Source organism: Burkholderia sp. AU16741 (assembly GCF_002223345.1).
GTDB classification, from domain to species: domain Bacteria; phylum Pseudomonadota; class Gammaproteobacteria; order Burkholderiales; family Burkholderiaceae; genus Burkholderia; species Burkholderia sola.
In genome coordinates this window covers 457,541-513,803 of the sequence record NZ_NKEZ01000008.1, presented here as the reverse complement: position 1 = coordinate 513,803, position 56,263 = coordinate 457,541, and the positions used below count along the sequence as shown (strand labels likewise).

The following is a 56,263-nucleotide window of genomic DNA, read 5'->3' as shown; positions in this document are numbered from 1 at the left end:
AGCTGGCGGCCTATCTGCTGCGCAACCGCGGGCGGCGTTTCTTCCTGGTGGGCGCCGACTACATCTACCCGCGCGAATCGAACCGCATCATGCGCGACATGGTCGAGCAGCACGGCGGCGAGATCGTCGACGAAATCTACCTGCCGAACGACGCCGATCCGGAAGCGCTCGCGGAGGTGGTTCGCCAGATTCGCGCGGCGCCGCCGGACGTCGTGTTCTCGACGCTGATCGGCCGCAGCGCGCGCGCGTTCTATCGGCTGTATCGCGAGCACGGCATCGATCCTGCCCAGGTGCCGATCGCGAGCCTGACGATGACCGAGGGCGAGACGCGCATGATCGGCCCGGAACTGTGCGGCCACCATATCGTGTCGGCCAGCTACCTGAATACGCTCGATCTCGACGGCAACCGGCGCTTTCTCGCATCGTGGCGCGCGCGCTTCGGCGAGCAGCCCGCGAGCATGTGGTCGGAGATGGCGTACAACCAGGTTCGCCTGTTCGCGCTCGCGCTGGCGCGCACGCGCAGCCTCGACACGGCGAAGCTGGTCGACGCGGTGCACGACGTCGAATTCGATTCGCCCGAAGGCATGCTGCGCATCGACCGCGACAACAATCATGCGATCCTCACGCCGCGCATCGCCGTGTGCCGGCCCGACGGCGCGTTCGACATCGTTTGGGAGGGGAGCGGGCCCGTCAAGCCCGATCCGTACCTCGTGTCGTACGGATTCGCCGAGTTCTGGCTCGATGGAGAACGGCCATGACCACGTGGGCGCATCGGCTGTTCGACGATCTGCGCACGTTGCGCGTGCTGGTGATCCATCCGCCCGGCGAGGATCGCAACGTGCTGGTCGAGCAACTGGGCCGGATCGGCTGCCCGGTGACGGTGCTGTGGCCGTTTCCCGCGCAGTTGCCCGACGATGCCGATGCGGTGTTCTTCCTGGTCGGGCCGGAGACGCGCCGCGCGGGCAACTGGTGCGCGGCCGACACGCGGGCGACGCTGATCGCGCTGTCGGACTATGAAAACCCGACCGTGCTGAAGATCCTCGTCGATACGCAGGCGCACGGCGTCATCACCAAGCCCTATCGCTCGACGGGCATCCTGAGCACGCTGGTGCTCGCGCGCGCGTCGTCCGGCTATCAGCAGCGGCTGCAGAGCAAGATCGGCAAGCTCGAGGACGCGATCAAGGCGCGCCGCCACATCGAGCGCGCGATGCGCATCCTGATCGAATCGCACCAGTTGAGCGAAAACGACGCTTACGAACATCTCCGCTCGCGTGCGACCCGCCTGCGCGTGACCGTCGGCGAAGTCGCGACGATGGTGATCGACGCGCACGAGGCAATGGAAAAACTCGGCCTCGACAAACCCGCCCGATCCTGATCGAAAACGGCAGTACATCGCATACGGCGAGCGGGCGGGCGCCCCGGCTGCGGCCGGCGCGGCGCGAATCGTAACAGATTGTCAAAGATTGTCTTCGCGCGTTGTCCGGCTGGCGAGAATGACTTCAACGCAGGCCGGTTTGCTGAAGCATTTCGTTGAGTTCGATGCGGTTGTAGGTCGCACGTAATGCATCGCGCGCGGTGATGGCATTCCGGGCGACGAGTTGCGCGAGGCTTTCGTTGAGCGAGCGGGACATGTTGTCCTCCTTGCGCCGGACGAATTCCGCGAGCATCGGGATCTTCGACGGATCGGTGAGGAACGCGCTGATCTGCTGATTGTGGTTGAACAGCAGTTCGCTGGCGAGCACGAGCTGATCGCCGCTTTCGCTGGGCACGAGGCTCTGGCAGATCACGCCGATCAGCGCGTTCGCGAGCGATGCCGCGTGACGTTCGCGCTGCTCGGCGGGAAAGAACGAGAGCAGGCGCGTGACGGTGGTGAGTGCGCTGCCGGTATGCATGGTCGCGAATACGAGGTGCCCCGATTCGCTGGCCTGCAGCACGGCCTCGGCGGTTTCGATGTCGCGGATCTCGCCGACCATGATCACGTCGGCGCGCTCGCGCAGCACTTCGCGCATGCCGGCGGAGAAGCTGCGGGTGTCGGTCGGCACCTCGCGCTGGGAAATGATCGACTGGTGGCTGTCGAGCGCGTATTCGATCGGCTGCTCGATCGTGACGATATGGCAGTTGCGGGTGCGGTTGAGATGGTCGAGCAGCGACGCGATCGTGGTGGTCTTGCCCGAGCCCGTGACGCCGGTCACGAGCACGAGCCCCATGCTCGCGGTCTCGATCGTCGAGCGGATGTACGCGGGCAGGCCGAGCTTGTCGAGCGGCAGCGGGGCGAGCGGCAGGCGGCGGATCGAGATGACGGTCTTGCGGCCGTTCGACGTGCGGTAGACGTGCGCGCGCAGGCGGCAGCCGGTCAGCACGAACTGGCGATCGATCGCGCCGTCGCGCAGGCGATTGTCCCAGTCGTCGTCGACGGCATCGAGCATCGGCGCCATTTCGTCGAGCATGATCGGACCGCCTTCGGTCTCGACCCAGCCGCGCGGCGTCTTGATCATGATGGGCCGGTCCTGCTCGATGTGCAGGTCGGTGAAGAAGCGGCGCTGATCGACGAGGTCGAGGATCTCCTGGGTCAGGTCGCGCGGTTCGGACGGGTGACTGTGCATATCGTGTGTCGATTGCAGCGAAGGGGGTAACGCGATCCTCGCAGGCCGCCGCGCGATTGTCCAGCGCGGCGGCGGGGACGCGGCAACCGGCAGGCAAATCATCGGGCGTCGGCGACGCCTTGGCTGGAGGAACGAGCTGAATGCGTACGTTGAAGGCATGCATGGTAGCGCTCTGGATGGTCGGAGGCTGGGGGGCCGCGCATGCGCAGGCCACCGGCCCCGGCGGCACGGCGCTCGACGATCAGGTTTCGGTGGCCGGCGAGGCGCACGATACGCCGCGCGTCACGACGCAGGGCGCGGGCGTGCCGTTGCGCGCCGCGCTGCGCAGGATGGTGCCGGTCACGTACAGCATCAACCTGCCGAATGCCGGCGCATGGGCGGCGACACCGGTGTCGTGGAGCGCGGGCCATTCGCTCGCGCAAACGCTGCGCGAGATGCTCGCGGGGCATCCGGAACTCGCCGCGCAGGTCGACACCGATTTCCAGCTTGTCACCGTCCGTTACCGGCAGCCGTTCGGCTCCGATACGGTGGGTGCGCTGATGCCGCCGCCGGTTGCGCCGATGCCGTCCGCGACGCTGCCGGGCGGCGTGGCCGACGGCGGCTCCGCGCCGGGTGTCGTGGTCGGCGGCCCGATCGGCGGCGCGGCGCCCGCGAGCCCGATGCCGGATCGCGCGGGCCCGGCCGGCAAGCCCGGCGCGTCGCGGCTTGCCTCGCGGCCGTCGGCGCCGGGCGCGTCGCGCGCCTCGGCGGCGACGCCTGCGGACGCGCGCCCGGCGACTCAGGCCGACCGCACGCCGGACACCGAATTGCCGCTTCCGGGCGCGCGCGGCGGCGCGGCGGATCGTCATCCGGTCGCGGGCGCGCTGCCCGCCGGCGCGGGGCCGTTGCCGCCGCCGGCGCGGACGTGGCGCATCGAGCTGTCCGATCGCACGGTGCGCGGCGCACTCACGCGCTGGACCCAGGAGGCGGGCTGGCGACTGATCTGGGAAGCGCCGGTCGATTTCGCCGTCGACGCGCCCGCGACCCTGACCGGCACGTTCGACGAAGCGCTGCAGTCGGTGATCGGCGCGCTGTCGGCCACCGACGCGCCCGTGCAGGCGATTCTCTATCGAGGCAACAAGGTGCTTCGCATCGTTGAAAAGGGAGCCGGTTAATGCGCCATCTCGCGATCACTCTCGCGCTCGCCGCGACCCTGACGGCCGGCTGTACCGGCCTGTCGGAGAAATTGTCCGCCGCCGTCGACCACGATCACGCGCAGTCGAAGCAGGCGATCGATGCCGCGTTTGCCGGCGACGTCCGCCCGCGCTCGGGCGCCGACAGCGTGATCGTCAAGGACACGCTGTGGCTGTCGGGCACGACGATCAAGCTGAATCACGCGGACGTGCTGCCGCCGGTGTTCCTGCAGCCGGCCACCTTCGACAGCGACGTCGGCTCGCTGGCCGAATTCTCCGAGCGCATTTCGCGGCTCACGCATATCCCGACGCGCGTCTCGCCGAACGCGACCGGCGATGCGCCGGCGAGCGCCCGCGGCATGTCGACGCCGGTGCTCGGCAACGTGCCGCCGCTGCCGCCGCTGCCGACGTTGCCGGGGCTCGACGGGTCGCGCGGCGGCGCGCCCGGCGCGAACGCGATCGCGGGCCTCGCGGCGCCGACCCACATTTCGTATCGGCATGGCGATCTGCGCGGCCTGCTCGATGCCGCCGCCGCGCGCTTCGGCGTCTCGTGGAAGCTGGTGAACGGCGCGATCCTGTTCTATTTCACCGACACGCGCACGTTCCAGGTCAACGCGATTCCGGGCGACGCATCGGTCGACGCGCACGTGATGAGCGGCGCGACGAGCGACAACCTCGGAGGCGGCAACACGTCGGCGGGCGGCTCGGGTGCGAATTCGAACCAGCCGAGCGTATCGGCCACCAATACGGCCAACACGGTGGTCAACTCGCAGCTGTCGGTGTTCAACAGCCTGAGCGCGTCGATCAAGGCGATGCTGTCGCGCTATGGCGGCGTGGTGTCGTCGCCGGCGACCGGGTCGATCACGGTCACCGACACGCCGGACGTGCTCGATCGCGTCGGGCAGTTCATGGAAGCGCAGAATCGCTCGCTGTCGAAGCAGGTGCTGATCGACGTGACCGTGCTGTCGGTCGACCTGTCCGACGACGACAGCTACGGCATCAACTGGCGCGCCGTCTACCAGGCGCTCGGCACGTCGTTCTCGCTCGCGAACACGTTCTCGACGACCGCGACCAATCCGGTCTCGTTCACCGCGCAGGTGATCACGCCGAACAGCCGCGCGTCGGGCACGCTCGCGATGATCAGCGCGCTGTCGCGCCAGGGCAAGGTGCGGCGCAAGACCTCGGCGTCGATCACGACGCTCAACGATCAGCCGGTGCCGGTGCAGGTGGCGACCCAGCAGGGCTACCTGGCGTCGGTGTCGACGACCAATACCGCGAACGTCGGCTCGCAGACGGCGCTGACGCCCGGCACCGTCACGACCGGGTTCAACATGACGCTGCTGCCGCACGTGCTCGACAACGGCACGGTCCTGCTGCAGTTCTACACGAACATCTCGGCGCTGCTGGAGCTGAAAACCATCGAGAGCGGCGGTCAGAAAATCCAGACGCCGCAGATCGACACGCGCAATTTCCTGCAGCGGGTATCGATGAAATCGGGGCAGACGCTGGTGCTGAGCGGTTACGAGGCATCCAACGACAACCTCACGAAGTCGGGCATCGGCACGCCGAACAATTACGCGTTCGGCGGCGGATACGACGGCGCGCGCGACCGCCAGGAAATCGTGATCCTGATCACGCCGATCATGATGAACGGCGCCTGACGCGCGCGAGACGGATTCCGCCATGGCCACTCACGTCATCCAGATCGGGCATCAGCGTTTCGTCTGCGGGCTGTTCTGGCAGTCGCTGTCGCGGCGCCACGAATTGCGCAAGGAGGCGATCGAACTCGGCAGGAAGCTCAGCTTCGACCTGATGGTGCTGCGCATGGATCGCAGCGTCGCGGCCGCGGGGTTCGCGAATGCCGGCGACGGCGTGCAGTCGGGCGTGGCGTCGCTCGGCATCGTCGTCGCGAAGGCGATCGCGAAGCAGGGCGCGTTCTACAACGGCCGTCAGCAGCCCGCGCCGAACTGGCTGGGCGCGTTCAGGCTGCCCGACGGACGCTGGGCCTTTTTCGCGATCCGCGACGGCTCGTTCTTGCCGAACGGCGATTTCATCGGGTCCGCCGACGAGGTGTTCGAGCGGCTGAACTCCGACTACGCGCTCGGCGGCTGGAACACCGTGATCGGCGACCCCGAGATCGAGCCGATGGGGTTCCACAATTTCTACGCGCGGCGCATCGACGACCTGCTCGACAGCCGGCGCGGCCGCGTGCGGGCGCCGCAATGGACCCGCCTGCGTCCGGTGCGGCGCGGCCTGCCGTGGCAGGCGCTCGGGCTCGCCGCGGGCGTCGCGGTCGCGGCGACGGGCGTGTCGGTCTGGTACGCCCATCACCGTGCCGCCGAGCAGCGCGAGCGGGACCGCGCGCTCGCGCTGGCGCGTGCGGGCCTGCGCGCGGGCGCGTCGGGGCCCGCCACCCACCCGTGGGCGAGGTTGCCCGATCCCGGGCAGTTCGCGAAGGCATGCCAGCGGCATTTCGCGCTGCTCGCGCCGGGCGGCTGGACGCTCGATCGCTATGTGTGCGACCCGCAGGGCGTGCAGTACGCGTGGTCGCGCAACGGCTCGACGGTCGCGCTGCTGCTCGCGGGTGCGCCGTCCGCGCAACTGGATGCGAGCGGCGAACACGCGTCGTTCAGCGAACCGTTCGAGATGGGCACGCCGCGCGACGAAGCGTTGCTGCCGGGCGCGGACCTGAAGGCGGCGCTGCTCGCGCGGTTTCAGGCGATGAACGTGCCCGCGACGCTGTCGCCGGTCGCGGCGCCGCAGCAGGACGCACTCGCGCCGGTGGGCAGCACGCCGCCGCCGTGGCATCAGTGGCGCTTGCTGGCGCGGCTCGGCGGCTTGCCGCCCGAACAATTCACGCCGCTGCTGAGCGCGGCCGGCGTGCGCCTTGTGAAGTTGACCTACCAGGCGGGCGACTGGTCCGCGGAGGGAGTCGTCTATGCGAATTGATACGAAATCGTGCGCCCGTGCCGGGCTGATCGTCGCTGCGCTGATCCGGGCCGGCTGCGCGTTCGCCGCCGCGTCCGAGCCGGCCGCGACCGTGCCGAAGGCATCCGCGGGCGTCGCGGTGGCGAAGCCGCTTCGCGCTGCCCCCACGACCGGTGCCGCGCAGGAGGCGCCGCCCGCCGGCTGGTCGAGCGGGGCCGCCGCGCAACTGACGCGGCTCGAGGAGCAGACCGTGTTGCTCAAGGCCGAGATCAGGAAGCTCGACGCGCAGGCCGAAGTCGCGCAACGCACGGCGGCGCTGGCCCGGCTCGGCAGCGCGGCGACGATCGACCCGGTCGCGCAGAACGTGCGCGTCATCGCGATCGAGGGCTTCGGGCATCGCTATACCGCGATCGTGCAGACCGGTATCGGCGAGCGTTTCGACGTCGCGTCCGGCGACGAATTGCCGAACGGCATGAAGATCGTGTCGATCGGCGCGAACGAGGTCGTCGGGCGCTGGGGCAACGGGCAGAAGATGCGCATGGTGCCGGTGCTCGCGTCGCGCAGCGGCGCGGTGTTCAACGGCGGGCCGAACCCCGCCGCGAACGGCGCCGCCAATACCGGTGCGGCGATGGGCGGCGGCGCACCCGGCGGCACGCTCGTGCCCGCCGCCGATCCCGCGGCGGCGGCGGCCGGTTTGCCGCCCGCGTACCAACCGGCGCAGTAGCCAGGCGAGGCTTCCGATGAGCTCACTTCGATTGGGGCGCCCGGGCGCCGCGGCGCCGCAGCGGGGCGCCGCCGGCGCCGATACCGCGCATCCGTTGTCCGGCGAGGGCCCGTGGGCCGCGAGCGCGGAAGAGCGCAAGCTGCTGTGCCTGCTCGACGACGGCCGCCTGCTGATCGCCGAGGGCCACGAACTGAGCCCGTACGTGCTGTCCTATCGCGCGCGGCTCGACCGGCTTCGCCATCATTACCGGATGCAGGCGGTCGGGCTCGACGAGGTGCGGCGCGCGTACGAGGGGATGCGCTCCGACGGCACCGGCGAACGCGTCGATCACACGGCGATGCAGATCCTCGCGAAGGAACTGATCGCGCACGCGTGCCGCGAACGCGCGTCCGACATCCACATCCGCGTGAAGCGCTTCAGCACGGAGATCCTGTTTCGCATTCACAACGAGCTGGTGCGCGTGAGCGAGCAGACCCGCGAGCAGGGCGCGCGCCTGCTCGCGACGCTCTATGCGGCGATGGCGAGCGTCTCGGACAACACGTACAAGCCGCACGAACGCCAGGACGCGGCGATCGGCGACCGCGACAAACTGCCTGCCGAGCTGTTCGGCGTCCGCATTGCAACGGCCCCCACCAGCACCGGCAACGTGATGGTGCTGCGACTGCTCTACAACGATGCGGGCGATTCGATCGACCTGCGCCTGCTGGGATTCTCCGATGCGCAGGCCGCGGAGATCGACGAATTGCGGCGCCTGCCGCACGGCATGAACATCATCAGCGGGCCGACGGGCTCGGGTAAGTCGACCACGCTGCAGCGCGTGCTGGCCGGGCAGATCGCCGAGACCCACGGGTCCGTCCACGTCATTACCGTCGAGGATCCGGTCGAGTATCCGATCGCGGGCGCGGTGCAGACGCCGGTCGTCAACGCGCCGACGGAGGAAGCACGCTCGCTGGCGTTCGCCGGCGCCATCGCCAACGCGATGCGGCTCGACCCGGACACGATCATGATCGGCGAGGTGCGCGACCGCGCTTCCGCGCAAAGCGCGTTGCGCGCATCGATGACCGGCCATCAGGTCTGGACCACCGTCCATGCGAACGGCGCGCTCGCGATCATCGACCGGCTCGTCGATCTCGGCCTGCCGCTCGCGATGGTGACCGACGAATCGCTGATCACGGGGCTCGTCAGCCAGCGCCTCGTCAAGCTGCTGTGCCCGCATTGCAAGCAGCGGCTCGCGGGTTCGCCGCAGCAGGACGACGCGTTGGCGGCGCGGGTGCGCCGCGCGGTCGGCGCGTCGTTCGACAAGGTCTTCGTGCAGGGGCCCGGCTGCGAACATTGCAGCGGGCGCGGCACCATCGGCCGTACGGTCGTCGCCGAGGTGATCCGGCCGGATGCGCGGCTGTTCGCCTATCTGCGCGAGGGCGACAAACAGGCGGCGCGCGCATATTGGCTCGACGAGCTCGGCGGGCGCACGACCGTCGAGCACACGATCGAGAAAGTCGCCGCGGGGCTGGTCGATCCGCGCGCGGCCGAACGCATCGTCGGCCCGCTCGTGGCGCGCAACGAGCCGGTGCGGCTGCGTCCGGTCGACACGACGGAAGGCCGGCGCGGGCACCCGGGCGGCGCGGTCGCGGGAGCGGGCCATGAATCTTGATCCGCACCTGCGGTGGGCCAAGCTGCAGGCGACGCCGCAAGCCCGCCTGCGGCACTATCGCAAGATCGAGAAGATGCTCTCGAACGGCCTGCCGCTGCTGAAGGTGCTCGAGGAACTCGAACTGCGCGCGTCGCACGACGGACGCAAGCCGACGCTGCCCGAAGCGATCCTGTTCGGCGAATGGCGCCGCACCGTGCAGAACGGCGGCAGCCTCGCGGAGGGGATGGACGGCTGGGTGCCGCAGGCCGAACAGATGATCGTGCTGGCGGGCGAGCAGTCGGGCCGCCTCGAAGGCGCGCTGCGCTCGGTGACCGGCATCGTGACGTCGGGGCGGCGCATCCGCAACGCGATCGCGCAGGGCCTCGCGTATCCCGTCGCGCTGCTCGCGATGATGCTGGCCTATCTCTACCTGTTCGGCGCGCGGCTGGTGCCGCAATTCGCGGCGATCGAGGATCCCGAGCGCTGGCACGGCTCGGCACGCCTGCTGTACGACCTGTCCGTGTTCGTGCAGGCATGGCTGCCCGAATGCCTGATCGTGGTCGCCGTGCTGGTCGCGCTGCTCGTCTGGTCGATGCCGCGCTGGTCCGGGCGCCTGCGCAGCCGTTTCGACAATTACGCGCCGTGGTCGCTGTATCGGCTGATGGTCGGTTCGAGCTTTCTGACCGCGTTCGCGTCGATGCAGGCGGCGGGCTTCACCGTCGAGAAATCGCTCGCGCAACTGGCCGACCATGCGAAGCCATGGCTGCGCGAGCGTATCGACGACACGCTGTTCGGCGTGAAATCGGGCTTGAATGTCGGGGAGGCGATGCGCATGAGCGGGCACCGGTTTCCGTCGCAGGAAATCGTCGACGACCTGTGCGTGTACGCGCAATACAAAGGCTTCGCCGAGTCGCTCAAGACGCTCGCGGACGAATGGATCGAAACGGGCGTCGAGCGGGTGTCCGCGCAAATGCGCGTGCTCAACGGCGTCGCGATCGTGGCGATGGCGATCATGCTCGGGATGCTGATCGTCGGGTTCTTCGGCATCCAGCAGGAACTCGCCACGATGAGCAGGGCGATGCATTAGCGGTACTCCGGTCAATCACGCAGGTTCATCAACAAGGGGAAAGGCGATGAAAGCGGTCATCACGCACCATGGGCTGCCGAGGCGAACGAAGCGGCGCGACGTCGCGCGCATGCCGCCGCCGGCATGGGGGCCCGCGTACCCGGGCGCCGCGCTGCAGCGCGGCGCGTCGCTGCTCGAGGCGATTTCCTATCTCGGCATCGCGGCGATCGTCGTGATCGGCGCGATCGCGCTGCTGGCCGGCGCATTCAGCAGCGCGAACACGAATTCGATCACGGAGCAGGTCAACGCGATCCAGAGCGGCGTGAAAAAGCTGTACATGGGGCAGTCGGCGAGCTACGCGAACCTGTCGAATTCGGTCCTGGCGAGCGCCGGCGTGTTTCCGTCGACCCTCGCGCCGGCGTCCGGCAGCGGCGCCATCACCAACATGTGGAACGGCACGATCACGGTCGCGGCGGCCACGAACAACAGCAACCAGTTCACGATCACCTATACGAACGTGCCGCGCAGCGTGTGCGTCAACAGCGTGACCGCGGGCGGCAGCTGGATCTCGATCACCGTCAACGAGACGGCGCTCACGCTGCCCGCGACGCCGGACAGCGCGGCGACCGCGTGCGCGAGCGGCGACACGAATACGGTGGCCTGGACCTCGACCTGATGCCGGTGAACCGACGCGATGACCCTCGAAACCGAATCGTTGCAGCGGCTGGCTTTTTCCTACCTGTACCTCGGGCATGCCCGCATCGGCGACTGCTTCATGGACGGGGCCGCCCGGCGCGTGCAGGCGCTGCCCGCGCATCCGACGCTGCGGGCCGAGCTGGATGCGCTGAAGTCCGCGTGCGGCAGCGCCCGGCCCGGCGCGCGGGCGTTCCGGCTCGAATCCGGCGGCGTGTCGTACCGGGTACGCGTGATGCAGACGCCGGACGGGCCGATCTACGTGCTGCGCCGTCTCGACCCGACGCTCGCGTCGCTCGCGGGGCTCGGCCTGCCCGGCGCCTACGTGCGGCGGCTGCTGCGCGCGGACCTCGACGGCCTCGTCGTGGTCTGCGGTGCGGCCAAGAGCGGCAAGACCCGCACGGCCGGCGCGCTCGTGCGCGACCGGCTGACGCTGCACGGCGGCATCGCGATGACGATCGAGGAGCCGATCGACGCGGCGCCGGGCGGCGCATACGGTGACGGGGTCTGCATCCCGACGCTGACCAGCGCTGACCGGCAGGAGGATTTGCGGGCGGCGCTCGGTTGCGGCGCACGCGTGATCTTCGTCGGTAACCTCGACGATCCGGCGCTCCTGATCGACGTGCTGCTGGCGGCTCGCGAGGGCCACCTGATCGTGAGCACGGTACTGGCCGACGACGTGGGCCGGGCGATCGCGCGGCTGCATACGGTCGCGGCCCGCGTGCTCGACGCGCCGTCGGTGCGCTCGCTGCTGGCCGACGGCGTGGCGGCCGTGCTGCACCAGCGGCTCGCCTGCCCGGCGCCGGGGCAGCAGCGATTCGAGGCCCGGTTGCTGATGCTCGCGGACAGCGCGCCGGCGCGGGCGCAGGTGCGCGACGGGCGCTACGACGAACTCGGCGACGCGCTGCGTCAGCAGATGATGTCGTTGATCGCATCCGACGCGCTGGCGTCGCTGAGGGGAGGAGGCTGAATGTTCGCGCTCTGGATCGCGGCTGCGATGATCGCGCTCGCCGGCGTCTACGCGCTCGTCGATGCGCGTGCGGTCGATGCCGCACCGACCGTCACGGCGACGTCGATGGGGCAGAGCATGGCGGCCTACCGGCTCGCCGGCGTGCGGTACGCGCTCGCGAATCCGGCCGCGGCCGGCACGGTATCGGACGGCGCGCTCGGGCCGTATCTCGGCGCGGGCGCGGCCAATCCGCTCTGGCGCGTCTATGTCGCACCGAACACGACGGTCGCGGGCAGCATGGTCGTCGTCTATACGACGTCGACGGCGGCCGGCGCGGCGATTCCGGTGATCGAGGCGCTCGCGTTCCATTCGGCGCTGGCCGGCGCGGCGCACGCGGGCGCGATCGTGTCGCCCGGGAATCCGGCCGTCGTCCTGCCGGCAATCGTCGCCGCCGCCGTTCCGGAGGGTGCGCCCGTCTGGATGGCACAGGCGTATTGACGGGCGGCGCGGCGCCGCCCCTGAACTCGTCGACTTCATCATGAGCCCATCACGGAAACGTCAGCGCGGCTTCACGATCGTGGAGATGCTCGCGGCCCTCGCCATCGCCTCGCTGATGATCGTCGGCGTCACGGCGATGATCGATACTTCCCTCGCGGACGCGAAGGGGCAGCAGGCGGCGGCCTGGCAGGCGCAGATGACGCAGGCCGCCGCGCAACTGATCACGCAGAACCAGAGCGCGCTCGCGAGCGCGGCCACGCCGACCGTGCCGGTCGTCGTGCCGCTCGCGGGCGGCGGCTACCAGCTCGCGCGCTATCTGCCGCCCGGCGTGTCCGGAAAGAACGCGTACGGGCAGACGCCGTGCCTGCTCGTCTACGGCATCGACGCGACGACGGTGCAGGGGCTGCTCGTGACCGAGGGCGGCGCCACGATCGGCGACGTGCAGCTCGGCTACATCGCGGCGAATGCGGGCGCGGGCGGCGGCTCGATTCCGCGCACGAACAATGCGGCCGGCGCGGCGTTCGGCGCGTACGGGGCGTGGAGCATCGCGACACCGAACCCGTCGCGCAAATCGTGCTCGGGCAACGCGACCGGGTTCGGCCATCTCGTGAGCCAGGTGTTTCCGGCCAACGCACAGGCGCAGAACGGCGATTTCCTCTATCGCGTCAGCGTGCCGGGCAATCCCGCGCTGAACACGATGCAGGTGCCGGTCACGCTCGCGCGGCAGCAGGACTACGCCGCGTGCACGTCCGCGACGGGCTCGATCGCGGCGGATGCGTCGGATCATGTCGTCACCTGCAGCGGCGGCATGTGGAAACCGATCACGTCGCTGCACTGGCGCGACCCGGTCGCGTCGGCCGCGGCGCTCGGCAGCCTGCCGAATCCGCTGCCCGGCGACGTCGCGGTGACGCTCGCCACCGGCCGCGCCTATACGTTCAACGGCACGGCGTGGCAGGCGCTCGCGGTCAACGAGGCCGGCTATCTCGACCTCGGCAACGGGCAGACGGTCGGCGCGCCGTGCGCGCAGGACGAGGCGAACACGACGCCCGTCACCACCGATGCGTCGGGCCGCGTGCTGTCGTGCCGCGACGGCACGTGGCAGACGCAGGCGGAAATCGAACCGGTGACGAACCAGACGGGCTGCACGATCCTGATGGCGTCGCCGAACGCCACCGACTATGCGGGGTGCGGCGGCGTGCCCGGCGGTGCGTGGTCGAGCGGGCCGTTCACCTACAACGGCGCGAACGGCACTTATTCGTACTACTACTATGTGCCGGTGACGATGGCCAAGCCGGGCATCATCGCCGTGACGACCTGGGGGCACCTGAACGACGGCGTGAGCACCGGCAAGCGCGGCGCGCAGGCGCAGCTCTCGCAGGCCGTCGACGTGATGAACGATGCGCTGTCGGCGAGCTACGGCCATACCGAAGCGCAATCGCCCACGCTGATCGACGATTCGGGCGGCATCACGACGTCGCTCACGCAAGCCGTGAAGCCCGGCACGTACCGCGTGCGTATCGTCACGAGCTGGGCGACCTACGCCGTCATCACCACGCCGTGGACCAGCAGCCTGCTCGGCCAGCAGAACCAGGCGATTCCCAATACGCCGGTCGTGCACGGATGGACGATCAATACCTACTACTGACCGGGCGCGATGCGAACGGACATGCATGCACCGGAAGCGGAGGCGGTGCGACGGGGCGGCGGCCGTTGACGCGACGGGGCGGCCGGCCAATCATCGATCCCACGACCAGCCTTTCGTGCGAGCGAGACGATCATGCCCACCTTCCGCTTCGGCCTGTTGTTCATCCTCGTCGCCGCGTGCGTGGCGGCGACGGTCCACGCCGCGCCCGTCAACTGGCATACGCGCATGGTCGACTACACGGCCGACTCGAAGGACATCAAGGACGTGCTGCGCGATTTCGCCGCCAGCCAGGGCATTCCGGCCGATATCTCGAAGGACGTGCAGGGCAGCGTCACGGGCAAGTTCCACATGCCGCCGCAGCGCCTGCTCGACACGCTCGCGTCGTCGTTCGGCTTCGTCTGGTACTACGACGGCCAGGTGCTCGACATCGTGACGCCCGACGAAATGAAGAGCACGCTGATCAAGCTCGATCACGGCAGCACCGCGCAACTGCGCGGCACGCTCGCGGCGATGAACGTAGCGGATCCGCGCTTCAGGATCACCTACGACGACGTGCAGGGCGCGGCGATCGTGAACGGGCCGCCGAACTACGTCAAGCTCGTCGGCGACGTCGCGCAGCGCCTCGATACGACGACGCGGCACCGCGCCGGCACGGTCGTGCAGGTCTATCCGCTGCATCACGCGTGGGCGATGGATCGCTCGGTGGTCGCCGACGGGCAGAACATGACCCTGCTCGGTGTCGCGACGGTGCTCAACAACGTCTATCACCCGCAACAGGGCGGCGGCGGCAATTCGGGGGGCGGCGGCGGGCGCGCGCCGAACGTCCAGCGCACGCAGCCGATGGGCAACGTCGGCGGCGCGCGCATGCAGGCGGGCGGACCGTCGGCGCCGCTGCCGCCGGGCACGACGCTGGCGAACGGCGAGTCGTCGCTGGGCCTGCTGTCGGGCCTGTCGGGGCGGCCTTCGCAACAACTGTCGTCGGCGGTCGCCAGCTCGGGGCCGAATGCGGGCGGGCAGGCATCGGGCGGCGGCGACGAGGAAGCGCTGCCCGTCATCGAGGCCGACCAGCGCACCAACTCGGTCCTGATTCGCGACACGCCCGACCGGATGTACCAGTATCCGGCGCTGATCCAGCGGCTCGACGTGAAGCCGCGCCTCATCGAGATCGAGGCGCACATCTTCGAGGTCGATACGTCGTCGATCCGCCAGCTCGGCGTGAACTGGACCGCGCACAACAGCCACGTCGACCTGCAGACCGGCAACGGCCTGGGCGCGCAGAACACCTACGGCGGCACGCTGACGCAGAATTTCGGCAACACGACGCTGGCCGGCAACGTGACCGCCGCGGCGATGCCGGTGGGCGGCGTGCTGTCGGCGGTGATCGGCAACGCGGGCCGCTATCTGATGGCGAACGTGTCGGCGCTGGAGGAGCGGAACCTGGCGAAGATCGACGCCAGCCCGAAAGTGACGACCCTCGACAACATCGAAGCGGACATGGCGAACCAGACGCAGTTCTTCGTGCGTGTGAGCGGATACACGTCGGCCGACCTGTACAGCGTGTCGACCGGCGTGTCGCTGCGCGTGCTGCCGATGGTCGTCGACGAAGGCGGCCGAACCCAGATCAAGCTCGACGTCGCGATCCAGGACGGCCAGCTCACGTCGCGGACCGTCGACAATATCCCGGTGATCTCGAGCACGAACATCAATACCTCCGCTTTCGTCAATGAGGGCGAGGCATTGTTGATCGCCGGCTACAAGAACGACGGCCGCAGCGATACGACGACCGGAGTGCCCGTTCTTTCAAAAATCCCCGTGATCGGTAATTTGTTCAAATATACGGATCGCGAGAACACCCGGATGGAACGTCTGTTTCTGCTGACGCCCCGAATCATCGAGCTATGAGCGCGAAATGCTAAAACGAAAGCATTTCGTTTTCTAAACATGGCAACTCGAATTTCGATCGCGATTTACATCGGCATTTGACGCCAATTTCCCGGCATAAAGAAATTTAATATTATTAGCTTTATATTACTGATGATATGCTCGCCGGACTGCCCGCTTCTGATAAACGGAAACCTGAATGGCATCGATGTCGACGAAGCCTGGATCCGATGTGCGCCCGCCATCCGCGATCGACTGGGCGCGGGTCCTGTTCGACGCACAGCCGCAGGGCGCGATTGCCGTCGACGGGCACGGCGCGATCCTGTTCGCGACGCCGGTCGCCGCGCGCCTGCTCGACCGGCCGCTCGACGCCGGCGTGCCGCTGTTGCCGCTGCTGCGCGCGTATCGGCAGGATGACGAAGCGGCCGACGATACGGCCGCGCATGGCGCGCTGCAGCGCGATCTCGAGCGCGGCATCGAGCTGCAGGCGGCCGACCGCTGGCTGTGGGTGAAGCTCGAGCCCGCCCGTCCGGGGAATCCCGCCGCGGCCGTCGCGTGGCTGCATGACGTGACGGACCTGCATCAGGCGCTCGACCGCCGTACCGAATCGCTGCGTTTCCTGTCGCACGACCTGCGCTCGCCGCAGAATTCGATCGTCGCGCTCACGCAGCTGCACGAGCACGATCACGCGGCGTTCGAAGCGTGCGGCGGCATGCAGCGGATCGCCGAACTCGCGCGTTACGCGCTGTCGCTCGGCGATCAGTACATCTTCTCGTCGGTTGCCGATGTCGTGCGTCATCGCGATTTCGTGCGCTTCGACCTGCGCCGCGCGATCCGCAGCCTGATTCCGAAACTCGAGGTGGCCGCCGTCTATCGCGACGTCGCGCTGCGGCTATGGCTGGCCGACGGGCCGGCCGTATGGATCAGCGGCGTGCAGGTGTTCGTGATGCGCGCGCTGCAGAACCTGATCGACAACGCGATCCAGGCGTCGCGTGCCGGGGCGCGCGTGACGGTGTCGCTGCGGGTCGAGGACGGCACGGCGGTCGTGGTGGTCGGCGACGAGGCGGGCGGATTGCCGGGCCTCTCGCCCGATCGCCCGATGACGGACTTCGACGCGCTGTCGCCGAAGGCATCGGGCGGCTACGGCATCGGCCTCAAGCTGGCCGCGCGCATCGTCGTGCTGCACGGCGGCACGCTGCATGCCGAGGTCAATCGCGAGTCCGGCACGGATTTCGTGTTGCGCCTGCCGCGGCTCGTGCTGCAGGCAGGTATCCGACACTCGCCGGACGGCCGGCGCACTGGCCCCGCGGCGCTGGAGCGCCCGCCGCTCGACCAGGCTCCTCGTCAGCGGCGCTTGACACCGGGCTGAGGGCCCGAGCGGATCGTAACCATGCTCAATCAGACGCGAATCATGTTGTTGGAGGATGACCGGATCCAGCAGACGATGCTGGTCTCGTGGCTCAAGGCGGAGGGATATCAGGTCGAGGCGTTCGACAACGGCATCGAGGCACGCAACCATCTGTCGGATCACTGGGCGGACCTGATGATCCTCGACTGGGACGTGCCCGGCCTGTCGGGCGACAAGCTGCTCAGCTGGGTGCGCGGGCGATCCCGCTCGACGGTCCCGGTGATTTTCCAGACCGTGCATTCCGACGAAGAGGAAATCGTCCGGATTCTCGATACCGGGGCCGACGACTTCCTGATCAAGCCGGTCGACCGGATCGTCTTTCTCGCGCGCATCCGCGCGCTGCTGCGGCGCTTCCAGACGGCGGGCAGCGAACGGCGCCGGATGATCGTCGGCGACTACATCCTCGACCGCGCCAACCTGAACATCAGCCGCGGCACGACCTCGCACTCGATCGGCGCGAAGGAGTTCGACCTGCTCTGGCACCTCGCGTCGCATCGCGGCATCGTCGTGCAGCGCCAGGATCTGTACTCGGTCGTCTGGGGCTGGGACGGCGGATCGCAGAGCCGCTCGGTCGACATGTACGTGAGCCGCCTGCGCACGCGCTTGAAGAACCTGAATGTCGACTGGGTGATCCAGTCGGTGTACGGCCGCGGCTACCGGCTGAACCTGACCGACATGCCCGTCGACCAGGAAGTCGAGCAGGGCGAAGGGGCGATCGAGTACAAGCGTTGAGCGGGTTTTTCGCCAGCGTCTGCATGCTGCTGCATCTCGCATGCGGCGAACCCGAGCCGGCCGCGCCGGCGCCTCGGCCCGCGCCGGCATCGGCCGTGTCCGCGCCGGCGGCGACCGCGTCGCCGCATGCGCGCCGCGCGACGCGCGGGCACGCCGCCAGCAAGGCCGCCGGCGACGGGCATGCCTTGGCGCCGCCGCCGCGACGCAGGTCGCCCGACTGCCGCGCGCATGCGTGTGCGCTGCCCAACGTGCCGCCGTGGTCGTCCGCGCCGTACCGCTATTCCACCAGCGGCGCATCGCTGCCGGACACGCTGCGTGCGCTGTCCGCCGCAACGCATGTGCCGATTGCGTTCGACGCCAGGCTCCCCGGCCGCGTCGAAGGGCGCTTCGAGCTGCCGCCGCAGCGCTTCGTCGAGATGCTCGCGCACGGTTACGGGCTCGTCTGGTATTACGACGGCACGGTGCTGCACGTCGATGCGGCAGGCGCGCAGACCACGCTGATCGTCCGTCTCAACTACGCGCGCCCGGCGGACCTGCATGCCTTGCTCGCGCAGACCGGCATCGACGACGTGCGGTTCGTCGCGCGCGATGACACGCCGGCCCGCGGCCTCGTCACGTTTCGCGGGCCGCCGGCGTGGATCGCGCTCGTGGGCCGCGCGGCGCAGCGCCTCGATGCCGACGCGCGTGCGCGCGTGAAGACGGCGGTGCGCATCGTGCCGCTCCACTACGGCAACGCGGCGGACCGCACGGCGTTCGCGAACGGCCGAACGAACGTCGTGCAAGGGGTCGCGAGCCGCGCGGCGCGCGTGCTCGATCCCCACGACGGCCTGCGCGCGACCATCACCGAATACGAGGCGCCGCTGCCGGTGCTCGGCGCCGATGCGGGCACGAACGCGGTGCTGGTGCGCGATCGCCCCGAGCGGCTCGACGCCGACGTGCGGGCGATCGTCGCGCTCGACCGGCCCCGGCAGCACGTCGGCGTCGCGCTGCTGGTGGCCGAAGTCGATGCGGATGCGCTGGGCGCGATCGGGCTCGGCGCGCAGGGCGCCACGGTGATGCGGGCCCGCGCGGCGCGCAACGTGAGCGCCGCGCTACGGGGCATGGCAGGGGTGCGCATGCTGACCGATAGCGCGCTCCAGACGGACGACGGCGTGGCCGTTGCATGGGAACGGCACGCCGAACGACCCGTCGCGCCGACGGGCGGCCAGCGGGACACGGCCGCATCGGACGGCACGGTCGCGGCCACTGCGGCAGCGTCCGATCCGGGCCCGGCCGCGGACGACGCGCTGCGCATCGTGCCGGCGCTCGACATGCGGACCGAGCCGCCCCGCGTGGTACTGGCCGTCGAATGGCGCGGTGCGGCGATCGACGTCGCGCGCGCGTCGCTCGGGCCGGGCGAGATGCTCGCGATGGTGGAACCCGGTGTGTCCGCGTCGGCCGCCGGGCGTGGGTCGATGCGGGTGATTCTGCTCGCGCCGCATCCGGTCGACGGCTGTGCGTCGCTCGCCGATACGGGTGAAAGGGCGGTGCCCGGTCAGCCGGCCGCGGCGTGCCGATGAGCGCGGCCGGCGCCGCATGCGCCGGCCGCGACCGTGCGATCGCGTGCGGCCGGCACCCACGCCGCCGACGACGCTACGCGCGCAGCCACGCGTAATCGCCGTTGACGATGTTCTGGAACATCTCGTCGGTCGACTCGATGATGTTGCGCCGCCAGTAGCGGCCGTGTTCGGTGTAGTGCGAGACGGTATCGGCGACGACGGCGCCGTCGACGTCAGGCGTCAGCGGCAGCCTGAGGATGAGGATGATGCCGCCGGTATCGGCGTCGAGCCCGAGCTGCGCCTGGTCCTGCGCGTAGATCAGCAGGTTCGCCTCGAGCATCAGGCGGAAGATCACGAGCGTGCGCCCGGCGGTGACGGTGCCGTAGTGGAAATTCACGTACATCGCCTCGGGATCGTTCTCGAAGTGATCGAGCCGCACGTCGAAGCCCTCGACTTCGATCGTGCGCGTCTGCAGTACGTAGTCCGCATCCGGCAGGCCGACGACGGCACAGGTGTCGCGGACGATTTCCGCGAAGCGTTCGATGCTCATGACGGCGACGATCCGGCGCGGGCGAACGCGGCGCGCGCCGCGTCCGCCACGCCCGACGGGATCAGCCTTTCTTCGAATCCTCCTCGGTATCCTGCGCGCCCGTCTTCGCGATGTTGCAGACCGACTGGATCATCGACATCATCACCTGGATCATGGTGGCTTCGATCATGGTGCTGACCATCGTCTGCATCATGCCCATCATTGCCGCGCTGGCGCCAAATGACATAACTTCCTCCGGAACAAGTTGAATGACATGCGGATCGGCACACGAAGCCCCTGCGGCTTCGCATGCCGGCCGATTACGCCGGGCATCCGCGCCCGGCGGCTGGACGAGACGCCCAACACCGGTTCAATGGCTGACGGTCGAATCGTCCGCGGCCAGTTCGTTCAGCCGATGCACGAGGCGCTGGCCCGCGATCATCCCGCGGTAGATTTTCTGCAGCGCCGCGCGCTCGTCGGCATCGGCGCACGCGGCGGTCGCGTCCGACACGCGCTGCGCGCAGTCCTCGAACGCGGCCGCGATCGCGCCGATCCGCGCGCCCGCATGGCCGCCCGCGAGCGTCTGCTCGAGGCCCTTCATTTCGTCGATCATGGCTTCCAGTGCGTCGTACATGGCAACTCCTTCGATGGCCCGCGACGGGCCGGGTTGACGGGGAACTAGCGGATCGCATCGCGCCCGGGCACGATCGATTCGCGCAATATCCGCGGACCGCCGACGGCGTCGCCGGTCGTCGACGTGAACACGTGCTTGACGCCGTCGATCGTCTGGACGTAACGCGTGGCGCCCACGTCGAGCATCGCGCTGTACAGCACGCCGCCGGACGCGGGCGCTTCGGTGACGTTCACGTCGAGGCGCCGGATGTTCGCGTTGAGATCCGCGCGCAACTGGCCAAGCGCTTCCTCGAGGCGCGCGATCGACGGCGCGACGCCCGTCACGTCGAACACGCCGTCGCCCGCATAGCGCACGCGCACGCCGTCGATGCCGATCGACTCCTCGATGCTGGCGACGTCGTCGTGCGCGACGTCGTACTGGCGCGCGATCGCGTGGTAGTCCGCGCGGGCGAGCAGGGCCCGTGCGGCGATGTCCTGCGAGGTTTCGTCGACGATGCCGTCGACGACGACCGTGTCGCCTTGCGCGCGGACCCGCAACCCGGCGATGCGCGCGTCGCGGAACTGGCGCTCGAGCCGCGCTGCCACCGAGCGTGCATCGGGCGGCGGCGGCGCGTTGCCGCGATCCGGCCAGACATTGGCGATCACGGAACCGCCGGCCGCCAGCAACGCGACGACGGCCGCGGCCGCGAGCAGCAGCCGGGTGCGGCGCTTCGCACGGGGCGCCCGGTCGCCGGCAGCCTGCCGGTCGCCGGTGCCGTGGTACAGGCCCGCGAGCAATTCGATGTCGGGCGGCCACGCGGCGTCTTCGTCGCCGAAGCACAGCACGGTCGTTCCGAACGGGAACGCGACGAAATCGGGAATCCATACGATCGACTGATCGGGCGCGGCCGCGTCCGCGCGCCGCGCGCTGACCGCGCCGTGTGCATCGAGCTCGACGAACACGTCGTCCTCGTCCCAGTCGGTAATGCAGATATCGGTGTCGTCGGCTGCGCCGATCCGGTAGCGACCCGGCGTCAGGCGCGCCTGAATCCCCGCATGGGTGCCGGTCAGGATGCGCAGTGTCTTCATGGGATGAGAGCAGGTCCGTTGGCAGGCAGGGATTCGGTGATCGGCGCCGCGGATGCACGGCGCCGCCGCTTACCGCATGTTTGCGAGTGTAGGCAGCGGCGCGCCGCGAGCCGGCCGCGATCGCGAACGCATCGCCCGTGCCGCGAACCTGCGTGCATTCACGGCTCATTGCGCCCGGCTACGCTGCCGGCTACGCCGTTGCGCACGCGCACGATCGCGTCGAGCCGGACCAGCGAACGCGCGCGCAGCGCGGCAGTCGACGGGCGCAGGTCGTGGAAGGCCAGCAGCGGAGTGAGCGCGCCGCGTGCGCCGGTTCCGGCGCTCAGTCGCTTGAAGTCGACGAGGAAGCGCAGCAGGTCGTCGTAGCTGCTGGACGCGTCGTCGCCGGCCAGCTGACGGGCTTTCAGGACGTCGGTTGAAACCGCGAATGCGTCGTGCCCCGCGCAACGCTGCCGGATGACCGCTTCGCGCATCGCGTCCGGGTAGACGAGCGGCTGGTCGGCGGTCGATGCCGCGAGCGCCTGGAGTTCGGTGCGGGCGGCCGCGGCCACGCGCCGGATCGCGTCGATGCGCCGCTTGCCGTCCTCCGGCGCGTCGCGACGCCCGCCGTTCGATTGCGACCCGCCGTCGCTGAACGACGGCATGCGCGCGCCGGGCGTCGCATCCCGGCGCGACGTCCAACTGCCGTGCGCGGGATGGCGGGACGGGCGACGTTCGTGCTTCGGCGTCTGCGGCGGGTTTTTCGGATGGCGTGACTGCTGCTGTTGTTGCCGATGCTTCTGCTGCGGGTCGGGCCGCGCGGTCGATTGTCGTGGCCGCGGCGCACCGTTGCCGCCGTGGCCGTCGTGGCGGCCCGGCAGGTGCGACGTGTGCGACGTGTGCGACAGGCCGCCGTGTGCGGCGAGCAGGTGGCGCAGGTGATCGGCCGCCACCTGTCGCGCGTGCGCGGCGCCGTGCGAGGGATGCCATGCGCGCGCCGCGTGCCGGAAGATGCTGTTCCGGTACAGCCGCGCACGCTGGTCGATGCGCGCTCGCGCATGCGCGGCCGTGCCCGCCGCGGCCGGAGCGACCTCGTGCGGGCCGGACGCGCCGGGGTCGTGACGGACGGTCGTCATGTCGGCACCGCCGCGCTGAGGAGCCGGAGGGCGAAGCGCAGGATGGTGGTGCCGCCCCAGCCGGCCGTGAGCAGCAACGTCCCGATGACCGCGAACAACTTGACGCTGTGCGAGATGGTCTGGTCCTGCAGCGACGTGATCGCCTGCAGGAACGCGACGATCAATCCCGACAGCGCCGACACGATGATCGCCGGCAGCGAGATGTAGAGGCAGAGCAGCAAGCCTTGCGAAGTCAGTCCGATCAGGGTGTCCGTATTCATTGCGCGCCTACTTGTACGTGAGGATCAGGCCGTGAATCAGCGCCGACCAGCCGTCCATCGCCACGAACAGCAGCAGCTTGAACGGGATCGCGACGTTGGTCGGCTGGATCTGGTTGAGGCCCATCGCCAGCAGCACGTTCGCGATCACGAAATCGACGATGATGAACGCGATGTACAGCAGGAAGCCGATCTTGAACGCGTCGGCGAGCTCGGTCAGCGTGAACGCGGGCGCGAGCACGATCAGGTCGTCTTCGTGCAGCGCGTTCGCGAGGCTCTCCGGCCAGATCACGTGCGCCGAGCGCATGAAGAACAGGCGCTCGCGTTCGCGCGAATGCGCCTTGAGGAAAGTCCGGAACGGCGCCTGCGAGGCGCCGAACGCCTGGACCATGATTTCCGCCGGCGAATTCGCCAGTTGCTCGTGACGCATCGTGTCGGCCGCGCTCATCCCGATCGGCGCCATCACGTAGAGCGTGACGAGGATCGCGATGCCGTTGAGCACCATGTTCGGCGGCACCTGCTGCACGCCCAGCGCGTTGCGCAGCAGCCCGAGCACGACGACGATCTTCGCGTACGAGGTCACGACCATCGCGACGAACGGGATCAGGCCGATCGCGATGACCGCGACCAGCAGCGCGGTCAGTTCGTTAATCTGCGTCATGGCTGCCGAATACGTCGATGACCCGCACGCCGAGCTGCTCGCCGACCGTGACGAGTTCGCCGATGCCGATCAGTTGCCCGTACGCGAGGAGCCGGATGCGCGCGTCGCGCAGCGTGCCCCGCAACTCGATCACGTAGCCCGGCCGCAGCGCGGACAACTGCGCGAGCGGCAGCGTGACCGTTTCGATTTCGAAACTGACGGGCAGCTCGAGTTCGTCGAGCGAGGTCTGGGTGTCGGCGTCGGGGGCGCCGGGCACCGGGTGGTCGTGGCGGTCGGTCATGGCAGGTTCCGTATCGAGAACGAGTCGGGGGCCGTCGAGCGTGGCGTGCGCGACGTACTGATGCATGCCGGCCACGCCCCAGCGCAGCGCAAGCGCGTGGGCCGGCGCGGCGCCGTCCGAACCGGCGAATGCCGGATCGGCGAAGCGCAATACGACGTCGCCGGGACGCAGCCGCCTGAGCGTCGCGATCGGCAACGCCTTCTCGCCGACGATCAGGTAGCCGGGCACGCGAATCCGGCCGAGCCGCGCGGGCAGCGGCGCCGGATGGCGGGCCATTCGGCGTTCGATCAGGTCGATCCAGCCGGGATCGGCCGGCCCGATCCGGCAGGCATGGCGGTGCGCGCCGTGTACGCAGAGCATGCCGACGGTCGCCGCGCGGCGGCCGTCGCGATGCAACGGGGCATGACGCCCGATCGCCGCGACGCTGACGTTCACGGCGCCAAGCGTGTCGAGCAGATCGATCAGCGGCGTGAGCAGCAGGCCCGCGATCGCGCACGACAGCGGCGAGCCATCGTCATCCGCGAGCGCCGCCAGCGCCGGGTGCGCGTCGGCGTTCAGCCCGATCCAGGCCAGCGCGCCGTCGTACTGCAGCGCGACCCAGCACAGGTTGCCGTCGGCCACGTCGCCGGGCACCAGCCGCCAGTCCGCCGCGCCGTCGAGTCCGGCAACGCACGCATCGAGACGCGCATCGCCCAGCAAACGGGCGACGCTCGCGAGTTCCGCATCGATGCGCGGCAGCCCGTTCGGGTCGTCGCGCAACGCGCGGACGGTGTGGCGAGCAGGTTGGCCGGTGGCATTCATCGTGTCGTGTGTGAGCGGTTCTTTCGACGGGGCAGTGGGTGTGCGCGCAACCATTCGTATCGGCTGGCGGTCACGCGACTTCGATCGACACGTGGCGCGCAACGGCGAGGCGATGCAGCAGGTTCGCCAGTTGTTCGTGCAGCACGTGCACATGACGAAAGACTAGTTGGCGGATCTCGGGCGCGTCGGCGTCGAACCGAAGCGCGAGGTCGAAATACGAAAGATGCAGTTCGAGCGTGCAGCCGGGCAGCAGGTCGAGATCGAGTCTCAGGCGGATGGTCCAGTTGCCGTTCTCGAGCACGGCCGCGTCGCTGCAGAAATCGGCGACGTGCGCGGCAACGAAGCGCATCAGCTCCACCACGCGTATCTGTTCGGCGCCGAGCGCCGCGACGAACGGCTGGACCTGTGCGTCGAGCCGCCGCGCGCGCTCGGCCGGCGGCGCGTCGGCGTCGAGATCGTCGTCCGCGTCTGCATCGGTGTCGGGGGGGCCACCGTGTCGGCCAGCGTGTCGTCGGATGCGTCGGCGTCGGTCGGTCTGCGGGGCGGCTCGCCGCACATGCGCCGGCCGTGCGCGCGCAACGCGTCGTGCAGCGCCGCGCGCTCGCCGCGTTCGCGCGCATCGCGAACCAGTTCGGCATAGTCGATGCCGCGCCGGCCTCGCGTCGGGCGCGGCGCGCGGTGCGCGGCGTCGTCCGCGTCGTCGTCAGGCGCGTGGATGCGCGGCGTGATCGGGTGGGTCGTCATGGCTGTCCCCGCGCGCGGCCGTCACGTCGTGACGCGACCGAGCGGGCGCAGTTCGACGTAATCGCCGAGTTCCTGGTACGAGTACACGCGCAGCCACGGCAGGTGTGCCTCGACCATGCGCCGCACGTAGCGGCGGATGTCCATCGACGTGACGAGCGCGACTTCGTCGTGCGGCACGTCGCCCACGTAAGCGCCGATCCGCTCCGCGAGCGTGCGAACTTCGTCGGGCGAGAGCGCGAGATAGTTGCCGGTCGGCGTCTGCTTGATCGACTGGCGAATGTGCTGCTCCAGGTCGCTCGTGAACAGGACGGCCTGCAGCGACGCGGCGCCGCCCGTCGCGCTGTATGCGATATAGCGGGAGAGATCGCCGCGCACGTATTCCGTCAGCAGCAGCATGTCCTTCTCCTTCGGCCCCCAGTTCACGAGGCTCTCCATGATGCTGCGTGCGTTGCGGATCGGAACGTTCTCTTCCAGCAGGCGCCGCAGCACGTCGGCGATCCGCTGCAGCGGCAACGCCTTCTGCACCTCGGCGACGAGCCCGGGGAATTCGGCGCCGAGCTGCTCCAGCACCCACTGGGTTTCCTGGATGCCGACGAACAGCTTCGCGCGGGCGCGCAGCAGCGCGATCGTGTCGTTGGCGATCACCTGTTCCGCGCGCCACACCGTCGCGCCGCCGGGCGGCTGCCGTTCCGGCGCCCAGTAGCTGTCCGCCTGGCCGCCTGCCGCGCCGGCCTTCTCGCATTGCGCGGCCAGCGCCGGGTCGGTCGCCGCGCCGGGCACCATGACCTTGCCGGGCGGAATCGTCACGGTCAGCGACGGGACGTCCAGCACGAGAATCTCGAACGTGCCGGCCGCCAGGTCGGACGCGGTCCACATCGTGATGCCCGGGAACGGCAGGCCGACCTGCTCCTGGAGCAGCATGCGCTGCGTCTCGAACGCGTCGTTCAGCGCGGTGGCCGACAGGCGGTCGGCGAGATCGGGAGCGAGCCGCACGCCGAGCGCGCTGGTGAATTGCGGCGCGTGCCGGAGGATCGTCGGCGCGTCGCCTTTCGAGCCCGCGCGCTGCAGCGCCGCGACCGTCTTGCCCGGCGCGGCCGACGACGTGCCGTCGCCGCGCCGCGCGAGCCGGTAACCCGCGAACCCGAGCAGCGCGGACAGCAGCAGGAACAGTTCCCATGGAAAGCCAGGCACCATCGCGAAGCCGAGGAGCAGCACGGCCGCGAACAGCATCGCGCGCGCGTTGCCGCCGAGCTGGCGCAACATGTCCTCGCCGAGCGAGCTGCCTTGCTTGGCCGACTCGTCGGATACCCGCGTGATCATCACGCCCGCGGATACCGCGATCAGCAGCGACGGGATCTGCGACACCATCGCATCGCCGATCGACAGGATCGAAAAGCGGTTCGCCGCGTCGCCGGCCGTCATGTCGTGATAGGCCACGCCGACCGCGATGCCGGCCGTCATGTTGACGAGCGTGATGATGAGTCCGGCGATCGCGTCGCCCTTGACGAACTTCATCGCGCCGTCCATGCCGCCGTAGAGCTGGCTTTCGACGGCGAGCCGCGCGCGCTTGCGGCGGGCCTCGTCGGGCGTCAGCAGGTTCGCGCGCAAGTCCGCATCGATGCTCATCTGCTTGCCGGGCAATGCGTCGAGCGTGAACCGCGCGCCGACTTCGGCCACCCGTTCCGAACCCTTCGCGATCACGATGAACTGAACGGTCGTGATGATCAGGAACACGACGAGGCCCACGACGAGATTGCCGCCGACCACGAGTTCGCCGAAGCTCTCGATGATGTGCCCCGCGTCGGCATGCAGCAGGATCGACTTGGTCGACGCGATGTTGAGCGACAACCGGTAGAGCGTCGTGAACAGCAGCACCGACGGAAACGCCGACAGCTGCGTGATCGACGGCACGTACAGCGTGACCATCAACAGCACGACGCTGATGCAGATGTTGACCGACAGCAGCATGTCGATCACGACCGGCGGCAGCGGCAGGATCATCAGCGAAACGATGGCCGTGACGAGGGCGGCGATGCCGATTTCGCCGCCCGCGGGCAACTTCAGGTTCTTGAACATGTCGCGCTCCAGGTGCGAATCAACGGGGTTCGGCAGCGGGCGTGCCGGGGCCGACCGCTTCGACCCAGCGCAGGATCGCCGCGACGACTTCGAACAGTTCGGACGGAATCGGCCGATGCTCGGCCACCTCGTAAAGCGCGCGCGCGACCGGCGGGTTGGCGACGATCGGTATGCCGCGTTGCGTCGCCAGCGCACGAATCTCGCGAGCCGCGTTGTCGATGCCCTTTGCAAGCACGACCGGCAACGGCGTTTCGCCGCGCACGTAACGCAGCGCGACCGCGTAATGCGTCGGATTGACGACCACCACGTTCGCGCGGCCGACGGCCCCCGACAGGCTTTCGCCGCCGCCGTTGACGAGTTCCTTCGCGCGCTTGCGCCGCTCGTGCTTGAGCTTCGGCTCGCCTTCGCGCTCCTTCAGTTCGCGCTTGACCTCGTCCTTCGACATGCGCTGCGCGCGCATCATCAGCCAGTGCTGGATCTTCCAGTCCACCACGCCCACCACGAGGAACAGCACGGCAGCCGCGAACAGCAGCTTCAGCAGCGCGTGCCACAGAATCTGCGAGAGCGCCGCCAGCGGCTCGGCCATCGCGGACGTGATCAACGGAAACAGCGACACGATCACGTGCCACAGCGCGGCGGCGATCACCACGGCCTTGACGCTCATCTTCAGCAGGTCGATCAGCGCGCGCTTCGAGAAGATCTGCTTGAGCCCGGCCGCCGGCGACAGCCGGTCCATCTTCGGCATGACCGGGTCGAACGAAACCTGCAGGCCCACCTGCGCGCCGATCGACAGCGCGGCCGCGAGCGCCGCGCCCACGCTGATCGCGCAGCACGCGATCGCGCCGTTGGCCAGCTCGTGCATCAGGATGGACCACAGCGCATGCATCGAACGTGCGGACGCGCAGAAATCGATTGCGCGCGCGATGTTCTGGTGGAGGGCGTCGAGCAGCGGATGCCATGCGAACGTAAAGAGCGCGAGCGAGACGAGCACGAGTACCGCCGCGACGAGATCGACACTCTTCGCCACGGTGCCTTTCTTGCGCGCCTCCTTGAGCTTGCGTCGCGTGGGCTGTTCGGTTTTCTCGTCGCTCATGAACGCTCCGTTCGCGTCGTCATGCGTCGTCGCACGGTAGCGCGGCCGCCGCCCGGCAGCGCGCATGCACGCGAAGGCGGCGCGGCCGGCCCGAAGCGCGCGGCGTCCGTGCCGGCGAGGCGCCGCGTGCGCGATGCGGTCTTCGCCGCGCGGCAAATGCCTTCGCGCGCATGGCGTTGCCGCCGTGGCGGTTTGCTAACTTGGGAGCGTGGACGGCAGCCGCGTCCCGACAATCCCGTTACCTGAAGGCGGACACGAACATGGACGGCAAACCCGAATACATGCAGTGCAGCAACAGGCTCGTCAGTGCAATGCGCGAGATCGTGCGCCTTGCGCTGGTCGACAAGTTTCCGAATCCGCGCATGACGAGCGACGAAGCCGAACATCTGCTCGATGCGCTGCACGTGATGCGGCCCGCGCGGCCGGAGCTGATCCTGTACGACGGCTACGTGCACATCGTGCATCGCAACTGGATCGATGCGATCGCGGTGTTCGACGGGCTCGCGTCGCGCTGCGAATGCATGCCCGGCGCGCAGGCCATGCTCGTCTATTGCCTGGCGGCGAGCGGCAATCCCGACTGGCGCATCGTGGCCGCCAAGATGCGCGAGGACGAGGCCAGCCTGACCGACGACGCGCGCGCGTTGCTCGATTCGGTCGAGTTGCGCGACGAACTCGAGCGCGCGAATCGCGATGCGCAGGCCACCGGCGTGTTCCACATGACCGACATGATGAAGCGCCTGCGCGACCGGCTCGGCATCAAGACGCCGGCGTTGCACGACGCGAACGGGCCGGATGCGCATGCCGACGGCGCCCAGCCGTCCGCGGCGGCGCCGACCGCGGAAGAAAGCCAGTACCTGCGTCTTTGAACGCGTCCTCGCATCGTCGAAAAGGGGCTTCCGATGAATCCGATTCCTCCCGTACCCGATTTTCAACTGGCGCTCGCACGCGGCGGCGGTGCGGCCGGCTTGCCCGACGCGATCGATCCGGGCGTGCCGGCATTGCCCGTCGTCGTGCCGCCGCACGAGGTCGCGAGCTTCGAGCAGATGATGGCGGGCGGCGTCACGGCGCCGCCGAAGCCGCAGGGGTCCGAGGCCGGATCGCTCGCCAGGCACCTCGTGCTCAGCGAGGACGAGGCGCTGCAGACCGTCTCCAACGACGCGCTGTACATGCTGCACAACGCGGGCGACATGTCGTTCAACCAGATCGCGGCCGCCTCCGTGCAGATGCAGATCGAGACGGCGAGCCTGCAGGTCGACATGTCGATGAAGATCAGCGTGGTCGAATCGTCGAAAGGCGCGCTGGAAACCCTGATGAAGAACCAATAGCTATGAACGCCCGGATCCGGATCGCCGGCCGCGCGAGCGTGCATGCGTGCGTGATGTTGTGCGTCGCGCTGTGCATCGCGCTGGCCGGCTGCAAACAGGAACTCTATGGAAACCTCAGCGAGCAGGACTGCAACGAGATCGTCGCGGCGCTGCTGCAGGCGGGCATCGACGCGAAGAAGGAGAGTGCGGACGGCGGCAAGACGTGGAGCGCCAAGGTCGACGATGCACATATCGTGCAGGCGATGAACGTATTGCGCGAGCATGGCCTGCCGGCGCACAAGTACGACGATCTCGGCGATCTCTTCAAGAAGGACGGCCTCGTGTCGACGCCCACCGAGGAACGCGTGCGCTTCATCTACGGGGTGTCGCAGGAGCTGTCGAAGACACTGTCGCAGATCGACGGCGTGATGGTGGCGCGCGTGCATATCGTGCTGCCGGACAACGATCCGCTCGCGATGCACGTGAAGCCGTCATCCGCGTCGGTGTTCATCAAGTACCTGCCGACGGCGAATCTCGCGACGATCGAACCGCAGATCAAGAACCTCGTGGTCCACAGCGTCGAAGGATTGTCGTACGACAAGGTCAGCCTGACCGCCGTCGCCGGCAGCCCGCTCGACGTGATGCCGCGCGCGCCGTCCGGCGGCGGGGTGTGGCGCGCGATCGCGATCGCCGGATGCGTGCTCGCGGCGCTCGCGCTGCTCGTCATCGTGGCGCGCAAGCGAGGCCCGCGCGCGAATGGCGCCGACACGCCCGAGGCGTCCGGCGCGCCGGGCGCGCCCGGTGGACACGCGGCGGCCGGCCTGGCGGCGAAGCTGCCGGTGGGCCCGTTCCGCGGCAAGCCGGCCGGCGACGGCGCGGGGCGCTGACCGGCGCGCGGCACGGCGGACGATCATGGATATCGACAAGCACGGCAGTGTCGCCTTCGGTCTCGCACGGCGTCTTGTGCAGTACCAGGCGAACCGTATCGGGCTGCCCGACTGGATCGCGCCGGGCTGGTTTCCGGACGCGTGGCGCCGGGCGGCCGGCACGGGCGGGGCGCAGCTCGCCCGGCTGCGGGCCGGGGCGCTGGAGGGCTGGCTCGCACGGGAGGGGCTGCCGGTGCCGGCCTACCGGACGTTTCGCGGCGACAGCGGACGGCTGGGCGCGCTGGCGCTGGACGATGCGCTCGCCGTGCTGTGCCTGCGCGCGCTGTACGGCCGGCGCGCCGAACTGCGTTACTGGGTCGATCGCGAGAGCCGCGACAAGGTCTGCGCGTGGCTCGGCCGGCACGGCGCGGCGGCGTTGCGCTGGCTGATGGCCGAGCCGCGCGTCCAGCCGGTCGACCGCTGGATCCGCGACTTCGGCATGCATCCGCTCGATCATCTCGACGAGCGCACGCTGAGCTGGGAAGGGTTTTGCCTGTTCCGCGCGAGCGGCATGTGCGAACCCGATGCGCCGGCCGGATTGTTGCGCCTGGCATGGGCGCGCGATGCGGTGGCGGCGCCGTGGCTGCAGGCGAACGACGCGGACGCGACGCGCGACGACAGCCGGCGCGTGCTGATGCGGCTCGACGATTTTTTTGCGGAGGAGGAAACGCGATGATCATCTGGCTCAGACAGCCGGGCACCGAACAGGCGGCGCGCGCGTGCAACACGGGCGTCGGCGTGCAAGCGGACGTCGTGCCGCGCGAGGCCCTGGCGTCGCTGGTGCAGCTCGACGCGGGCTATCTCGCGTTGCAGCGCCAGCACGCGGAAGTCCTCGCGCAAGCGGCGCGCGATGCCGACACCATGCTCGCGGCGGCCCGCGCGGACGCGGACGCGCTGCGCGCCGAAGCCCGCGGCGAGTACGACACCGCGCGGCAGCGCGGCTACGACGCAGGCAGCCGCGATGCGCTTTCGCAGTGGTACGCGCGCACCGCGCAGTTGCTCGATCAACGCTACGAACTGCAGATGTCGTTGAAGCAGCGCATCGCCGGGCTGGTGGTGTCCGCGGTCGAGAAGATCGTCGTCAACGAACAGCCGGCGGCGCTGTTCGCCCGCGCCAGCGACGTGGTCGAACGCATCATCGAAGGCAGCCGGACCCTGCAGGTGCGCGTGCATCCGGACGAGCACGACGCGGCCGTCGAAACCTTCTCGCATGCGGTGGCGCAGTGGCGCGCGCGCGGCCAGCCGGTCCAGCTGACGGTCCACGCGGACCGCACGCTCGACCCGGGCGCGTGCGTGTGCGACACCGACATCGGTTCCGTCGACGCCAGCCTCAAGGTACAGATCGACGCGGTCCGCATGGCGGCCGACGCGGCGCTGCGGCGCGACGCGAACGCGCCGGGCGTGCCGGGCGTACCGGATACGCTCGCCCCGGAGGCGTTCGCCGAAGTCAGGACGCATGCGGCACCGCCCGGGTTGCCGGAACCGCCGGAACAGGAACTGGAATCGGCAAGCGGCGCGGGGCCGGCCGAGAGCGTCGGGGGGCAGGCATGAGCGACGTGTCGCGAGACGCCACCGGCATCGATGCGCTGATCCGGCTCACCGACACGCTCGAACAGGAGTTCGACCGCGCGGCGCACCTGTCGACACGCGGCAAGGTGCTGGACGCGCTCGGCACGCTGATCCGCGTGAGCGGCATCGACGTCCGCTACGGCGAGCTGTGCGAACTCCGGACCGGGCAGGGCGAGCTGATGCAATGCGCCGAGGTGGTCGGTTTTTCCCGCGACACGGCGTTGCTGTCGCCGTTCGGGCGCCTCGACGGTCTCTCGCGGGACACCCAGGTGATCGGGCTGCGTCGGCCGCTCGCGATTCCCGTCGGTTCCGCGCTGTTCGGCCGCGTGGTCGACAGCATGGGCCGGCCGATCGACGGCCGCGGCCCGATCGACACGACCGAGACCGCCGCGCTCTACGCGGCGCCGCCGGATGCGATGAGCCGCCCGCTGCTCGAACGTTCGCTCGACACCGGCGTGCGGGTCGTCGACGGGCTGATGACGCTCGGCGAAGGCCAGCGCGTCGGCATTTTCGCGCCGGCCGGCGTCGGCAAGAGCACGCTGATGGGCATGTTCGCGCGCGGCACGCGCTGCGACCTCAACGTGATCGCGCTGATCGGCGAGCGGGGCCGTGAAGTGCGCGAGTTCATCGAACAGATCCTCGGCCCGGAAGGCATCGCGCGGTCCATCGTGGTGTGCGCGACTTCCGACCGCTCGTCGATCGAGCGCGTGAAGGCCGCCTATTCGGCCACGGCCATCGCGGAATACTTTCGCGATCGCGGCAAGCGCGTGCTGCTGATGATGGATTCGCTGACGCGCTTTGCGCGCGCCCAGCGCGAGATCGGGCTGGCCGCGGGCGAGCCGCCCGCGCGGCGCGGTTTTCCGCCGTCGATCTTCGCCGAGCTGCCGCGCCTGCTGGAACGGGCGGGGCTGTCGGAGCACGGCTCGATCACCGCGCTCTACACCGTGCTCGCGGAGGACGAATCGGGCAGCGATCCGGTGGCCGAGGAGGTGCGCGGCATCCTCGACGGGCACATGATCCTGTCGCGCGAGATCGCCGCACGCAACCAGTATCCGGCCATCGACGTGCTGGCGAGCCTGTCGCGCGTGATGCCGCAGGTGACGGACGACGCGCATCGTGAGGCGGCCGGTCATGTGCGCCGGCTGCTGGCCAAGCATCGGGACATCGAAACCCTGCTGCAACTCGGCGAGTACCGGGCGGGCGGCGATCCGGTCGCCGACGAAGCCGTGCGCAAGATCGAGGCCATCCGGCAATTCCTCTGTCAGCGCACCGACGAATTCAGCACACGCGAAGCGACACGCGACGCGTTGCGCGGCCTGCGTGCGTGAGCGCGGCCGCCGATGCCACGGGCGAAGGGTGACGACGATGAAAGACAGGCGCGTCATGGCATTCTCGACGATCCGGAATCGCCTCACGCGGGCTCGCGCCGCGCTGCGCGACACGCTGGCCGAGCAGCAGCGCGAACGCGACGAGGCCGACGCTCGGTTGGCCGAGCAGCAGCGCGTGCTCGCGCACGCCGCGCAAGAGGTCGACCGGCGCACCGCGCGCATCGACCGCCTGCTCGACGGCCACGGGCCGGTGCGGATCGACGAACTGCTCGACTGGGAGAAGCTGCTGGCCGACGCGCACGCGCGGCGCGCACGCGAACTCGACACGCTGCAGCAGTTGCGGGACGGCGTTGCCGCGATCGACCACGCGATCGGTACGACCCGCACCGCGATTCTCCGCCACGACGTGCGGATCGACCTGTGCAGTGCGCGGCTGGATCGCCTGAACCGTCTCGCGGAGGCCCGCGCGGACGATCTGCAGGACGAGGAGAGCGAGGAAACGTTCGTCGCGCGTCGCAATGCCGCGCCGGCCGCGCACACGCCGCGCCGCGGCGCCACCGAGGGCTCGCGATGATCGATCCGTTCTCGACCGGCATTCCGCAGCTCGGGCGCGCGCTGCTGTCGTTCATGATCCTGGTCGCCGTCTGCGGTGTGCGTCTGCTCGTGCTGATGACGATCTTTCCGCCGACGGGCGGCGAACTGATCACGAAGCGCATCCGCAATGCGATGGTCGTGTTGTGGTCGATCTACGTCGCTTACGGGCAGCAGGCGCTGATGACGCAACTGCATGGCGGATTCCTGCTGGCCGTCGTCGTCAAGGAGGCCGTCATCGGGCTGGTGATCGCATTCGTCGCGTCACCGGTGTTCTGGGTCGCGGAAGCCGTCGGCACCTATATCGACGATCTCACCGGCTACAACAACGTGCAGATCACGAACCCGAGCCTCGGACAGCAGACGACGCTGACCTCCACGCTGCTGATGCAATGCGCGACCGTTGCGTTCTGGACCCTCGGCGGCATGACCTTCCTGCTCGGCGCGGTGTTCCAGACGTACGTCTGGTGGCCGCTGGGCAGCCTCGCACCGGTGCCGCGCGCATTCATCGAGGCGTTCGTGATGCAGCAGACCGATTCGCTGATGGTCACGATCGCGAAGCTCGCCGGCCCGGCAGTGCTGCTGTTGCTGCTCGTCGACGTCGGGGTGGGGCTGCTGTCGCGGATTGCGTCGAAACTCGATCTCGTCTCGCTCGCGCAGCCGGTCAAGGGCGCGCTGGCCGTCCTGTTGCTCGCGCTGATGATCGGCATGTTCATCGGACAGGTGAAGGACCAGGTTGCGTTGCTGCACGTCGGCGAGCAGTTGCGCGCGCTCGCGCTGCCGAGGTAAGGCAAGGCCCCGAAGCAAGGCCCCATTCGCGCCCGATGCGCCGCGCGGGACGACACGCGGCGCCAAGCACCCGTCGAGGAGACGTCCCATGCCCGTCGCACCGAGTGTCAGACAGTTTCTCGAGCGTCGCGCGCGGCCCGGCGCGGTATCGCTCGACCGGTTGCCGCTGGAAGAGGCGCGCCGCTATTTCGCGTACTACGTACCGCTTGCCGATCTCGCGCCGCGCGGCGTCGACAGCATCGACGAATGCGTGATCGAGATGCGCGACGGGGCGCACATCGCCGCGCGCATCTACTATCCGCGCGCCCCCGACTGGAGCGCGCCGCTGCCGGCGTTGCTGTATTTTCATTCGGGCGGCTATGTCGTCGGCTCGCTCGATACGGCCGACGCCGTTTGTCGCATGCTGGCGGCCGACGCACGGTGCGCGGTCGTGTCGGTGTCTTACCGGCTCGCGCCCGAGCACAAGTTTCCGTGCGCGGTGGACGACGCGCTGGACGCACTGCGGTGGCTGCACCGCAAGGCGCTGACCTACGGTCTGGATGCATCGCGGCTGGCCGTCGGCGGCGAAAGCTCGGGGGCCACGCTGGCCGCGGTGGTCGCCGTTCGGGCCCGCGAGATGGGCATCGCGCTGGCGATGCAACTGCTGATCTATCCGGCGCTGTCGGCATCGCTCGGGAGCGCGGCGCACCGGCGTTACGGCGAAGACCATTTCCTGACGCACGACGTGATCCGCTGGATCCATCGCAACTATCTGCGACATGCGGCCGATGCCGCGGACTGGCGCTTTGCGCCGCTTGACGGCGAGCGTCACGCGCCGGCCGATCTGCATGGCGTCGCCCCGACGTGGCTGGTTTCCGCCGAATACGATCCGTTGCGCGACGAGCATGCCGGTTATGCGGACAAGTTGCGACGGGCCGGAAATCGCGTGGAGGCGCGGTGCTACCGGGGGATGATCCACGGATTTTTTTCGATGGGGCGCGTGATTCCCGAAGCCGCGTATGCGCACCGCGAGGCCGCTGTCGCGCTGCGGGAAGCGTTGGGCAGCACGGATTGATGTAATGGCCGCGAGGCCGAAAGGCCGCGCGAATGACGACGGCTCGCGGGTGTCGGCCCGGATGACCTATGCGCCAGTGATGCGTGCACGCGGCAGCCGGTCGATTCGGGCCGGCGGCCGAACAGCGTACGCGCCCGAAAGCGGACATTTCAACTTTGCCCAGATACGACATTACAACTTTGCTCTTACACGAAAAATAACGATAATTCACGTTATGTTAAATTTAGCCGGGTAATCGCACTGAACAAAGATCCGCTGGCACCGAAGTGCCTGCAGACTGGTAATCGCCGTCGCTTCGCTTGCTCGCTTACATCACATTCAACGTAACGTAGCGAACAGCAGGTTCAGCCCTTCCGAAACAATCGGATGACCGATGATCGCGTCGCGCACTGCCGTATACGGCAGTCCACCGAGCATCGCCATCTGGACAGCGGTCGTCACGTCTCCGGCGCCCGTGCCGACCATCGTGAATCCCAGGATCGCGCCGGTGCCCGGGTGCACGAGCGCTTTCAAAAATCCCCGCGTGTTACCCTCGGTGCGGGCACGCGGCACGGCCGTCATCGGCAGTTTCGCGACCCGGACGTCGATGTTGCGCGCCTTCGCATCGACTTCGTTCAGGCCGATGCGGCCCAGCTCCGGGTCGATAAACAACGCATAAGGGACGATGCGTCCGGCGGTGCTCGCCGATCGGCACTCGATACCGGCCTTCAGCACGCGGTAGTCGTCGAACGACGCATGCGTGAACATCGGCGTGCCCGCAACTTCGCCGATCGCCCAAGTGCGTTCCGCGGTCGTCGCGAGCTGATGATCGACCTTGATGAATCCGCGCTCGGTGGTCTCCACGCCGGCAAGCTCGAGCCCGATGCCGGCCGTCTGCGGCACACGCCCGGTCGCAACGAGCAGATGCGAGCCGTCGACGACGCGGCCGTCGGCCAGCGCCACCGTGACACGGTCGCCGCTTTTTCCGCGCACGTCGACGAGCTTGGCAGCCAGCTCGAGCCGAATGCCGTCGTCGGTCAGCGCCTGCTGGATGACCGTGCTGACGTCGTCGTCCTCGCGCATCGCCACGCGCGGCGTATCGCTGATGAGCGTGACAGCACTGCCGAGCCGCCGGAATGCCTGCGCCATCTCGAGCCCGATATAGCCGCCGCCGATGACGACGAGGTGCGCCGGAAGCGTCGTCAGGCGCAACGCTTCCACGTGCGTGAGCGGCTGCGCATCTGGCAGGCCGGGCACGTCCGGAATCGACGCGACCGTGCCGGTGTTGATGTAGACGTTCTCGCCCTCGTAGATCGTTTCGGTCCCGTCCGCTGCACGGACGGCGATGGTTCGCGGCGCGACGAACCGCCCGGTCCCGATCACCAGTTCGAGCCCCGACTGCGCGAATGCGCGGCGATTGAGGTCGACCATCCCGTCCACGACCGACGAAATGTACGAGGAAACGGCGGTCATATCCGCGGTCACGTCTTCCCGCCTTGCCGCTTCGCGCCATGCGTGCATCGCGCGCGCATTGTGAATCAGCGCCTTGCTCGGGATGCACGCGACGTTGATGCACGACCCGCCGATCATCCCCCGCTCGATCACCGCAACGCGCCTGCCCTGCCGGGCCATGTCCATCGCGAGCGATTTACCGCCCTTGCCGCCACCCAGAAAAAGATACTCAACTCGTTTGACGTCCGCCATTCTGGCCTCCAAGTTCCATTCGTCCAATTCGATGCCGGTGAATCCCGCGCATTCCATGGCCGCGCCGGTCGTGCGCGATCACGGGGTAGCCGTTCCGCACGAGGAACAGCATCTGCGCGTCCCATGCGTCGGCGTTCAACGGCCAGCCGCGCGAAAACACGACCGGGCGGCCGACGCCCCAGTCCTTGTAGAAAATCCGCATGCCGTCTTTCGTGGTGGTGGTCACGGTGTTGTCGTCGGTGTTGTATCGGAGCATGCTCAGAAACCATCCAGCACGATCTTGCCCTTCGCACGCCCCGCTTCGAGCAATGCGTGCGCGCGTCGCAAGTTCGTCGCGTCGATCTTGCCGAGGTGCTCGCCGACGGTGCTCTTGAGCACGCCGTTGTCGATCAGTGTCGCCACACGTGCGAGCAGCGCGTGCTGACGGTCCATGTCCGGCGTGCGGAACATCGAACGCGTGAACATGAACTCCCAATGGAGCGAGATGGATTTGCGCTTCAGCGGCATCGCGTCGAGCGTGTCGGGATCGTCGATCAGCGCGAGCTGGCCCTGGGGCTTGAGGATGTCGACAATCTGCGTGTAGTACGCATCGGTATGGGTGAGACTGATCACGTGGTCCACCTGCTCGATGCCGAGGGCATGCAGTTGCGACTGCAACGGGTTTCCATGGTCTATCACGTGGTGCGCTCCGAGCTCGGCAACCCATGCCTGCGTGGCCGGCCGCGATGCCGTGCCGATCACGGTCAGCGCGGTCAGCTTGCGCGCGAGTTGCACCAGGATGGACCCGACGCCACCGCCCGCGCCGATTACCAGCAGGCTCTGCCCTGCACCGCCGCGCTCGGCGACGTTCAGTCGATCGAACAGCAGCTCCCACGCCGTGATGGCCGTCAACGGCAGTGCCGCGGCGTCGGCAGCGCCAAGCGTCGTGGGCCGGCGGCTCGCGACGCGCTCGTCCACGAGACCGTATTCCGCGTAGCTGCCCGGGCGCGTGATGTCGCCGGCATACCAGACCTTGTCGCCCGGTTCGAACAACTCGACGTCGCTGCCAACCGCCTCAACCGTTCCGGCCGCGTCCCAGCCCAGAATGCGCGCGGCGCTCGGCTGAACGCCGAGCCGCAGCTTCGAGTCGACCGGGTTGACGGCGATCGCGTCGATCTTCACGAGCAAATCGCGCGGGCCGGGTGCCGGCACCGGGAGGTCCGTTTCGTACAACGCATCGGGGTCGTCGATCGGCAGACCAGCTTTGGCATAAACGATGGCTTTCATGAATGGCTCCTTGAAGGGGCGAACGATGGCTTTCCGGTCACGCGCCGCGCAGGAATTCGCGCACGTGCGACACATACGCCGGCGCGTACTGGAAAAGCGCGCCGTGTCCGGAATTCGGGTATACGATCAACGTCGCGTCGGGCAGACCTTGCGCCAGCACGAAACTGTTGGCGGTCGGAATCATGCGGTCGTCGTCGCCGTTGGTGACGAGCACTGGCTGCTTGATTCCGCTCAACTTGCCGGCCGCGTCACCGCGCGAGTTCGCCCACGCGATCATCGCGTGCAGCTGCGCAGACGCGACTTCGGGCCCGGCCGGCAGATCGCGCTCCGCGCCGCGCGCGTCGAGGCGACCGACGAATGCGTCGGCCGCCGCCTGGCCCGCCGGCGTCGCCGGAAAAAACAGGCGCTTGAGTTTTTCGCTCATCGGCATCTCGTCGTCCGTAAAGATCGCGAGCAATTCCGGCCGGTCCATCCCCGCGCCTTCGCCGCCTTCGGGCGCGGTGCCCGACAGGATCATCCGCTCGACCAAGTCGGGCCTGGCAAGTGCGATGTCCTGTGCGAGAAACCCGCCGAGCGAGAATCCGAGGATATGCAGTCTGCCGATAGACAGCGCGTCGACGAACCGCAGCACGTGCTCGGCCATCTGCGCGATCGACGTCGGAACCTGTCCGCCGGAGCGGCCGACGCCGGCATTGTCGAACAGGATGATTTCGCGGTCGCGCGCGAGCGCGTCGACGATCACGGGATCCCAGTTGTCGAGCGTGCCGGTGAAGTGCTGCAGACAGAGCAGCGGAAGACCGCCGCCTTCGTTGCCGAAGCGACGATACGCGTAGCGCACGCCGGATGCATCGACGTAGCGCGTCGGTGCGATGGATGATGCAATTTCAGTCATGGTTCGGTCCTCGATGGCCATGCGATGCGCGACGTGGTTCGCGCTCAGCCGAGCGCGATGTCGTGCAGGTCGATCGATACGACGAGCGGCTCGGGAACCGCGTGTCCATCCGGCGTTCTCGGGTAGATGCGCCGCTTCGTCGGGAAACGGATGCCGGACACGGTCGTGTAATCGCTGACGTAATGCGCGCCGGGCGTGTTGCCCGCGATTTCGACGTCGTAGTCCAGACGGCGGATCAGCCCCTCTGGCCCGACGTAGATCGTCTGCGCTTTACTGAACACTTCGAGCGTATTCGGGTAGTGGACTCGAATCCTGCGCCACGTTTCGCCCTGCTCGTTCCAGATGCCGTCCTCTTCGCAGCTCACACCGTCCCACGCGAGCACGAACGGTGCGTTCAGATACGTCCACATCGCGCATCCGGCGAAGAATGCGAGCTGCAACGGGTCCCAACCTGTTTCGAGCGTATGTCCGTCGAACGATTGGCGCGGCTGCTCACGCTGCGCGAGCACGTGTCCTGACGCATCGAACAGAGCGATACGCTCGCCGGTGAACTCGCTGCGTGCGGCCAATGCGCCGACCGGCGCATGCGACGCCCATTGGCGATCGGTCGCGACCGTTACGGTCGTATCGTCGAGCACGCCGGCGTGCCCCTTGAGGCCCCAGAGTGCGCCGCCCTGAACAAGCCGGGCCCGAACCTGCCGAAACTTGCGCCACTGCTCGAGCCCACCGTGGGCGTCGATGACGGTTTGAGCGATTGCGTTCATGCGCTAACTCCTGTGGGGGCGGAATTCATCGTCAGTACCGCGCGGAAACGGACGTCCGCGCGCATCATTCGGTCATATGCGGCTTGCGCCTGCTCGAGCGGAAACGTCTCGATCATCGGCCGCACGTTCTGCAGCCGTGCGAACGCGAGCGTCTCTTCGTTATCCGCCACGGTTCCGGTCAGTGCGCCGACGACAGAGCGACCGCCGAACACGAGGTCGACCGCGTTCACCGCGATCGGCTCGCCGGGCACGGCGACGACGACCAGCCTGCCGCGCGCGGACAACCCCGCGACGGTCTCGGCCATCCCGGAGCCGGTCGGCGCCGTCCCGAGCACGACCTTCGCACCGCCCATTGCCCGCAGCGCGGCGGCGACGTCCTCGGTCCGCGCATCGATATAGCGATGCGCGCCAAGCTGCGCGGCGAGCGCGGCCTTGTCCGCACCGCGCGCGATCGCGACGGTGTGGAAACCCATCCGGTTCGCGAACTGCACGGCAAGATGGCCGAGACCGCCCAGCCCGTGGATCGCAACCACGTCGCCCGGCCGCGCGCCCGCATTGCGCAGCGCGTTGAACGTAGTGAGGCCGGCACAGAGCAACGGTGCGGCCTCCGCCGCGTCGAGATCGTCCGGCACACGAACGAGACCGCGCGCTTCGGCCAGCATGATCTCCGCGTAACCGCCGTCGGTCGTCATCCCGGTGATCACGGGGTTCTCGCAGTTCACGACGTCGCCGTGCCGGCACGACGAACAGGTACGGTCCTCGCCGGCCAGAAAGCCGACGCCAACGCGCTGGCCGATCCGCCAGCCTTCGACGCCGTTGCCGACCGCCTCGATGCGCCCGACGACCTCGTGGCCCGGCACGCGTGGCGGTGCGCCGTCCGGCGCCTGGCGTTCAACGGTCGCGCTGTCGGAATGGCACACGCCGCACGCTTCCACGCGGATACGCACTTGTCCGTATGCGGGCTCTGGAATCTGCCGCTCGACCAGCTCCAACTGGCCGGGCGCCTTGACTACCGCCGCGCGGTAGGTCGTTGAATGAGTCATGTTTTCCTCGTTACTCGAAACGGAAGTTGGACAAATCGACGCCGACGATCAGGGGTGCACCGTCACGTGCGAATCGGTCAGCACGCCGTCGCGCTTTTTAAGCGGCCAGATCACGCACGTGTGATGCAATTGCGCCGATACGTTGCGGAAACTCATGAAGCGTTCCATGCCACCTGCCGCGCGAATCGCCAACTCGACCAGATCTTCCATTTGCATTCCTTATCAATAAACCAATACGTCTTTCCGCCATTCATTACAGGGTTCGATCGGCAGCGTGCCGACGTGTCCTGTTTCTTTTGCGTGCGCGCTCAGCCGGCGCGCGTGCCGACGAACGCCGCGATATGTTTCGCGCAGGCCACCGGATACTCGAGCTGCGGCCCGTGTCCGGTGCGCGGCAGCGTCACGACATGCAGCGTCGGCAGTTGGCTGTTGAGCGCATACCAGTTCTCGACCGGAAACACGATGTCGTGATCGCCGCCGACATGGAGAACCGGAATCGACGTTGCCCTGAGTGCATCGAGCACGGCGTCGGCCGGGAAAACGGGATTCCGCGGGCCGTCGCCGACCTGCTGCCCCGCCCATTCGATCGGCACGGCCGGGCTAGGGTCGAGCGTCCGTTGTGCGATCCGCGCCGCGGCTTGCTCGGCCGCCGCACGACTCGCCGGCGAGGTCGGCTCAAAGAACAGGGTGACGAAATCGTCGAAGTCGTTTTCGCGCTTCGCCATCGTGTAGAAGAGCTGCTCGCCGGGCTTGACCAGCGGCCCCGGCGGCGTGGTCGCGATCAGGACTGCATGCGTGACAAGCTGCGGCGCCGTCGCGACCACGATCTGAGCCGCCATTCCGCCGACCGACCATCCGCCAATGACGACGTTCCCGAGCTTCAGCTCGACAATCAGATCGATCGCGTCCTTCGCGAGCGAGGCCGGATGGTACGTGCGCTCGCCGGTCGATTGCCCGAGCCCGCTGTAGTCGAAAATCGTGACCTGAAATCCCTGTTCGACAAGACTGTCGAGGAACAGCGGGTCCCACGTGTCCATGGTTCCGCGAAAGCGCACGCATAGCACGAGCGGCGTTCCCGAACCGAACGTTCGATACGCCAGGCGCCGCCCATCGACGTCGACGAACTGCGTTCTCGCGCCGAGACTGGGCTTATCGTTTTCCATAAATTATCCTGTCGTGTAAATCGAAACCACGCAGTCAAAACGCGCAACCGCGGCGACGCCACCCGGGCACCGTTGTTCTAGCCACGTGCTTGCCTGCCAATCCTTCAGCATCCCGCGAGCGCTCGCATCAGCCACTGCACAAGTTCGCGCGGATCGAACGGTTTCTCCAGCACGCACAATGCGCCGAGACGTCGCGCTTCAATCAGGCGGCGCGTACTCGGATGCGCAGTCACGAAGATGAGCGGCACATCACAACACCCCGCGCGCAGACAGTCGAGCAATTCGATGCCCGACATGCCGGCCAACTGGATATCGCATACGATGCAGTGCGACGGCCCGTTCCTTCCATACTCGAGAAACGCTTCGGCCGACGCGTACAGCCTCACGCGGACGCCCATCGATCGCACGAGCGATTCCAGCGACTGTCTCATCGCCACTTCATCGTCGATGATGCAAACCGTCTTGTCGTGCACTGGGTGTCTCGCGTGACGTCGCACTCGCCGGCTGAAGCCGGCAACGCAACCGGATTTCGGACAGCGTATCCGCCCTACCGTGCCGCGACAATCATGCCGAGGTATGGTGCCGCCCATACCGGCAGCATCCGTTCGCGCTTCACTCGTTGTCGTCGCGGCGTAACCGGGCCTGCATGACGGCCGCCGCATGGATCATCCTGTCCCAGTTGCACGGAATGGTGCGCCCACGCCCCTGAGGTCGATATACCCGATCGCCGCAACGGATCGGCAGGCCCGTCAGCACGCAGCGCGACGACGTTCGCGCAGTCACGCATTGCCACACCTGTTCGCCGAAATGCCCGAATCTCGGATCGCTCCAGCGCACGCTGACCGACGTATCCGACAGAATCTCTACGATCCTGATCCGCGCGGATGCCGGCGACGCCGCGGCGGCGTCCGCCCCGTCGTTGCGTATGCCGCGCCCTCGCCGCCTGTGTCGGTCTGCCGTTCCCGGCAAACCGTCGCGCGGGCCGGGCATCCTCGATGGGTCCAGTAGGCGCAGCAAAGCACTTTCGAAAACATCGTCGTGTGCGAACATTGGCTGTGTCATATCTACGGTTCCCCTCGCATCGAACGCGCATGTGCTGCGAACATGACGGCGAATTCTGTCGCAAAGCCGTGAACTTCGCGGCTTTGCGACGCCCTGCGCCACACACTTCGTTCACGTTGAAGCGCAGTCTAGGGGAACTAATTTCCGCGATCCATCAGCCTGTGGTCGATGCACGCCCATACCAAGGTGTGCACCATTGCACCCGTCATGCGTACGAGTGGCAGGGCGGCCGATTCAAGCCAGCGAGACTCGACCGATCTGTCTTATAGTTGAAGCTGCATCGAACGCGCACGCAATGCGTCGTCCGTCGTCCCGATGCTTCAGATGCTTCACTTACGGTCATCCGGTCTCGCGCATCGCGCGAGGCCCAGCGCGAGCACCACGTCCCCATGTCAACGTCCGCAATCGTCACGCTCGACCAGCCCCCTGGTTTCCACTCCGCGGAAAGCGAGCTTTTCACGTCGGCGCCAATCCCGATCCTTATCGAGGACTGGTCGCGCGTCTATCGGGCGGTGAGCGAGCTCCGGCGCGCCGGCATCGACGACATCGACCGCTATTTGGACGAGCATCCGCAGGCCGTCTCGACCCTTCGCAGCCTGCACGCGTTCGTGGCGGCCAACGACGCAGTGGTGAGCCTCTTCGAAGCGGAATCGAAAGAGCATTTCCTGCAGCATGCGGAGATACTGTTGCCGGCCGACAGGCTCAGCAACTGCGCGGTGCTGCGCGCAATCTACGAAAATCGCGCAGCCTGCCAGGGCGAGCGCACGCTGGTGACATTCAAGGGTCGCCGTGTGCCGATCGTATGGCGCTGCTCCCTGCCGAAGAACGAGGACGGTTACCGGCGGCTGCATTTCTATGCGTTCGATGTGACCGAACAGAAGGAAAACGCCGACAGGCTCACCGCATTGCGCGCCGAAGCGGCACGTGCGGCGCGCATTTCGCTGTTCGGTGAGATGTCAGCCTCGATCCTGCACGAGGTCAGCCAACCGCTGTCGGCGGCCGGCTCGGCGGCCGAAGCGGCGTTGCGCTGGCTCGCACGCGACGAGCCCGACATCGCTGAAGCGGCGGACGCGATCGCCCAGGCAGCGCGCTGGACGCGCGACGCGACGGAAATTTGCCGCAAGATCCGCGGCTTCGTCGGCAAGGCACCGGTCAAATGCGTCGACTTCGCGGCCGCTGACGCGGTGCAGGCCGCGTTGTTCCTGATCGCACCCGAAGCCGCTGCGCGGGACGTTCGTGTCGACAGCGCGATCGATCCGGGCGCGCACGTCTTTGCCGATCCGCTGCAAGTCCAACAAGTGCTCGCGAACCTGCTGATGAACGGCATTCAGGCGATCGGAAGCGGCCCGTCGCCAGAGCGAACGCTCACGGTCTCGGTCAGGCAGGACGGATCCGATGTCGTATTCGACGTGCGTGACACCGGGCCAGGTATCGAGCAGCAATCGATCGATCAGCTTTTCCAGCCATTTTTCACGAGCAAGCCCGACGGCATGGGGATGGGCCTCACGGTCGCCCGCTCCATCGTCGACGCGCACAACGGACGAATCTGGGCACGCGGTGAGCCGGGTGCCGGCTGCTGCTTCTCGTTCGCCCTTCCCGCGCATCGACTGGAACCGGACCTCGATGCATGACGGTCGTGGTGTGCTACGTCATGTCGACAACGACACGCCGATCACCTCGGACTTGCGCACGAGATCGGCGAGCGACGATGCGTTCATCTTGCGCATCACCGACGCGCGGTGCTGCTTGATCGTAATCAGGCTCAAGCCGAGGTGCGACGCGATCTGCTTGTTCAGTGCTCCGCTGACGACGTAAGCCAGCACTTCGCGTTCACGGCGCGTGAGCAACTCGAACGATTGCTGCAGTTCGTGGCGCGTGTCGTTGCGGACGCGCCGCGCCGCATCGAGCGATAGCGCGAGATTCACAGCGTCGATCAACTCCTGATCAGTGAAGGGTTTGACCAGAAAGTCGACCGCCCCGCCCTTCAGCGCCTTTCGGCACACGTCGACATCGGCGAACCCGGTGATGACGACAATCGGGATCGGCGGCCGGTCCTGCGCGTGCTGGAACATCAGTCCGCTCTCGCCGCGCAACCGCACGTCGAGAAGCAGGCAGCTCGTGACGTTCTCCCGCTGCGTTGCGCGCAACTCCGCGGTAGTCGCGAACGTCACGACACGCAAGCCCACCGATCGCAACAGCGTATCGAGCGATGCACGCATGGCCGGATCGTCGTCGACGACGTATACCACCGCGGTCGAATCGTCTTGCGTCGCTGCATCTGACATATCCTGCGCCCCAACCATTCATTCAATTTCAGCTACACCGTCGCGAAGCGCCTCTCGTGCGCTAGGACGACGGGGGCGTTCGACTTCTCGTCGGGCTTCGGGCGGCAAGCGTGGCCCCGGCCATGGCGGGCCGGCGGAACACTTGCGTTCGGCTCACGCGGCCGGCGAGGTGACGGAAACGCTGCATGAGGCGGTTCCGCGAAAACGCCGACCGCCACCCGTGCGACCCGTTGGCAACGGGTCGTCGTCGGTTCGGCATGCGGAATGCGGTGCCCCCAACAGAGAACATTCTATTGACGAAGGCCGCGCGCGGAGGGACGCAGTTCCCTCGTTTCGGGCCATGCTGTTGCAGCGCGGAATGCGGTAACGGCCGGCGCCGCTCAGTCGGCGCCTGTTTGTTCCGGTTTGCGTTGCCGACGCAACGCCTGTGGCGGCTGGCCGAAGGCGCGCATGAACGATCGCCGCATCCGTTCGGGATCGGCGTATCCGGTCTCACGCGCGATCGTGTCGATGGTCCACGATGAGCCCGTCACGAAATCCCGAGCGGTTTCGAGACGGATGCGCTCGACTGCCTTTGCGGGCGTCAGCCCTGTTTCATCCTTGAAGCGGCGCGTAAACTGGCGCCTGCTCATTCTCGCCACGTCGGCCAGCTTGTCGACGGTCAGGTCGGTTCCGAGATTCGCTCGGATGTGCGTGATGACGTCGTGGATCCGGTTGGTACGCGCCGGATGTTCAATCAGCACGGAAGACTGCGGCTGCGACCCTGAACGTCGCCAGCGCTCAATCACGAGATCCTTCGCCACCTGGAAGGCGGCGTCTGGGCCCAGATCGTCTTCGAGCATCGCGAGTGCCATGTCGATGGCCGTACTCATTCCTGCCGAGCTCCAGAGCGTGCCGTCGCGCACGAAGATGCAGTCCCGCTCGACCGTCACGGCCGGATAGCGGTCGCGGAACTGGTCGAGAAAAGCCCAATGCGTCGTAGCGCGGCGCCCGTCCAGCAGCCCCGCCTCGGCGAGGAGGAATGCGCCCATGCAAATCGACGCCATTCGCTCGACCTTGCCGGATAATTCCAGGAGCAGTTCGCGCATGCCGTCCGTGAGCCCTTGCGGCGGCGTCGATAGCGATGCGCCGACGAACACCGTATGCAGGTCCGACATTCGCGCCGACTTCGTCGACGCAGACATGCCGAAAGACGCCGCAACCGGGCACCCATCTTCCGAGATCACGCTGACTTCGTATACGGAACGGCCAGCACGGAGATTGGCGATATCGAATACGGACAATGCGAGCAGACTCATCACTTGAAACTGCGGGACGAGAACAAGTCCAATGCGACGCATACTGACCTCACGCGAATCGGCATCGGCGGTGATTGCCGGCGATACCGCGACAGACGAAAAAAGCGGGCATGCGGCATCAGCGCGACATGCCGGCGGGCACGCTCGCGATGCTACAGGATTACGCAATAGGTCGGAGCGGGCCTATTAAACTCCGCGGCTGCGAATCAAAATGATCAGACAGAAGAATTTTTTGATTCCGGTAATCCGGAAGTGACGCCCGGCTACTGTGCTGCCAGCTGCTCGAGAAATGAGCATCGACTCGTTTCAGATTTCACGCGATCACGCCGAGGCATAGCGCAACCGCGTGTCGCTAACGACCGCGACACGCGGCACACACCTCGTCAGTCTTGCTGCCGCGGCCGCAAGATGCGGCGCTCGCCGCGCGGCGAGCCAGTGCTGTCTCAACTTTCCGCAAACCGCCAGTCCCGTGAGCTCGCCGTCCCAAACGCGACAGTAGCTCACCGTCGTTCGCATAAATCCGCCAATCGGGCGCGCCCCAACAGCAGCGCGCCCACCCTCAACCGACCATCAAACAGCCATCACCGTCACCGACTTCGTGACGAGATACGGCTCCAGCGCTTCCGGCCCGCCTTCCGACCCATAGCCCGAATCCTTCACGCCGCCGAACGGCATTTCCGGCCACGGCGTCGCCGGCTGGTTGATCCACAGCATCCCGACTTCGAGGCGCTGCGTCAGCAGGTGCACGTTCGCGAACGACCGCGTGAACGCGTAGCCGGCCAGACCGAACGGCAGACGGTTCGCCTCGGCGATCGCATCCTCGAGCTTGTCGAACCCGCGAATCGCGGCAACGGGGCCGAACGGCTCGTTGTTGAACACGTCCGCTTCGAGCGGCACGTTCGCGATCACGGTCGGTGCGAAGAAGTTGCCTTCCGCGCCGATCCGCTCGCCGCCGGTCTCGATGCTCGCGCCGACCTTGCGCGCGTTGTCGACGACCGACGCCATCGCGGTCAGGCGTCGCGGGTTCGCGAGCGCGCCGAGCGTCGTGCCTTCGTCGAGACCATTGCCGACCTTCAGCCCTTGTGCATGCTTGACCAGCGCGCGCGTGAATTCGTCGCGGATGCTGTTGTGCACGAGGAAGCGCGTCGGCGAAATGCACACCTGCCCCGCATTGCGGAACTTCGCGCCGCCGGCGGCCTTCACCGCGAGCGCGACGTCCGCATCCTCGGCGACGATCACCGGCGCGTGGCCGCCCAGTTCCATCGTCGCGCGCTTCATGTGCTGGCCCGCGAGCGCGGCCAGCTGCTTGCCGACCGGCGTCGAACCCGTGAACGTGACCTTCCGGATCACCGGGTGCGGAATCAGGTACGACGAGATTTCAGCCGGATCGCCGTACACGAGGCCGATCACGCCCGCCGGCACGCCCGCGTCGACGAACGCGCGCAGCAGCGCGGCCGGCGATGCCGGCGTTTCTTCCGGCGCCTTCACGAGGAACGAACAGCCGGTCGCAAGCGCCGCGCTCAGCTTGCGCACGACCTGGTTGACGGGGAAATTCCACGGCGTGAACGCCGCGACCGGGCCGACCGGCTCCTTCACGACCGTCTGCTGCGCACCGAGGTTGCGCGGCGGCACGATCCGGCCGTACACGCGGCGGCCTTCGTCCGCGAACCATTCGATGATGTCGGCCGCCGACAGCACTTCGACGCGCGCTTCGGTGAGCGGCTTGCCCTGCTCCTGCGTCATCAGCTGCGCGATCGCGTCGGCGCGTTCGCGCACCAGCGCGGCCGCCTTGCGCATCGTCGCCGCGCGTTCGTTCGCGGGCACCTTGCGCCATGCTTCGAAGCCGCGTTGCGCGGCGGCGAGCGCACGGTCGAGATCGGCGATGCCCGCATGGGCCACCTTGCCGATCGCCTTGCCGGTCGCCGGGTTCACGACGTCGATCGTCTTGCCGCTCGCGGCGTCGACCCACTCGCCGTCGATCAGCAGTTGCGTATCCGTATAAGTCACGTTAGCCATCCAGACACCCCTACATTGCGTCGATAAAACGCGCGCTGCCGCGAACGGCCGCACGCCGGTTGACAGAAAAAGCCACGCCGCCGGGGCAGGCACGCACCCGGCGGCGTCGACGGCAGGCACGCCGGCCCGCCGTCGTTGCGCGGCGCGCCGCGCTCAGTGCGCGGCCGCCGTCGCCTTGCGGAGTTTCGCGACGTCCGCCGCCTGCACGGCCGGCGCGCCGTTGTTCCAGCCGGCGCGCATGAACGTCAGCACGTCGGCGATCTGCCGGTCGTTCAACTGGTTCGCGAACGCCGGCATCGGATACGCGGACGGCACGCCACCGATCACGAGCGTGTCGCTGCCGTTCAGCGTCACGTTGATCAGCGACGACGCATCGGCCTCGAGCACGTTCGGATTGCCGGCGAGCGGCGCGAGCAGCGGCGCATAGCCGCGCCCGTCCACACCGTGGCAATGCAGGCAGTAAGCGTTATACACCTTCGCGCCCGGATCCGTTGCCGGCCGGCCCAGCGCGACCTGCGTCGCCTTCGGATCATAGCGGTACGGCGGCGCGCCCGTGCCGCCTGCCGCCGGCAGCGATTTCAGGTAGCGCGATATCGATGCCAGATCGTCGTCGGTCAGCTCCTGCGTGCTGTGGTTGATCACGCTCACCATCGAGCCGAACGCGGTCGCGTGCTGGTTCGCGCCGGTCTTCAGGAACTGCGCGACGTCGGCCTCGTTCCAGCGGCCGAGCCCGGTGTTGTGCTCGCCGGTCAGGTTCGACGCGAACCAGTTGTCGATCGCGGCGCCCGACAGGAACGCCGCGCCGCTTTCGTCGAGCGCCTTCTCCTGGAAGCCGACGCCGCGCGGCGTATGGCACGACCCGCAGTGCCCGAGCCCCTGCACGAGATACGCGCCGCGGTTCCACATCGCGTCCTTCGCCGGTTTGTCGGCATAAGGCGTCGTGTCGAGGAACACCTTGTTCCACAACGCGAGCGGCCAGCGCATGTTGAGCGGCCACGGGATGTCGGACGGCCGGTTCGCCTGCTTCACCGGTTCGACGCCGTGCATGAAGTACGCATACAGCGCCTTCACGTCGTCGTCCTTCAGCTTCGCGTACGACGGATACGGCATCGCCGGATACAGGTTGTGACCGTCCTTCGCGACGCCCTTGCGCAACGCGCCGGCGAACTCGGCTTCGGTATAGCCGCCGATGCCGGTCTCCGGGTCGGGCGTGATGTTGGTCGTGTAGATCGCGCCCATCGGCGTGACCATCTTCAGGCCGCCCGCGAACGGCGTGCCGCGCGGCGCGGTGTGGCACGCGACGCAGTCGCCGGCTTTCGCGAGATAGGCGCCGCGCGCGACGAGTGCGCTGTCGGCGGGCGTCGTTTGCGCGGCCTGCGCGGCCGTGCCGGCCATCAGCGCGGACAGCGCGAGCAGCGACGCGCGGAGCGCATTCGGGTTCAGGATGAGATGTCGCATGGTCGTTCCCTCCCCTCAGGCCGTTTTCAGCTGGTTGCCGACCGGCAGCTTGCGCAGCCGCGTGCCGGTCGCCGCGAAGATCGCGTTCGCCAGCGCCGCCGCGGTCGCGGCCGTGCCCGGCTCGCCGATGCCGCCCGGCGCCTCGCCGCTCTTCACCAGATGGACTTCGATCGGCGGCACCTCGTTGATTCGCATCATCCGGTAGTCGGTGAAGTTGCTCTGCACGACGCGGCCGTCCTCGATCGTGATCTCGCCGTACAGCGCGCCCGTGATCCCGAAGATGATGCCGCCCTGCACCTGCGCCTCGATCGTGTTCGGATTCACATACATCCCGCAATCGACCGCGCACACCGCGCGCTTGACCTGCACTTCGCCGCCGTCCACCGCGACGTCGATGACGATCGAGAAGAAGCTGCCGAACGCGTGCATCACCGATACGCCGCGCCCTTGCCCCTTCGGCAGCGACGCGCCCCAGCCGGCCGCCTTCGTCGCGACGTCGAGCACGTTGCGCGCGCGGGGCGTCTTGTCGAGCAGCGCGCGGCGGTATTGCACGGGGTCGGTCTTGGTCTGCGCGGCCAGTTCGTCGATGAAGCTTTCGACGACGAACGTGCTGCGCGTGGGCCCGACGCCGCGCCAGAACGCGGTCGGCACGTGGCGCGGCTCCTGGCGCACGTAGTCGACGAGCTGGTTCGGCAGGTCGTACGGCAGCTCGGCCGCGACTTCGACCGCGTCGGGATCGACGCCGTCCTTGACCGCGGGCGGCGCGAAGCGCGCGAGAATCGACGAGCCGACGATCCGGTGCCGCCACGCGACCGGCTTGCCGTTCGCGTCGAGGCCGGCCGAGATCGTGTCGTAGTAGCACGGCCGGTACATGTCGTGCTGGACGTCTTCCTCGCGCGTCCAGATCACCTTCACCGGTGCATTGACCTGTTTGGCGACCTTCACGGCCTGCCCGATCATGTCGGTTTCGAGCCGCCGGCCGAACCCGCCGCCGAGCAGGTGGTTGTGCACGACGATCTTGTCCGGCGACAGGCCGGTGAGCTGCTGCGCGGTATCGCGCGCCCGCGTCGGCACCTGCGTGCCGACCCAGATCTCGCAGCCGTCGCCGCGCACGTGCACCGTGCAGTTCACGGGCTCCATCGTCGCGTGCGCGAGCAACGGCTGCTCGTAGACGGCATCCACGCGCGTCTTCGCGTTCTCGAACGCCTTGCTGACGTCGCCTTCCTTGCGTGCGACCGCGCCCTTGCCGTTCGCCGCGGCCTGCGCGAGATCCGCGAACAGATCCTTCGTCGACACCTTCGCGCCCGCGCCTTCGTTCCACTTCACGACGAGCGCCGATGCGCCGCGCTTCGCGGCCCACGTGTGGTCGCCGATCACCGCGACCGCGTTGTCGACGCGCACGATCTGGCGCACGCCGGGGAGCTTCCTCGCGGCCGTGTCGTCGACGCTTGCGACCGTGCCGCCGAACACCGGGCTGTTCACGATCACCGCGTACAGCATGCCGGGCAGGCGCACGTCGAGCCCGAATTGCGCGGTGCCGTCGACCTTCTCCGGCGAATCGAGGCGCTTCGCGGGCGTGCCGATCAGCTTGAAATCCGCCGGCTGCTTCAGCACGACGTCCTTCGGCACCGGCAGCTTTGCGGCGGCGTCGGCCAACTGGCCGTACGATGCGCGCCGGCCGCTCGGCGGATGCTGCACTTCGCCGTTCGCCGCGCGGCAACTGGCCGGATCGACGTTCCATTGCTTCGCGGCCGCCGAAACCAGCAGCGTGCGCGCGGTGGCGCCCGCGCGGCGCAGCGGGTCCCACGCGTAGCGCACCGACGTCGAGCCGCCGGTGAGCTGCCCGCCGAGCAGCGGATCGAGGAACAGCTTCTCGTTCGGCGGCGCATGATCGAGCGTCACGCTCGACAGCGGCACTTCGAGTTCTTCCGCGATCAGCATCGGCAGCGCGGTATAGACGCCCTGCCCCATCTCGACCTTCGGCATCACCAGCGTGACCTTGCCGGCGCGGTCGATCTGCACGAAAGCGTTCGGGGCGAATACGCCCGACGGTGCGGGCTCGGCCGCGTCGCCGCCGATCACCGAGCGGCGCGCGTCGTCACCCGCGGCCGGCAGGCTGAAGCCGAGCAGCAAGCCGCCGCCGGCCGCCGCGCCGAGCGACATGCCGAGTTTCAGAAACGATCGGCGCGACACGCCCGCGCCGGCCCGACCTGCTTCGATCAGTCCTCGCGACATGTCAGGCCTCCTTCGCGGCTTGTTTGACGGCCGCGCGAATCCGGTGGTACGTGCCGCAGCGACAGATGTTGCCGGCCATGGCCGCGTCGATGTCGTCGTCGCTCGGGTTCGGGTTCGACGCGATCAGCGCGGTGGCGGCCATCACCTGCCCCGACTGGCAGTAGCCGCACTGGACGACGTCGAGCTCGCGCCAGGCCTGCTGGACCTTGTGGCCGGCCGGCGTCGCGCCGACGGCTTCGATCGTCGTGATCTTGCGGCCCGCGACGGCGGCGACCGGCAGCACGCACGAACGTGCGGCCACGCCGTCAAGATGCACGGTGCACGCGCCGCATTGCGCGATCCCGCAGCCGAACTTGGTGCCGGTCAGCCCGACGACGTCGCGCAGCACCCAGAGCAAGGGCATGTCGTCGGGGGCGTCGACCGAGCGGGTTTCGCCGTTGATGTTGAGGGTGATCATTCAGCCTCCGGGGCCGTTGTATTGGGGGAGCGGCGCGAACGATGCGCGCTGCGTCATGGGGGCGTCGCCGTTGCGTCGTGCGCAACGGGTGCCGCGCGGCCCGGGTGCGGGCGAGCCGCGGCGGTGGTGTTGCGGGCCTGCGTCGTTACTCGGCCACGTCGATGGCCGACAGCACCTTGATCACCGACGGTGCGGTGAACCAGTCAGCCGACTTCGTGCGGAATTCGCCGAAGTACGGACTCGCGAGGTGGGCGTCGAACGCCGCCTGGTCGTCGAAGATCTCGTACAGATGCAGGTTCGGCGAACCGTCCTGCTCGCGGAACAGGTCGTAGCGCCGGTTACCCGGCTCGGTGCGCGTCTTCGCGACCATGCTGCGCAGTTCGGCCTCGGCGGCCTGCGCGTGTTCGGGTTTCGGGAACAGCGAAGCAATCACGTGAAGCGCCATTTTCTACTCCTTTGAAAACGGAAACGAGCATGCCACAAGCGGGCGTCTCGCGACGCCAGCGTGCAGCAGTTGTCTGTCGCCGAGCGGCGGGTCAGGCCAGTTCGTCCGGGCCGACGCGCACGACGACCTTGCCGAAATTCTTGCCGGCGAGCAAGCCGATCAGCGCTTGCGGAGCGTCGTCGAGATCGGGCACGACGTCCTCGAGCGTCTTGACCTTGCCCTGCGCGACCCATTCGCTCATGTCTTTCAGGAACGGCGCGTAGTCCGTTGCATAGTGATCGAGGATGATGAAACCCTGCACGCGGATGCGCTTGCGCAGGATCGCGCCCATCAGCGCCGGCACGCGGTCGTGGCCGGTCGACACCGCCTTGTCGTCGTAGGCCGCGTCGTTGTAGTGCGCGATGATCCCGCAGACGGGCACCCGCGCATGGTCGTTCAGCAGCGGCCACACCGCGTCGAACACCGCGCCGCCGACGTTCTCGAAATACACGTCGATGCCGTTCGGGCACGCGTCCTTCAGCTTCGCGGCAAACGCCGGATCGCGATGGTCGATGCACGCGTCGAAGCCGAGCGTACCGGTCACGTATGCGCACTTGTCGGCGCCGCCCGCGACACCGATCACGCGGCACCCCTTCAGCTTCGCGATCTGGCCGACCACCGCGCCGACCGCGCCGCTCGCGGCCGCGACGACCACGGTTTCGCCGGCCTTCGGCTCGCCGATCTTCAGCAGCCCCGTGTACGCGGTGAAGCCCGGCATGCCGAGCACGCCGAGCGCATACGACGGGTGCGCGAAGTCGCGGCCGAGCGGAATCAGGTCGCGCCCGTCGGACAGCGCGTAGTCCTGCCAGCCGGCGCCGGCAACGACGAGATCGCCTTCGCGAAACGCCGGCAGGTTCGACGACACCACGCGGCTGACCGTGCCGCCGACCATCGGCTGGCCCAGTTCGGCGGGCGGCGCATAGGACGGTGCGTCGCTCATGCGGCCGCGCATGTACGGGTCGAGCGACAACCAGACGGTGCGCAGCAGCACCTGACCGGGGCCGGGAACCGGCACGTCACCGTTTTCGGCGCGGAAGTTGTCGGGCGTCGGTGCGCCGACCGGGCGCGAATTCAGGACGATCTGGCGGTTTGCGGTCTTGCTTTGCGGCATGTGAGCCTCCGTCAACAGGAATGAGCGTGCTTCGTGGGCACGATCGGATCAGGGATGGACCAGCGGGAAGTGCGCGCCTGACGCGGCATCGGCCGTCGGGCCGGTGCGGTCGCACGCAGGCGGTGGAAACGATCGGGACAGCGTAACGCGGCGGGAAGTGTTCGTCATGGGTGATTGAGTAGACCAGTCGTCTAGAGTCAACGCAAAAACAAGGCGCGCCGATGCGCGCCCGGGCTACGACTGCGCGCCGCCGGGCGCGGCCGGCGGCAGGTTCAGCATGCGCCGCGTTTCGGCCATCGCCCTTTCGAGCGGCTGGCGGTTGCGGTGAATCTTTTCCAGCAGCGTCGCGCCCAGCCACAGCTCGTACAGGATCGCGGCCGTGTGCGACGGATCGTCGACGCCGCTCAGCGAACCGTCGGCGAGCCCGGCCTCGATGCCGCCCGCGAGCCGCTCGATGATCCGGCTGGTGCCGCGCCGCAGCACCGCGCGCATCGCTTCCGACAGATCCGACACTTCCGCGCCGAGCTTCACCGCGAGGCACTTGCCTTCCAGGTCGTCCGCGCATTGCGTGTGCAGCCAGTTGCCCCAGTACGTCATCAGGCGCTCGGCGCCCGTGCCGGCCTGCTGCTTGAGCAGCTTGTCGAGATGCGCGAGATAGCCTTCGAAATACGACTCGAGCAGCGCTTCGCCGAATGCTTCTTTCGAGCCGAAGTAATGGTAGAACGAGCCCTTCGGGATGCCCGCCGCGGCGAGAATCTCGT

55 protein-coding genes and 2 pseudogenes (2 of these 57 cut by a window edge) are annotated in these 56,263 nt (G+C 68.2%); 26 read left to right on the top strand and 31 right to left on the bottom strand.

What is annotated here, in order from left to right:
• On the top strand, positions 1-758 hold the 3' portion of the coding sequence (locus CFB89_RS22770) for a transporter substrate-binding domain-containing protein (RefSeq protein ID WP_089469837.1). Its footprint begins 418 nt before the window's first position; only the last 758 of its 1,176 coding nucleotides appear in the window; its start codon lies beyond the left edge, outside the window; it ends in the stop codon at positions 756-758.
• A complete protein-coding gene (locus CFB89_RS22765; protein WP_012339973.1) occupies positions 755-1,375 on the top strand; it encodes an ANTAR domain-containing response regulator in 621 nt (206 codons plus the stop codon). Before CFB89_RS22770 ends, CFB89_RS22765 begins: the two co-directional genes overlap by 4 nt.
• A gap of 124 nt (positions 1,376-1,499) precedes the next feature.
• On the opposite strand, the gene CFB89_RS22760 is transcribed toward CFB89_RS22765, so the two are convergent.
• Positions 1,500-2,603 carry a type IV pilus twitching motility protein PilT gene (locus CFB89_RS22760; protein WP_012339974.1) on the bottom strand — a complete coding sequence of 368 codons (1,104 nt, stop codon included), beginning with the start codon at positions 2,601-2,603 and terminating at the stop codon, positions 1,500-1,502.
• Positions 2,604-2,764: 161 nt separating this feature from the next.
• Here CFB89_RS22760 and CFB89_RS35460 point away from each other — a divergent pair, with 161 nt between their 5' ends.
• The 14 genes from CFB89_RS35460 (at position 2,765) to CFB89_RS22690 (ending at position 19,488) form a co-directional block, all read left to right on the top strand.
• Positions 2,765-3,757 (top strand): TcpQ domain-containing protein, encoded by a 993-nt coding sequence (locus tag CFB89_RS35460; protein WP_256979742.1) that lies wholly within the window; start codon positions 2,765-2,767, stop codon positions 3,755-3,757.
• Complete coding sequence (locus tag CFB89_RS22750) at positions 3,757-5,436, top strand: PilN family type IVB pilus formation outer membrane protein (RefSeq protein WP_089469836.1); 1,680 nt, start codon at positions 3,757-3,759, stop codon at positions 5,434-5,436. Before CFB89_RS35460 ends, CFB89_RS22750 begins: the two co-directional genes overlap by 1 nt.
• Before the next feature lie 22 nt (positions 5,437-5,458).
• Positions 5,459-6,724: a type 4b pilus protein PilO2 gene (pilO2, locus tag CFB89_RS22745; RefSeq protein ID WP_089469835.1), complete on the top strand. Its 1,266-nt coding sequence runs from the start codon at positions 5,459-5,461 to the stop codon at positions 6,722-6,724.
• A complete protein-coding gene (pilP, locus tag CFB89_RS22740) occupies positions 6,714-7,427 on the top strand; it encodes a type IV pilus biogenesis protein PilP (RefSeq protein WP_089469834.1) in 714 nt (237 codons plus the stop codon). The genes pilO2 and pilP overlap by 11 nt, the downstream gene beginning before the upstream one ends.
• Before the next feature lie 16 nt (positions 7,428-7,443).
• Entirely contained in the window at positions 7,444-9,078 is a 1,635-nt protein-coding gene (locus CFB89_RS22735) for a GspE/PulE family protein (RefSeq protein WP_089469833.1), read from the top strand.
• On the top strand, positions 9,068-10,144 hold the full coding sequence (locus CFB89_RS22730; RefSeq protein WP_089469832.1) for a type II secretion system F family protein: 1,077 nt from the start codon (positions 9,068-9,070) through the stop codon (positions 10,142-10,144). The genes CFB89_RS22735 and CFB89_RS22730 overlap by 11 nt, the downstream gene beginning before the upstream one ends.
• Positions 10,145-10,190: 46 nt before the next feature.
• A complete protein-coding gene (locus CFB89_RS22725) occupies positions 10,191-10,799 on the top strand; it encodes a type 4 pilus major pilin (protein WP_089469831.1) in 609 nt (202 codons plus the stop codon).
• Between the two features lie 18 nt (positions 10,800-10,817).
• Positions 10,818-11,786, top strand: a complete 969-nt coding sequence (locus CFB89_RS22720; protein WP_089469830.1) for an ATPase, T2SS/T4P/T4SS family — start codon at positions 10,818-10,820, stop codon at positions 11,784-11,786.
• Complete coding sequence (pilM, locus tag CFB89_RS22715; RefSeq protein WP_089469829.1) at positions 11,787-12,263, top strand: type IV pilus biogenesis protein PilM; 477 nt, start codon at positions 11,787-11,789, stop codon at positions 12,261-12,263. It abuts the gene before it with no gap.
• Between the two features lie 40 nt (positions 12,264-12,303).
• The gene (locus CFB89_RS22710; RefSeq protein ID WP_089469828.1) at positions 12,304-13,908 is read left to right on the top strand and encodes a type II secretion system protein J; all 1,605 of its coding nucleotides are present in this window, start codon (positions 12,304-12,306) and stop codon (positions 13,906-13,908) included.
• A gap of 132 nt (positions 13,909-14,040) precedes the next feature.
• Positions 14,041-15,810, top strand: coding sequence for a type III secretion system outer membrane ring subunit SctC (sctC, locus tag CFB89_RS22705; protein ID WP_089469827.1), 1,770 nt, complete (start codon positions 14,041-14,043; stop codon positions 15,808-15,810).
• 178 nt (positions 15,811-15,988) lie between these two features.
• Positions 15,989-17,158 (top strand): HAMP domain-containing sensor histidine kinase, encoded by a 1,170-nt coding sequence (locus tag CFB89_RS22700; protein ID WP_089469826.1) that lies wholly within the window; start codon positions 15,989-15,991, stop codon positions 17,156-17,158.
• Between the two features lie 21 nt (positions 17,159-17,179).
• Entirely contained in the window at positions 17,180-17,929 is a 750-nt protein-coding gene (locus CFB89_RS22695; RefSeq protein ID WP_089469825.1) for a response regulator transcription factor, read from the top strand.
• A complete protein-coding gene (locus CFB89_RS22690) occupies positions 17,926-19,488 on the top strand; it encodes a secretin N-terminal domain-containing protein (RefSeq protein WP_144030149.1) in 1,563 nt (520 codons plus the stop codon). The genes CFB89_RS22695 and CFB89_RS22690 overlap by 4 nt, the downstream gene beginning before the upstream one ends.
• A gap of 73 nt (positions 19,489-19,561) precedes the next feature.
• Here CFB89_RS22690 and CFB89_RS22685 read toward each other — a convergent pair whose 3' ends face one another.
• From CFB89_RS22685 to CFB89_RS22640, 11 genes and pseudogenes are all read right to left on the bottom strand, one after another.
• Positions 19,562-20,017 carry a hypothetical protein gene (locus CFB89_RS22685; protein WP_012339989.1) on the bottom strand — a complete coding sequence of 152 codons (456 nt, stop codon included), beginning with the start codon at positions 20,015-20,017 and terminating at the stop codon, positions 19,562-19,564.
• A gap of 61 nt (positions 20,018-20,078) precedes the next feature.
• On the bottom strand, positions 20,079-20,243 hold the full coding sequence (locus CFB89_RS35025) for a hypothetical protein (protein WP_012339990.1): 165 nt from the start codon (positions 20,241-20,243) through the stop codon (positions 20,079-20,081).
• Between the two features lie 123 nt (positions 20,244-20,366).
• Positions 20,367-20,630, bottom strand: coding sequence for a hypothetical protein (locus tag CFB89_RS22680; protein WP_089469823.1), 264 nt, complete (start codon positions 20,628-20,630; stop codon positions 20,367-20,369).
• 44 nt (positions 20,631-20,674) lie between these two features.
• The gene (hrpD5, locus tag CFB89_RS22675) at positions 20,675-21,697 is read right to left on the bottom strand and encodes an HrpD5 family protein (protein ID WP_089469822.1); all 1,023 of its coding nucleotides are present in this window, start codon (positions 21,695-21,697) and stop codon (positions 20,675-20,677) included.
• A 158-nt stretch (positions 21,698-21,855) separates the two neighbouring features.
• Entirely contained in the window at positions 21,856-22,812 is a 957-nt protein-coding gene (locus CFB89_RS22670; protein ID WP_089469821.1) for a hypothetical protein, read from the bottom strand.
• A complete protein-coding gene (gene sctS / locus CFB89_RS22665) occupies positions 22,809-23,072 on the bottom strand; it encodes a type III secretion system export apparatus subunit SctS (RefSeq protein ID WP_012339994.1) in 264 nt (87 codons plus the stop codon). The genes CFB89_RS22670 and sctS overlap by 4 nt, the downstream gene beginning before the upstream one ends.
• Before the next feature lie 7 nt (positions 23,073-23,079).
• Positions 23,080-23,730 carry a type III secretion system export apparatus subunit SctR gene (sctR, locus tag CFB89_RS22660; protein WP_089469820.1) on the bottom strand — a complete coding sequence of 217 codons (651 nt, stop codon included), beginning with the start codon at positions 23,728-23,730 and terminating at the stop codon, positions 23,080-23,082.
• Complete coding sequence (gene sctQ / locus CFB89_RS22655) at positions 23,717-24,811, bottom strand: type III secretion system cytoplasmic ring protein SctQ (RefSeq protein ID WP_179233512.1); 1,095 nt, start codon at positions 24,809-24,811, stop codon at positions 23,717-23,719. The genes sctR and sctQ overlap by 14 nt, the downstream gene beginning before the upstream one ends.
• Before the next feature lie 70 nt (positions 24,812-24,881).
• Positions 24,882-25,424, bottom strand: a pseudogene (sctP, locus tag CFB89_RS35020) (type III secretion system protein SctP); the annotation flags it as partial.
• Positions 25,425-25,576: 152 nt separating this feature from the next.
• A complete protein-coding gene (gene sctV, locus CFB89_RS22645; protein WP_089469817.1) occupies positions 25,577-27,631 on the bottom strand; it encodes a type III secretion system export apparatus subunit SctV in 2,055 nt (684 codons plus the stop codon).
• Positions 27,632-27,650: 19 nt separating this feature from the next.
• Complete coding sequence (locus tag CFB89_RS22640) at positions 27,651-28,724, bottom strand: EscU/YscU/HrcU family type III secretion system export apparatus switch protein (protein ID WP_089470576.1); 1,074 nt, start codon at positions 28,722-28,724, stop codon at positions 27,651-27,653.
• Positions 28,725-28,984: 260 nt separating this feature from the next.
• On the opposite strand from CFB89_RS22640, the gene CFB89_RS22635 reads away from it, so the two are divergent.
• The 9 genes from CFB89_RS22635 (at position 28,985) to CFB89_RS22595 (ending at position 36,285) form a co-directional block, all read left to right on the top strand.
• A complete protein-coding gene (locus CFB89_RS22635) occupies positions 28,985-29,590 on the top strand; it encodes an HrpB1 family type III secretion system apparatus protein (protein ID WP_179233511.1) in 606 nt (201 codons plus the stop codon).
• A gap of 33 nt (positions 29,591-29,623) precedes the next feature.
• Positions 29,624-30,049 carry a hypothetical protein gene (locus CFB89_RS22630; protein WP_089469815.1) on the top strand — a complete coding sequence of 142 codons (426 nt, stop codon included), beginning with the start codon at positions 29,624-29,626 and terminating at the stop codon, positions 30,047-30,049.
• A gap of 2 nt (positions 30,050-30,051) precedes the next feature.
• A complete protein-coding gene (sctJ, locus tag CFB89_RS22625) occupies positions 30,052-30,915 on the top strand; it encodes a type III secretion system inner membrane ring lipoprotein SctJ (RefSeq protein WP_089469814.1) in 864 nt (287 codons plus the stop codon).
• 25 nt (positions 30,916-30,940) lie between these two features.
• Positions 30,941-31,630, top strand: a complete 690-nt coding sequence (locus tag CFB89_RS22620) for a type III secretion protein HrpB4 (RefSeq protein WP_089469813.1) — start codon at positions 30,941-30,943, stop codon at positions 31,628-31,630.
• A complete protein-coding gene (gene sctL / locus CFB89_RS22615) occupies positions 31,627-32,505 on the top strand; it encodes a type III secretion system stator protein SctL (RefSeq protein ID WP_179233510.1) in 879 nt (292 codons plus the stop codon). The genes CFB89_RS22620 and sctL overlap by 4 nt, the downstream gene beginning before the upstream one ends.
• Positions 32,502-33,851 carry a type III secretion system ATPase SctN gene (gene sctN / locus CFB89_RS22610; RefSeq protein WP_089469811.1) on the top strand — a complete coding sequence of 450 codons (1,350 nt, stop codon included), beginning with the start codon at positions 32,502-32,504 and terminating at the stop codon, positions 33,849-33,851. Before sctL ends, sctN begins: the two co-directional genes overlap by 4 nt.
• A gap of 37 nt (positions 33,852-33,888) precedes the next feature.
• Positions 33,889-34,425, top strand: a complete 537-nt coding sequence (locus tag CFB89_RS22605; protein WP_089469810.1) for a hypothetical protein — start codon at positions 33,889-33,891, stop codon at positions 34,423-34,425.
• A complete protein-coding gene (gene sctT, locus CFB89_RS22600; RefSeq protein ID WP_089469809.1) occupies positions 34,422-35,231 on the top strand; it encodes a type III secretion system export apparatus subunit SctT in 810 nt (269 codons plus the stop codon). The genes CFB89_RS22605 and sctT overlap by 4 nt, the downstream gene beginning before the upstream one ends.
• An 88-nt stretch (positions 35,232-35,319) precedes the next feature.
• Entirely contained in the window at positions 35,320-36,285 is a 966-nt protein-coding gene (locus tag CFB89_RS22595; RefSeq protein WP_089469808.1) for an alpha/beta hydrolase, read from the top strand.
• A gap of 318 nt (positions 36,286-36,603) precedes the next feature.
• Here CFB89_RS22595 and CFB89_RS22590 read toward each other — a convergent pair whose 3' ends face one another.
• The 10 genes and pseudogenes from CFB89_RS22590 to CFB89_RS22545 all read right to left on the bottom strand — a co-directional run bounded on the left by CFB89_RS22590 (position 36,604) and on the right by CFB89_RS22545 (position 44,146).
• Positions 36,604-37,968: an FAD-dependent oxidoreductase gene (locus tag CFB89_RS22590; RefSeq protein ID WP_089469807.1), complete on the bottom strand. Its 1,365-nt coding sequence runs from the start codon at positions 37,966-37,968 to the stop codon at positions 36,604-36,606.
• A 52-nt stretch (positions 37,969-38,020) separates the two neighbouring features.
• Positions 38,021-38,224 (bottom strand): annotated as a pseudogene (locus tag CFB89_RS22585) (alpha/beta fold hydrolase); the annotation flags it as partial.
• A gap of 2 nt (positions 38,225-38,226) precedes the next feature.
• Complete coding sequence (locus tag CFB89_RS22580; RefSeq protein WP_089469806.1) at positions 38,227-39,234, bottom strand: zinc-binding alcohol dehydrogenase family protein; 1,008 nt, start codon at positions 39,232-39,234, stop codon at positions 38,227-38,229.
• A gap of 37 nt (positions 39,235-39,271) precedes the next feature.
• Complete coding sequence (locus CFB89_RS22575) at positions 39,272-40,126, bottom strand: alpha/beta fold hydrolase (protein ID WP_089469805.1); 855 nt, start codon at positions 40,124-40,126, stop codon at positions 39,272-39,274.
• 44 nt (positions 40,127-40,170) lie between these two features.
• Positions 40,171-40,890 carry a hypothetical protein gene (locus tag CFB89_RS22570; protein WP_089469804.1) on the bottom strand — a complete coding sequence of 240 codons (720 nt, stop codon included), beginning with the start codon at positions 40,888-40,890 and terminating at the stop codon, positions 40,171-40,173.
• On the bottom strand, positions 40,887-41,933 hold the full coding sequence (locus CFB89_RS22565; RefSeq protein WP_089469803.1) for an alcohol dehydrogenase: 1,047 nt from the start codon (positions 41,931-41,933) through the stop codon (positions 40,887-40,889). The genes CFB89_RS22570 and CFB89_RS22565 overlap by 4 nt, the downstream gene beginning before the upstream one ends.
• 48 nt (positions 41,934-41,981) lie before the next feature.
• Positions 41,982-42,143, bottom strand: coding sequence for a hypothetical protein (locus CFB89_RS35015; RefSeq protein ID WP_179233495.1), 162 nt, complete (start codon positions 42,141-42,143; stop codon positions 41,982-41,984).
• Between the two features lie 98 nt (positions 42,144-42,241).
• Complete coding sequence (locus CFB89_RS22555; RefSeq protein ID WP_089469802.1) at positions 42,242-43,096, bottom strand: alpha/beta fold hydrolase; 855 nt, start codon at positions 43,094-43,096, stop codon at positions 42,242-42,244.
• A gap of 104 nt (positions 43,097-43,200) precedes the next feature.
• Entirely contained in the window at positions 43,201-43,569 is a 369-nt protein-coding gene (locus CFB89_RS22550; protein ID WP_089469801.1) for a response regulator transcription factor, read from the bottom strand.
• A gap of 139 nt (positions 43,570-43,708) precedes the next feature.
• Positions 43,709-44,146: a DUF3331 domain-containing protein gene (locus tag CFB89_RS22545; RefSeq protein ID WP_256979740.1), complete on the bottom strand. Its 438-nt coding sequence runs from the start codon at positions 44,144-44,146 to the stop codon at positions 43,709-43,711.
• Between the two features lie 401 nt (positions 44,147-44,547).
• On the opposite strand from CFB89_RS22545, the gene CFB89_RS22540 reads away from it, so the two are divergent.
• Positions 44,548-45,789 (top strand): ATP-binding protein, encoded by a 1,242-nt coding sequence (locus CFB89_RS22540; RefSeq protein ID WP_089469799.1) that lies wholly within the window; start codon positions 44,548-44,550, stop codon positions 45,787-45,789.
• An 18-nt stretch (positions 45,790-45,807) separates the two neighbouring features.
• On the opposite strand, the gene CFB89_RS22535 is transcribed toward CFB89_RS22540, so the two are convergent.
• The 9 genes from CFB89_RS22535 to CFB89_RS22495 all read right to left on the bottom strand — a co-directional run.
• Positions 45,808-46,443, bottom strand: a complete 636-nt coding sequence (locus CFB89_RS22535) for a response regulator transcription factor (RefSeq protein ID WP_089469798.1) — start codon at positions 46,441-46,443, stop codon at positions 45,808-45,810.
• A gap of 380 nt (positions 46,444-46,823) precedes the next feature.
• A complete protein-coding gene (locus CFB89_RS22530; RefSeq protein WP_089469797.1) occupies positions 46,824-47,783 on the bottom strand; it encodes a GlxA family transcriptional regulator in 960 nt (319 codons plus the stop codon).
• Positions 47,784-48,311: 528 nt separating this feature from the next.
• On the bottom strand, positions 48,312-49,757 hold the full coding sequence (locus CFB89_RS22525) for an NAD-dependent succinate-semialdehyde dehydrogenase (RefSeq protein WP_089469796.1): 1,446 nt from the start codon (positions 49,755-49,757) through the stop codon (positions 48,312-48,314).
• A gap of 153 nt (positions 49,758-49,910) precedes the next feature.
• Complete coding sequence (locus tag CFB89_RS22520) at positions 49,911-51,215, bottom strand: cytochrome c (protein WP_089469795.1); 1,305 nt, start codon at positions 51,213-51,215, stop codon at positions 49,911-49,913.
• Positions 51,216-51,230: 15 nt separating this feature from the next.
• A complete protein-coding gene (locus CFB89_RS22515) occupies positions 51,231-53,450 on the bottom strand; it encodes a xanthine dehydrogenase family protein molybdopterin-binding subunit (RefSeq protein ID WP_089469794.1) in 2,220 nt (739 codons plus the stop codon).
• A gap of 1 nt (position 53,451) precedes the next feature.
• The gene (locus CFB89_RS22510; protein WP_089469793.1) at positions 53,452-53,907 is read right to left on the bottom strand and encodes a (2Fe-2S)-binding protein; all 456 of its coding nucleotides are present in this window, start codon (positions 53,905-53,907) and stop codon (positions 53,452-53,454) included.
• 145 nt (positions 53,908-54,052) lie between these two features.
• Complete coding sequence (locus CFB89_RS22505) at positions 54,053-54,352, bottom strand: putative quinol monooxygenase (protein ID WP_089469792.1); 300 nt, start codon at positions 54,350-54,352, stop codon at positions 54,053-54,055.
• Positions 54,353-54,443: 91 nt separating this feature from the next.
• Positions 54,444-55,502, bottom strand: coding sequence for an NADP-dependent oxidoreductase (locus tag CFB89_RS22500; RefSeq protein ID WP_089469791.1), 1,059 nt, complete (start codon positions 55,500-55,502; stop codon positions 54,444-54,446).
• Positions 55,503-55,736: 234 nt separating this feature from the next.
• Positions 55,737-56,263 carry the 3' portion of a TetR/AcrR family transcriptional regulator gene (locus CFB89_RS22495; RefSeq protein ID WP_089469790.1) on the bottom strand. It continues 94 nt past the right edge of the window, so only the last 527 of its 621 coding nucleotides appear in the window; its start codon lies off the right edge, out of view — the gene reads right to left on this strand; the stop codon is at positions 55,737-55,739.

Coding starts and splice junctions, on each gene's coding strand:
- sctT (WP_089469809.1), top strand. CDS start 34,422: ATGATCGATCCGTTCTCGACCGGCATTCCGCAGCTCGGGCGCGCGCTG.
- CFB89_RS35015 (WP_179233495.1), bottom strand. CDS start 42,143: ATGGAAGATCTGGTCGAGTTGGCGATTCGCGCGGCAGGTGGCATGGAA.
- CFB89_RS22535 (WP_089469798.1), bottom strand. CDS start 46,443: ATGTCAGATGCAGCGACGCAAGACGATTCGACCGCGGTGGTATACGTC.
- CFB89_RS22695 (WP_089469825.1), top strand. CDS start 17,180: ATGCTCAATCAGACGCGAATCATGTTGTTGGAGGATGACCGGATCCAG.
- CFB89_RS22525 (WP_089469796.1), bottom strand. CDS start 49,757: ATGGCTAACGTGACTTATACGGATACGCAACTGCTGATCGACGGCGAG.
- sctC (WP_089469827.1), top strand. CDS start 14,041: ATGCCCACCTTCCGCTTCGGCCTGTTGTTCATCCTCGTCGCCGCGTGC.
- CFB89_RS22765 (WP_012339973.1), top strand. CDS start 755: ATGACCACGTGGGCGCATCGGCTGTTCGACGATCTGCGCACGTTGCGC.
- sctN (WP_089469811.1), top strand. CDS start 32,502: ATGAGCGACGTGTCGCGAGACGCCACCGGCATCGATGCGCTGATCCGG.
- CFB89_RS22580 (WP_089469806.1), bottom strand. CDS start 39,234: ATGAAAGCCATCGTTTATGCCAAAGCTGGTCTGCCGATCGACGACCCC.
- CFB89_RS22590 (WP_089469807.1), bottom strand. CDS start 37,968: ATGGCGGACGTCAAACGAGTTGAGTATCTTTTTCTGGGTGGCGGCAAG.
- CFB89_RS22735 (WP_089469833.1), top strand. CDS start 7,444: ATGAGCTCACTTCGATTGGGGCGCCCGGGCGCCGCGGCGCCGCAGCGG.
- CFB89_RS22595 (WP_089469808.1), top strand. CDS start 35,320: ATGCCCGTCGCACCGAGTGTCAGACAGTTTCTCGAGCGTCGCGCGCGG.
- sctL (WP_179233510.1), top strand. CDS start 31,627: ATGATCATCTGGCTCAGACAGCCGGGCACCGAACAGGCGGCGCGCGCG.
- CFB89_RS22720 (WP_089469830.1), top strand. CDS start 10,818: ATGACCCTCGAAACCGAATCGTTGCAGCGGCTGGCTTTTTCCTACCTG.
- CFB89_RS22620 (WP_089469813.1), top strand. CDS start 30,941: ATGGATATCGACAAGCACGGCAGTGTCGCCTTCGGTCTCGCACGGCGT.
- sctQ (WP_179233512.1), bottom strand. CDS start 24,811: ATGAATGCCACCGGCCAACCTGCTCGCCACACCGTCCGCGCGTTGCGC.
- CFB89_RS22640 (WP_089470576.1), bottom strand. CDS start 28,724: ATGAGCGACGAGAAAACCGAACAGCCCACGCGACGCAAGCTCAAGGAG.
- CFB89_RS22545 (WP_256979740.1), bottom strand. CDS start 44,146: ATGTTCGCACACGACGATGTTTTCGAAAGTGCTTTGCTGCGCCTACTG.
- CFB89_RS22635 (WP_179233511.1), top strand. CDS start 28,985: ATGGACGGCAAACCCGAATACATGCAGTGCAGCAACAGGCTCGTCAGT.
- CFB89_RS22710 (WP_089469828.1), top strand. CDS start 12,304: ATGAGCCCATCACGGAAACGTCAGCGCGGCTTCACGATCGTGGAGATG.
- CFB89_RS22570 (WP_089469804.1), bottom strand. CDS start 40,890: ATGAACGCAATCGCTCAAACCGTCATCGACGCCCACGGTGGGCTCGAG.
- CFB89_RS22510 (WP_089469793.1), bottom strand. CDS start 53,907: ATGATCACCCTCAACATCAACGGCGAAACCCGCTCGGTCGACGCCCCC.
- sctJ (WP_089469814.1), top strand. CDS start 30,052: ATGAACGCCCGGATCCGGATCGCCGGCCGCGCGAGCGTGCATGCGTGC.
- pilM (WP_089469829.1), top strand. CDS start 11,787: ATGTTCGCGCTCTGGATCGCGGCTGCGATGATCGCGCTCGCCGGCGTC.
- CFB89_RS22540 (WP_089469799.1), top strand. CDS start 44,548: ATGTCAACGTCCGCAATCGTCACGCTCGACCAGCCCCCTGGTTTCCAC.
- pilP (WP_089469834.1), top strand. CDS start 6,714: ATGCGAATTGATACGAAATCGTGCGCCCGTGCCGGGCTGATCGTCGCT.
- CFB89_RS22680 (WP_089469823.1), bottom strand. CDS start 20,630: ATGTACGACGCACTGGAAGCCATGATCGACGAAATGAAGGGCCTCGAG.
- CFB89_RS22605 (WP_089469810.1), top strand. CDS start 33,889: ATGAAAGACAGGCGCGTCATGGCATTCTCGACGATCCGGAATCGCCTC.
- CFB89_RS22575 (WP_089469805.1), bottom strand. CDS start 40,126: ATGACTGAAATTGCATCATCCATCGCACCGACGCGCTACGTCGATGCA.
- sctR (WP_089469820.1), bottom strand. CDS start 23,730: ATGACGCAGATTAACGAACTGACCGCGCTGCTGGTCGCGGTCATCGCG.
- CFB89_RS22555 (WP_089469802.1), bottom strand. CDS start 43,096: ATGGAAAACGATAAGCCCAGTCTCGGCGCGAGAACGCAGTTCGTCGAC.
- CFB89_RS22700 (WP_089469826.1), top strand. CDS start 15,989: ATGGCATCGATGTCGACGAAGCCTGGATCCGATGTGCGCCCGCCATCC.
- CFB89_RS22565 (WP_089469803.1), bottom strand. CDS start 41,933: ATGACTCATTCAACGACCTACCGCGCGGCGGTAGTCAAGGCGCCCGGC.
- CFB89_RS22685 (WP_012339989.1), bottom strand. CDS start 20,017: ATGAGCATCGAACGCTTCGCGGAAATCGTCCGCGACACCTGTGCCGTC.
- CFB89_RS22520 (WP_089469795.1), bottom strand. CDS start 51,215: ATGCGACATCTCATCCTGAACCCGAATGCGCTCCGCGCGTCGCTGCTC.
- CFB89_RS22500 (WP_089469791.1), bottom strand. CDS start 55,502: ATGCCGCAAAGCAAGACCGCAAACCGCCAGATCGTCCTGAATTCGCGC.
- CFB89_RS22730 (WP_089469832.1), top strand. CDS start 9,068: ATGAATCTTGATCCGCACCTGCGGTGGGCCAAGCTGCAGGCGACGCCG.
- CFB89_RS22505 (WP_089469792.1), bottom strand. CDS start 54,352: ATGGCGCTTCACGTGATTGCTTCGCTGTTCCCGAAACCCGAACACGCG.
- sctV (WP_089469817.1), bottom strand. CDS start 27,631: ATGTTCAAGAACCTGAAGTTGCCCGCGGGCGGCGAAATCGGCATCGCC.
- CFB89_RS22750 (WP_089469836.1), top strand. CDS start 3,757: ATGCGCCATCTCGCGATCACTCTCGCGCTCGCCGCGACCCTGACGGCC.
- hrpD5 (WP_089469822.1), bottom strand. CDS start 21,697: ATGAAGACACTGCGCATCCTGACCGGCACCCATGCGGGGATTCAGGCG.
- CFB89_RS22515 (WP_089469794.1), bottom strand. CDS start 53,450: ATGTCGCGAGGACTGATCGAAGCAGGTCGGGCCGGCGCGGGCGTGTCG.
- CFB89_RS22670 (WP_089469821.1), bottom strand. CDS start 22,812: ATGACGACCGTCCGTCACGACCCCGGCGCGTCCGGCCCGCACGAGGTC.
- CFB89_RS22725 (WP_089469831.1), top strand. CDS start 10,191: ATGAAAGCGGTCATCACGCACCATGGGCTGCCGAGGCGAACGAAGCGG.
- sctS (WP_012339994.1), bottom strand. CDS start 23,072: ATGAATACGGACACCCTGATCGGACTGACTTCGCAAGGCTTGCTGCTC.
- CFB89_RS22530 (WP_089469797.1), bottom strand. CDS start 47,783: ATGCGTCGCATTGGACTTGTTCTCGTCCCGCAGTTTCAAGTGATGAGT.
- CFB89_RS35025 (WP_012339990.1), bottom strand. CDS start 20,243: ATGTCATTTGGCGCCAGCGCGGCAATGATGGGCATGATGCAGACGATG.
- CFB89_RS22760 (WP_012339974.1), bottom strand. CDS start 2,603: ATGCACAGTCACCCGTCCGAACCGCGCGACCTGACCCAGGAGATCCTC.
- CFB89_RS22630 (WP_089469815.1), top strand. CDS start 29,624: ATGAATCCGATTCCTCCCGTACCCGATTTTCAACTGGCGCTCGCACGC.
- CFB89_RS35460 (WP_256979742.1), top strand. CDS start 2,765: ATGGTAGCGCTCTGGATGGTCGGAGGCTGGGGGGCCGCGCATGCGCAG.
- pilO2 (WP_089469835.1), top strand. CDS start 5,459: ATGGCCACTCACGTCATCCAGATCGGGCATCAGCGTTTCGTCTGCGGG.